55 protein-coding genes and 1 pseudogene (1 of these 56 only partly in view) are annotated in these 56,724 nt (G+C 69.0%); 31 read left to right on the top strand and 25 right to left on the bottom strand.

Annotation, left to right across the window (positions count from 1 at the left end; translation table 11 throughout):
* Positions 1 to 788 carry the 3' portion of an SDR family NAD(P)-dependent oxidoreductase gene (locus tag ACFY1U_RS49685; RefSeq protein ID WP_390700718.1) on the top strand. It extends 157 nt beyond the left edge of the window, so the window shows 788 of its 945 coding nt (coding positions 158-945); the start codon falls outside the window, past its left edge; it ends in the stop codon at positions 786 to 788.
* Between the two features lie 132 nt (positions 789 to 920).
* Here ACFY1U_RS49685 and ACFY1U_RS49680 read toward each other — a convergent pair whose 3' ends face one another.
* Complete coding sequence (locus tag ACFY1U_RS49680; protein WP_390700724.1) at positions 921 to 2,234, bottom strand: Rieske 2Fe-2S domain-containing protein; 1,314 nt, start codon at positions 2,232 to 2,234, stop codon at positions 921 to 923.
* A gap of 334 nt (positions 2,235 to 2,568) precedes the next feature.
* Here ACFY1U_RS49680 and ACFY1U_RS49675 point away from each other — a divergent pair, with 334 nt between their 5' ends.
* The 4 genes from ACFY1U_RS49675 (at position 2,569) to ACFY1U_RS49660 (ending at position 4,823) form a co-directional block, all read left to right on the top strand.
* Positions 2,569 to 2,760 (top strand): ferredoxin, encoded by a 192-nt coding sequence (locus tag ACFY1U_RS49675; RefSeq protein WP_390700717.1) that lies wholly within the window; start codon positions 2,569 to 2,571, stop codon positions 2,758 to 2,760.
* Positions 2,761 to 2,762: 2 nt separating this feature from the next.
* Positions 2,763 to 3,974 carry an NAD(P)/FAD-dependent oxidoreductase gene (locus tag ACFY1U_RS49670; RefSeq protein ID WP_390700716.1) on the top strand — a complete coding sequence of 404 codons (1,212 nt, stop codon included), beginning with the start codon at positions 2,763 to 2,765 and terminating at the stop codon, positions 3,972 to 3,974.
* Between the two features lie 61 nt (positions 3,975 to 4,035).
* Complete coding sequence (locus tag ACFY1U_RS49665) at positions 4,036 to 4,575, top strand: aromatic-ring-hydroxylating dioxygenase subunit beta (protein WP_390700715.1); 540 nt, start codon at positions 4,036 to 4,038, stop codon at positions 4,573 to 4,575.
* An 11-nt stretch (positions 4,576 to 4,586) separates the two neighbouring features.
* A complete protein-coding gene (locus tag ACFY1U_RS49660) occupies positions 4,587 to 4,823 on the top strand; it encodes a dihydrodiol dehydrogenase (RefSeq protein WP_390700714.1) in 237 nt (78 codons plus the stop codon).
* 59 nt (positions 4,824 to 4,882) lie between these two features.
* Here the strand turns inward: ACFY1U_RS49660 and ACFY1U_RS49655 are convergent, their stop codons facing one another.
* Positions 4,883 to 5,533, bottom strand: coding sequence for a response regulator (locus ACFY1U_RS49655; protein ID WP_390700713.1), 651 nt, complete (start codon positions 5,531 to 5,533; stop codon positions 4,883 to 4,885).
* Positions 5,530 to 6,681 carry a GAF domain-containing sensor histidine kinase gene (locus ACFY1U_RS49650; protein ID WP_390700712.1) on the bottom strand — a complete coding sequence of 384 codons (1,152 nt, stop codon included), beginning with the start codon at positions 6,679 to 6,681 and terminating at the stop codon, positions 5,530 to 5,532. The genes ACFY1U_RS49655 and ACFY1U_RS49650 overlap by 4 nt, the downstream gene beginning before the upstream one ends.
* 309 nt (positions 6,682 to 6,990) lie before the next feature.
* Between ACFY1U_RS49650 and ACFY1U_RS49645 the strand changes: the two genes are divergently transcribed.
* Positions 6,991 to 8,076 (top strand): amidohydrolase family protein, encoded by a 1,086-nt coding sequence (locus tag ACFY1U_RS49645; RefSeq protein WP_390700711.1) that lies wholly within the window; start codon positions 6,991 to 6,993, stop codon positions 8,074 to 8,076.
* On the opposite strand, the gene ACFY1U_RS49640 is transcribed toward ACFY1U_RS49645, so the two are convergent.
* Both ACFY1U_RS49640 and ACFY1U_RS49635 read right to left on the bottom strand, forming a co-directional pair.
* Positions 8,025 to 8,318, bottom strand: coding sequence for a hypothetical protein (locus ACFY1U_RS49640; RefSeq protein WP_390700710.1), 294 nt, complete (start codon positions 8,316 to 8,318; stop codon positions 8,025 to 8,027). The two genes, ACFY1U_RS49645 and ACFY1U_RS49640, sit on opposite strands and share 52 nt — an antisense overlap.
* 165 nt (positions 8,319 to 8,483) lie before the next feature.
* On the bottom strand, positions 8,484 to 9,254 hold the full coding sequence (locus ACFY1U_RS49635) for an SDR family NAD(P)-dependent oxidoreductase (RefSeq protein ID WP_390700709.1): 771 nt from the start codon (positions 9,252 to 9,254) through the stop codon (positions 8,484 to 8,486).
* A gap of 145 nt (positions 9,255 to 9,399) precedes the next feature.
* On the opposite strand from ACFY1U_RS49635, the gene ACFY1U_RS49630 reads away from it, so the two are divergent.
* A complete protein-coding gene (locus ACFY1U_RS49630) occupies positions 9,400 to 10,029 on the top strand; it encodes a TetR/AcrR family transcriptional regulator (RefSeq protein ID WP_390700708.1) in 630 nt (209 codons plus the stop codon).
* Between the two features lie 9 nt (positions 10,030 to 10,038).
* Here ACFY1U_RS49630 and ACFY1U_RS49625 read toward each other — a convergent pair whose 3' ends face one another.
* The 7 genes from ACFY1U_RS49625 to ACFY1U_RS49595 form a co-directional block, all read right to left on the bottom strand.
* The gene (locus ACFY1U_RS49625; protein ID WP_390700707.1) at positions 10,039 to 10,614 is read right to left on the bottom strand and encodes a flavin reductase family protein; all 576 of its coding nucleotides are present in this window, start codon (positions 10,612 to 10,614) and stop codon (positions 10,039 to 10,041) included.
* A gap of 107 nt (positions 10,615 to 10,721) precedes the next feature.
* The gene (locus tag ACFY1U_RS49620) at positions 10,722 to 11,945 is read right to left on the bottom strand and encodes an acyl-CoA dehydrogenase family protein (protein ID WP_390700706.1); all 1,224 of its coding nucleotides are present in this window, start codon (positions 11,943 to 11,945) and stop codon (positions 10,722 to 10,724) included.
* 271 nt (positions 11,946 to 12,216) lie between these two features.
* Positions 12,217 to 13,509, bottom strand: coding sequence for a PucR family transcriptional regulator (locus tag ACFY1U_RS49615; protein ID WP_390700705.1), 1,293 nt, complete (start codon positions 13,507 to 13,509; stop codon positions 12,217 to 12,219).
* Between the two features lie 170 nt (positions 13,510 to 13,679).
* A complete protein-coding gene (locus ACFY1U_RS49610) occupies positions 13,680 to 15,302 on the bottom strand; it encodes an ATP-binding protein (RefSeq protein ID WP_390700704.1) in 1,623 nt (540 codons plus the stop codon).
* Positions 15,299 to 15,997, bottom strand: a complete 699-nt coding sequence (locus tag ACFY1U_RS49605) for a response regulator transcription factor (protein WP_390700703.1) — start codon at positions 15,995 to 15,997, stop codon at positions 15,299 to 15,301. Before ACFY1U_RS49605 ends, ACFY1U_RS49610 begins: the two co-directional genes overlap by 4 nt.
* Positions 15,998 to 16,215: 218 nt before the next feature.
* On the bottom strand, positions 16,216 to 17,742 hold the full coding sequence (locus tag ACFY1U_RS49600) for a streptophobe family protein (protein ID WP_390700702.1): 1,527 nt from the start codon (positions 17,740 to 17,742) through the stop codon (positions 16,216 to 16,218).
* Between the two features lie 318 nt (positions 17,743 to 18,060).
* Entirely contained in the window at positions 18,061 to 19,083 is a 1,023-nt protein-coding gene (locus tag ACFY1U_RS49595) for an AraC family transcriptional regulator (RefSeq protein WP_390700701.1), read from the bottom strand.
* A 304-nt stretch (positions 19,084 to 19,387) separates the two neighbouring features.
* On the opposite strand from ACFY1U_RS49595, the gene ACFY1U_RS49590 reads away from it, so the two are divergent.
* Both ACFY1U_RS49590 and ACFY1U_RS49585 read left to right on the top strand, forming a co-directional pair.
* A complete protein-coding gene (locus ACFY1U_RS49590; protein ID WP_390700700.1) occupies positions 19,388 to 20,269 on the top strand; it encodes a dioxygenase in 882 nt (293 codons plus the stop codon).
* A complete protein-coding gene (locus ACFY1U_RS49585; protein ID WP_390700699.1) occupies positions 20,266 to 21,339 on the top strand; it encodes a maleylacetate reductase in 1,074 nt (357 codons plus the stop codon). The genes ACFY1U_RS49590 and ACFY1U_RS49585 overlap by 4 nt, the downstream gene beginning before the upstream one ends.
* 55 nt (positions 21,340 to 21,394) lie before the next feature.
* Here the strand turns inward: ACFY1U_RS49585 and ACFY1U_RS49580 are convergent, their stop codons facing one another.
* Both ACFY1U_RS49580 and ACFY1U_RS49575 read right to left on the bottom strand, forming a co-directional pair.
* Positions 21,395 to 22,084, bottom strand: coding sequence for a siderophore-interacting protein (locus ACFY1U_RS49580; RefSeq protein WP_390700698.1), 690 nt, complete (start codon positions 22,082 to 22,084; stop codon positions 21,395 to 21,397).
* A 119-nt stretch (positions 22,085 to 22,203) separates the two neighbouring features.
* Positions 22,204 to 22,626: a DUF6069 family protein gene (locus tag ACFY1U_RS49575; protein WP_390700697.1), complete on the bottom strand. Its 423-nt coding sequence runs from the start codon at positions 22,624 to 22,626 to the stop codon at positions 22,204 to 22,206.
* Between the two features lie 346 nt (positions 22,627 to 22,972).
* Here ACFY1U_RS49575 and ACFY1U_RS49570 point away from each other — a divergent pair, with 346 nt between their 5' ends.
* Both ACFY1U_RS49570 and ACFY1U_RS49565 read left to right on the top strand, forming a co-directional pair.
* The gene (locus ACFY1U_RS49570; protein ID WP_390700696.1) at positions 22,973 to 24,229 is read left to right on the top strand and encodes a sensor histidine kinase; all 1,257 of its coding nucleotides are present in this window, start codon (positions 22,973 to 22,975) and stop codon (positions 24,227 to 24,229) included.
* Positions 24,226 to 24,873, top strand: coding sequence for a response regulator (locus ACFY1U_RS49565; protein ID WP_390700695.1), 648 nt, complete (start codon positions 24,226 to 24,228; stop codon positions 24,871 to 24,873). Before ACFY1U_RS49570 ends, ACFY1U_RS49565 begins: the two co-directional genes overlap by 4 nt.
* Positions 24,874 to 24,945: 72 nt before the next feature.
* Here ACFY1U_RS49565 and ACFY1U_RS49560 read toward each other — a convergent pair whose 3' ends face one another.
* Positions 24,946 to 25,140: a hypothetical protein gene (locus ACFY1U_RS49560; RefSeq protein WP_390700694.1), complete on the bottom strand. Its 195-nt coding sequence runs from the start codon at positions 25,138 to 25,140 to the stop codon at positions 24,946 to 24,948.
* Positions 25,141 to 25,547: 407 nt separating this feature from the next.
* On the opposite strand from ACFY1U_RS49560, the gene ACFY1U_RS49555 reads away from it, so the two are divergent.
* The 6 genes from ACFY1U_RS49555 (at position 25,548) to ACFY1U_RS49530 (ending at position 31,116) form a co-directional block, all read left to right on the top strand.
* Positions 25,548 to 25,922 (top strand): DoxX family protein, encoded by a 375-nt coding sequence (locus tag ACFY1U_RS49555; RefSeq protein ID WP_390700693.1) that lies wholly within the window; start codon positions 25,548 to 25,550, stop codon positions 25,920 to 25,922.
* Between the two features lie 145 nt (positions 25,923 to 26,067).
* Entirely contained in the window at positions 26,068 to 26,550 is a 483-nt protein-coding gene (locus tag ACFY1U_RS49550) for a fumarylacetoacetate hydrolase family protein (RefSeq protein ID WP_390700692.1), read from the top strand.
* A 91-nt stretch (positions 26,551 to 26,641) separates the two neighbouring features.
* A complete protein-coding gene (locus ACFY1U_RS49545) occupies positions 26,642 to 27,895 on the top strand; it encodes a DUF3500 domain-containing protein (protein ID WP_390700691.1) in 1,254 nt (417 codons plus the stop codon).
* 328 nt (positions 27,896 to 28,223) lie between these two features.
* Positions 28,224 to 29,429: an acyl-CoA dehydrogenase family protein gene (locus ACFY1U_RS49540; protein ID WP_390700690.1), complete on the top strand. Its 1,206-nt coding sequence runs from the start codon at positions 28,224 to 28,226 to the stop codon at positions 29,427 to 29,429.
* Between the two features lie 119 nt (positions 29,430 to 29,548).
* Entirely contained in the window at positions 29,549 to 30,265 is a 717-nt protein-coding gene (locus tag ACFY1U_RS49535; protein WP_390700689.1) for a GntR family transcriptional regulator, read from the top strand.
* 134 nt (positions 30,266 to 30,399) lie between these two features.
* A complete protein-coding gene (locus ACFY1U_RS49530; RefSeq protein WP_390700688.1) occupies positions 30,400 to 31,116 on the top strand; it encodes a GntR family transcriptional regulator in 717 nt (238 codons plus the stop codon).
* Positions 31,117 to 31,679: 563 nt separating this feature from the next.
* Here the strand turns inward: ACFY1U_RS49530 and ACFY1U_RS49525 are convergent.
* The 6 genes from ACFY1U_RS49525 to ACFY1U_RS49500 form a co-directional block, all read right to left on the bottom strand.
* A complete protein-coding gene (locus tag ACFY1U_RS49525; protein ID WP_390700687.1) occupies positions 31,680 to 33,170 on the bottom strand; it encodes an MFS transporter in 1,491 nt (496 codons plus the stop codon).
* A gap of 657 nt (positions 33,171 to 33,827) precedes the next feature.
* A complete protein-coding gene (locus tag ACFY1U_RS49520; RefSeq protein ID WP_390700686.1) occupies positions 33,828 to 34,574 on the bottom strand; it encodes an SDR family NAD(P)-dependent oxidoreductase in 747 nt (248 codons plus the stop codon).
* Between the two features lie 405 nt (positions 34,575 to 34,979).
* Positions 34,980 to 36,296, bottom strand: coding sequence for a Rieske 2Fe-2S domain-containing protein (locus tag ACFY1U_RS49515; protein ID WP_390700685.1), 1,317 nt, complete (start codon positions 36,294 to 36,296; stop codon positions 34,980 to 34,982).
* Positions 36,297 to 36,536: 240 nt separating this feature from the next.
* Positions 36,537 to 37,478 (bottom strand): VOC family protein, encoded by a 942-nt coding sequence (locus tag ACFY1U_RS49510; RefSeq protein ID WP_390700684.1) that lies wholly within the window; start codon positions 37,476 to 37,478, stop codon positions 36,537 to 36,539.
* 410 nt (positions 37,479 to 37,888) lie between these two features.
* A complete protein-coding gene (locus ACFY1U_RS49505; RefSeq protein WP_390700683.1) occupies positions 37,889 to 38,797 on the bottom strand; it encodes an alpha/beta hydrolase family esterase in 909 nt (302 codons plus the stop codon).
* Positions 38,794 to 39,540, bottom strand: a complete 747-nt coding sequence (locus ACFY1U_RS49500; protein WP_390700682.1) for a GntR family transcriptional regulator — start codon at positions 39,538 to 39,540, stop codon at positions 38,794 to 38,796. The genes ACFY1U_RS49505 and ACFY1U_RS49500 overlap by 4 nt, the downstream gene beginning before the upstream one ends.
* A gap of 175 nt (positions 39,541 to 39,715) precedes the next feature.
* On the opposite strand from ACFY1U_RS49500, the gene ACFY1U_RS49495 reads away from it, so the two are divergent.
* The 8 genes and pseudogenes from ACFY1U_RS49495 to ACFY1U_RS49460 all read left to right on the top strand — a co-directional run bounded on the left by ACFY1U_RS49495 (position 39,716) and on the right by ACFY1U_RS49460 (position 45,934).
* On the top strand, positions 39,716 to 40,114 hold the full coding sequence (locus tag ACFY1U_RS49495; RefSeq protein WP_390700681.1) for a cupin domain-containing protein: 399 nt from the start codon (positions 39,716 to 39,718) through the stop codon (positions 40,112 to 40,114).
* 13 nt (positions 40,115 to 40,127) lie between these two features.
* Positions 40,128 to 40,631, top strand: a complete 504-nt coding sequence (locus ACFY1U_RS49490; protein ID WP_390700680.1) for a nuclear transport factor 2 family protein — start codon at positions 40,128 to 40,130, stop codon at positions 40,629 to 40,631.
* 8 nt (positions 40,632 to 40,639) lie between these two features.
* Entirely contained in the window at positions 40,640 to 41,635 is a 996-nt protein-coding gene (locus ACFY1U_RS49485; protein ID WP_390700679.1) for a quinone oxidoreductase family protein, read from the top strand.
* Between the two features lie 581 nt (positions 41,636 to 42,216).
* Entirely contained in the window at positions 42,217 to 43,224 is a 1,008-nt protein-coding gene (locus ACFY1U_RS49480) for an SDR family NAD(P)-dependent oxidoreductase (protein ID WP_390700678.1), read from the top strand.
* 91 nt (positions 43,225 to 43,315) lie between these two features.
* A pseudogene (locus ACFY1U_RS49475) lies at positions 43,316 to 43,591 on the top strand (aldo/keto reductase); the annotation flags it as partial.
* Between the two features lie 135 nt (positions 43,592 to 43,726).
* On the top strand, positions 43,727 to 44,251 hold the full coding sequence (locus tag ACFY1U_RS49470) for a YbhB/YbcL family Raf kinase inhibitor-like protein (protein ID WP_390700723.1): 525 nt from the start codon (positions 43,727 to 43,729) through the stop codon (positions 44,249 to 44,251).
* 290 nt (positions 44,252 to 44,541) lie between these two features.
* Entirely contained in the window at positions 44,542 to 45,252 is a 711-nt protein-coding gene (locus tag ACFY1U_RS49465; protein ID WP_390700677.1) for a GntR family transcriptional regulator, read from the top strand.
* A 292-nt stretch (positions 45,253 to 45,544) separates the two neighbouring features.
* On the top strand, positions 45,545 to 45,934 hold the full coding sequence (locus ACFY1U_RS49460; protein WP_390700676.1) for a nuclear transport factor 2 family protein: 390 nt from the start codon (positions 45,545 to 45,547) through the stop codon (positions 45,932 to 45,934).
* 252 nt (positions 45,935 to 46,186) lie between these two features.
* On the opposite strand, the gene ACFY1U_RS49455 is transcribed toward ACFY1U_RS49460, so the two are convergent.
* The 4 genes from ACFY1U_RS49455 to ACFY1U_RS49440 all read right to left on the bottom strand — a co-directional run bounded on the left by ACFY1U_RS49455 (position 46,187) and on the right by ACFY1U_RS49440 (position 49,959).
* Positions 46,187 to 46,792: a nuclear transport factor 2 family protein gene (locus ACFY1U_RS49455; RefSeq protein ID WP_390700675.1), complete on the bottom strand. Its 606-nt coding sequence runs from the start codon at positions 46,790 to 46,792 to the stop codon at positions 46,187 to 46,189.
* Between the two features lie 93 nt (positions 46,793 to 46,885).
* Entirely contained in the window at positions 46,886 to 48,364 is a 1,479-nt protein-coding gene (locus tag ACFY1U_RS49450) for an aldehyde dehydrogenase (RefSeq protein ID WP_390700674.1), read from the bottom strand.
* 149 nt (positions 48,365 to 48,513) lie between these two features.
* On the bottom strand, positions 48,514 to 49,383 hold the full coding sequence (locus ACFY1U_RS49445) for a fumarylacetoacetate hydrolase family protein (RefSeq protein ID WP_390700673.1): 870 nt from the start codon (positions 49,381 to 49,383) through the stop codon (positions 48,514 to 48,516).
* Positions 49,384 to 49,428: 45 nt separating this feature from the next.
* Positions 49,429 to 49,959: a flavin reductase family protein gene (locus ACFY1U_RS49440; protein ID WP_390700672.1), complete on the bottom strand. Its 531-nt coding sequence runs from the start codon at positions 49,957 to 49,959 to the stop codon at positions 49,429 to 49,431.
* Between the two features lie 375 nt (positions 49,960 to 50,334).
* Here ACFY1U_RS49440 and ACFY1U_RS49435 point away from each other — a divergent pair, with 375 nt between their 5' ends.
* The 6 genes from ACFY1U_RS49435 to ACFY1U_RS49410 all read left to right on the top strand — a co-directional run.
* The gene (locus tag ACFY1U_RS49435) at positions 50,335 to 51,645 is read left to right on the top strand and encodes a Rieske 2Fe-2S domain-containing protein (protein ID WP_390700671.1); all 1,311 of its coding nucleotides are present in this window, start codon (positions 50,335 to 50,337) and stop codon (positions 51,643 to 51,645) included.
* Between the two features lie 3 nt (positions 51,646 to 51,648).
* The gene (locus ACFY1U_RS49430; RefSeq protein ID WP_390700670.1) at positions 51,649 to 52,617 is read left to right on the top strand and encodes a PDR/VanB family oxidoreductase; all 969 of its coding nucleotides are present in this window, start codon (positions 51,649 to 51,651) and stop codon (positions 52,615 to 52,617) included.
* 252 nt (positions 52,618 to 52,869) lie between these two features.
* On the top strand, positions 52,870 to 53,292 hold the full coding sequence (locus ACFY1U_RS49425) for a heme-binding protein (RefSeq protein ID WP_390700669.1): 423 nt from the start codon (positions 52,870 to 52,872) through the stop codon (positions 53,290 to 53,292).
* A gap of 29 nt (positions 53,293 to 53,321) precedes the next feature.
* Positions 53,322 to 54,908 carry a benzoylformate decarboxylase gene (gene mdlC, locus ACFY1U_RS49420; protein ID WP_390700668.1) on the top strand — a complete coding sequence of 529 codons (1,587 nt, stop codon included), beginning with the start codon at positions 53,322 to 53,324 and terminating at the stop codon, positions 54,906 to 54,908.
* 72 nt (positions 54,909 to 54,980) lie between these two features.
* Positions 54,981 to 55,991 (top strand): LLM class flavin-dependent oxidoreductase, encoded by a 1,011-nt coding sequence (locus ACFY1U_RS49415; RefSeq protein WP_390700667.1) that lies wholly within the window; start codon positions 54,981 to 54,983, stop codon positions 55,989 to 55,991.
* A gap of 7 nt (positions 55,992 to 55,998) precedes the next feature.
* On the top strand, positions 55,999 to 56,724 hold a 726-nt coding region (locus ACFY1U_RS49410), incomplete at its 3' end, for an alpha/beta hydrolase (protein WP_390700666.1).

Below are 56,724 nucleotides of genomic sequence, written 5' to 3'. Positions count from 1 at the left end.
AGATCGGCCCCGGCGTCGAGGCGGTGGTCGAGGAGATCCGCAAGGCGGGCGGCGAGGCCGTCGCCGACGGCCACTCCGTGGCGGAGCGGGACACGGCGCGGGCGATCGTGGACGTCGCCCTCGACACCTGGGGCCGCGTGGACATTCTGATCAACAACGCCGGCATCGCCCCGTTCGCGACCTTCGACGAGATCACCGACCAGGACATCGAACGGGTCATCGGCGTGCATCTCATGGGCCACATCTGGATGTGCCGCGCCGCATGGCCGCACATGGCCGCCCAGAACTACGGGCGCCTCGTCAACGTCAGCTCGGCCGTCGCGCTGGGCGGGCTGCCCACCCAGTCGATCTACTCCGCCGCGAAGCTCGGCATCGTGGGACTGACCCGCTCGCTGGCGGCCGAGGGAGCACGGCACGGGATCACGGCGAACGCCATCGCGCCGTACGCGGACACCGTGGCACTGCAGACCATGCTCGCCGAGGAGACCCGCAAGCAGAGGCTGGACTCCGGGCTGACCACCGAGGTCGTCGCCCCGGTCGCGGCATGGCTCGCCCACGAGGACTGCACGGTCTCCGGCAAGGTGATCGAAGCAGCCGCCGGCTCCGTCAGCGAGGCGTTCCTCAGCCACACCACCGCGACACAGCCCAACCCGGACCTCACGATCGAGGACCTGCCGGCCGCGATGAAGCAAGCGCTCGACCGCTCGGCAACGGTCCCGTATCCCGAAGGTGGCGACTTCATGTACGACATCGTCAAGCCGTACGAAACGACACCACGGACCGCGTGAGCGAGAGCAGCAGATGCCCGGCGCAGGCGGATGCCGTCCGGTTCGCCGCGCCCGGTGTGCGCGTGTTCGCATGGTGACGGCGGGCGGCTTGCCGCCCGCCGTCACCATGCGTCAGCATCCGGACTCGCTCTGTCAGGACGACCCCAGTGCCTCACTCCAGCGCCGCCACCACAGGCGCTGGTTCCGCTCGCCGAAAGCCGTGGCGGTGGCCACGCCGGGCCCGATCCAATCGGCCAAGGGCTCGTACGCGCTCGTCCCTTCCAGCCCCATCTGCAAGTTGAGCTTCATGTCCCTACGGGCGAACGGGGAGCGCCCCACCATGGGGCCGCCGCGCCAGACGACGGTGTCGTCCTGCTCGAAGATCCCCGAGGGGCTGAAGCCCAGGACGGCGGCGTCGTACGAGGCCTGGTTGAACTCCGGCGGCGCCGCGTTCCACACCAGAGGCCAGTTCCACAGCTCGAACTCCTCGGGCCCGCGCGGCTGCCACTGTCGCAGGCAAGTGAAGGTCGCCGGTGGCCGGCCCAGTTCGGTCGACGTGGCAGCCTTGATGAGAGACAGGTTCGGGAAGATCGTGAACCCGACCACCGAGTACCGGGACTCCAGGAACTCACGCTGGTCGGCGGCGAACCGCGTGAGATCGAAGGTCGAGGTCACCTGGGGCGGGTAGCCCATGATCCCGTAGTGCGGCTCGGGCAGGGGAGCCGGGATGACGAGGAGCCCATGCCCGCCTTCGAGAGTGATCTGGAAATTGCTCGTGGCCGACCTCCCGATGTCGGGGGCGAGACCGATGTCTTCGATCGAGCGGTGCGCGGACTGCACGTGGTAGGCGTCGCCGACGAAGTTCTCGGCTCCCGACTTCCAGTTGGCCGGCACGATCCAGCGGTGCGGATCGCCGGCCACCCTCATCCCCTGTTCGTTGAGGTCGAACAGCACGTCCAGGTACCAGCACATGTCGCCCAGGTACTCACGCAGCGGCACCGCATCCGGGTCCAGGCAGGCGAAGATCAGCCCCTGGTAGCTGTCCACCTGAGGCGCCTTCCGCAAGCCCCAGCTCGCCGCGTCGATCTTGGGATAGGCCTTGGCGCGGAAGGGCGCGCCGTTCCATTCACCGGAGTTCTTGTAGATCCAGCCGTGATACGGACACCGGAAGTGCGACGTGTTTCCCTTCTCGGCCCGGCACACCGGCGAGGCACGGTGCACGCAGTTGTTCAGAAGCAGCTGGATCTCGCCGTTCTCGTCGCGGACCAGGATGAACTGGTCCTCGCCGACATAGCGGAGCACGTAGTCTCCCGGACTGGGAATCTCCGAGACATGTCCGACGAAAACCCAGCACCGTGTGAAGATCTGGTCCAGCTCGGCACGATGGAGATCTGGGTCGTTCAGCGCCCGTGGCGACAACACCCCTTGCTCCAGGTCCTTTTGGACCTCCGAGAGGAAAGTCTGCATCGAACCGTTCAGCGAACCGTAACCGCCAGTTCCGGCCTGCTGGTCAGCAGACACCATAAGAGCCTCCTCGCGTTCACTTTCTCCATGTGCCCGGTCGAAATATGTCCGGCCGAAATGCGCCCGGTCGAACAGGGTGATTCGTCGAAATTCCGGGCGACAGCTTCGCCGACGCTAACCTGCCGATCCACGGGTGTAACCCCTTCAAAGGAAGCAACCTGTCCCCGACCTTTGGACGCTGTTCGCCGTCAGGGCGCGGCCATACAGTCGGCTTCGACCGACGTCAGCGCTTTGCGGCCGGTGACGAGCAACGGGTCGCCGGCAGGGAATGAGTGACATGAAGGTACTGGTGGACCACACGAGGTGTCAGGGTTACGGCAACTGCGTCGTCGCCGAGCCGCAGGTGTTCGATCTCGATAACGACGGGTTCGTCCAACTCCAGCGCCAGGATCCCCCGGAGGAGCTGCGGGCCGGGGTGCGGGATGCCGTCCGCGCCTGTCCGGCGCGTGCGCTGGACCTGGAGGACTGACGATGTCCCACCGTCGGCGCGTCGTCGTGGTCGGTGCTTCGCTGGCGGGCGTCCGCACCGCCGAGACCCTGCGGGATCGCGGCTTCGACGGCGAGGTCGTGCTGGTCGGGGCGGAGGAGCACCTGCCGTACGACCGTCCGCCGCTGTCGAAGGCCGTGCTTGAGGGCCGGGCCTCGCTGGACGACATTCAACTGCTGTCCGGCGACCAGGGGGCCGCGCTCGACCTCGACCTGCGGCTCGGAAGCAGGGCGCGCGCCCTGGATCCGGTCGGAAAGGCACTGGAACTCGATGACGGCGAAACGCTGGGATATGACGAACTGGTGATCGCCACCGGCAGCGCACCGTGGATGCCGCGCGACTGGGACCTGTTCGAAGGTATCCACCCCCTGCGCACGGTCGACGACTGCCTCGCGATCCGGTCCGCGCTGCAGGGCTCGCCGCGCGTCGCCGTCGTCGGGGGCGGCTTCATCGGCTGCGAGGTCGCGTCAGCCGCCAGCCGGCTCGGGTGCGATGTGGTGCTGATCGAGCCGCTCGCGGCTCCGATGGCGCGCGTGCTCGGTTCCGAGATCGCTCGCGCATGCGCCGAGATCCCCATGGACGCCGGAGTGCGGCTGGTCTGCGGCACGGCGGTCGAGGGGTTCGACGGCGGTGCGCGCGTGGAGCGGGTGCGCCTCAGAGACGGCCGCATGATCGAAGCCGACCTCGTCGTCGTGGGCATCGGCGCACGGCCGGTGACCGACTGGCTCGCAGGGTCCGGCGTGGACATCTCCGACGGAGTGCTGTGCGACGACCGCTGCGCCGCGTCGGTCCCCGGTGTCTACGCGGCGGGTGACGTCGCCCGCTGGTTCAACCCGCTGTTCGAGCAGACGATGAGGATCGAACACTGGACGAACGCGTCCGAGCAGGGGGCGTTCGTCGCCCGTGCCCTCCTCGACGGCCGGGCGTCCGGCAGCTATGGGCCGGTCCCCTTCGTCTGGTCCGAGCAGTACGGCGCCAAGTTCGAGATCGCGGGAGTCCCGCAGCCGACCGACCGGATCCGGATCGTCGAGGGATCGGTCGCCGAGCGGCGGTTCGTGGCGCTCTACGAGCGCGATGAGCGGTTGACGGGCGTGGTCGCGCTCAACTCGACGCGGAGCATGCTCAAGTTCCGGCGTCTGCTTGCTCGGAGTGGATCACATGCCGAGCGGGTCGACGCCTCATCCATATCTCCTTGAATCTTCTTGAACCTTCTCGGACCTTCTTGAACCCTCTTGACCTGGCGTGAAAGGCGATGCGATGACGGTGGAGCAGACAAGTACAGGTACAGCTCTGGTGGGTGCGGAACTGGAGCGAACCTGTACGCAGTTTCTGTACCGGGAGGCCGAACTCCTGGACGAGTCCGACTACTCCGGCTGGTTCGGCACCTGTCTGTCGGAGGATCTCGAGTACCTGATCCCGATCCGGACGACGCGAGAACGCTCGGCGGGAATCTCGGAGTTCAGCAGGGAGGCCTTCCATATGAAGGACACCTACGCGTCCATGCGCCTGCGCGTCGACCGACTGCTGACGGAACATGCGTGGGCCGAGGACCCGCCCTCGCGCACCCGCCGTCTCGTGACCAATGTCCGGGTGCGCGAACTGGCGCCGGACGAGGTGGAGGTGAAGAGCTACCTGATGCTCCACCGCTCCCAGTGGGACACCGCCGACTACGACCTGCTGGTGGCCGAGCGTCAGGACGTACTGCGCTCGGAGGCCGGCGAGTGGCGCCTGCGGCGGCGCGAAGTGCTGCTCAACCACACGGTCCTCGGTACGGCCAACCTCGGCGTCTTCCTCTAGGCGGGGTGGCCATGTCCGAATACCAGTACAGCGACGACCCGCCGATCCAGGTCTCCAACGAGTTCGCCGACGTACGTGTCAGAAAGGTCCACACCCGCAACGGCGAGCGACTGGAGATCCACGCCCACCGGCGCGGGTACCGGATCCTGCTCGACGCCGTCGAACTCGAGAGCCTCACCTGGCAGACCGCGGAGACGTTCTCCGGCTTCCTGCGCGGCTCCGTCGGGCGGGACGCGGAAGAGGAGTGACACGTGCCCTTACGGACGTGACGCCCCGGACACCGGCCGGCCTTCGGCGGAAAACCCGGTCACGCACCCAGTGCACCGGGCACGACAAGCCCGAGTTCGTACGCGCGGACGACCGCCTCCAGCCGGGAGGACGCGTCCAGCTTGTGCAGAAGGCCGGTCACATATCCCTTCACGGTCGTCTCGGAGAGACACAGCTGTTGCGCTATCTTGCGGTTCGAGCAGCCGTGTGCGAGAAGCGTGAGCACTTCCTGTTCCCGGTCGGTGAGCCTCGTCGCCGCTTTCGCCTCATAACGCCTGCTGACCTCCGGGGCGATCTCCCTGGCGATCCGTGGGTCTATCACGAACTGTCCCGCCAGGAGCGCCCGCAGGGCGGCGCCGACATTGACTTCTGACGTGTCCTTCAGGAGACACCCGTTCGCTCCGGCGGCGAAACACGCGTGAATGACCGAGGGGTCGTCGAAGGCGGTGAAAATGACGATGACGACGTCCGGAAGCAACTCACGCAGTTCCTGGCACAGTTCGTCCGGCGGCATGGACCCGGGCATCCGGGCGTCCAACAGGATCATCTCCGGACGCTTGTCGTGAGCGAGAGCGAGAGCCGTTGTCGCGTCTTCGGCTTCGAAGATCTCGCATTCTCCCAGATGGGAGGTCACAACCGCGCGCAGTCCGCGGCGCGCCACCGGATGGTCGTCGACAAGGAGCACTCTCATCCGACCGCCAGATCGTTGTACGGAAGATCGAGCTGAAGCACGGCGCGACCGGTCGAGACCGTCCTGAGCCGGAGTGAACCTCCGAGCCGCTCCGCTCGTGTGCGCAGTGTGCGGATACCGGTCCCGGTTCCCGTCTCCGACGTTTTCCCAGGGGTGTTCGGCGGGGTGTCGACGCCCAATGCCCTGACCACGAGCGAGAGTCTTCCCCCGGTGTGGACGATCTCCACACCGACGAAAGCAGCGTGCCCGTGCTTCACGGCGTTGCGCATCCCTTCGACCGCCGTGTCGATCACCAGCCGGGCGATGTGTTCCGGCACGCGTTCGAAGGTGCCGCGTCGCACAACGCGCACCATGCAACCGGTGGCCTTCTCCAACAGGCGGAGTTCGCCGTCGAGTTGTGCGTCGAAGGCGAGGTTCTCAGGATCGCGGTGAAGTTTGAGGAGCGTGTCGCGCAGCTCGCGGCGCGCGTCCGCCGCCGTCGTCTCGATCTCCTCGATCGCGTCGACGAGGCCTGCCGGGTCGACCTGGGCACGAGACGCCTGAGCGACGGCGCCGATCGTGAACAGCCGTTGTGCGACCGAGTCGTGGAGCTGGTTGGCGAGGCGCTCCCGCTCGCGCAGTCGGACGAGCTCGAGTTCCATCTCGCGCGCGCGAATCTGTTCGAGCCCCACCGAGACGAACGCGCCGAGCTGTTCGAGAACTGCGACCGCACGGTGGCCGAGCACTCCCTCGGCATGCGCACCGGCGTACAGCAGCGCCTCGACACCCGCGGGGCCGAGCACGGGGACACAGGCGACCGCTCGCAGCCCCTCTCCGCGCGCCACGATCTCGACGAAGTCGCGACTGATGTGTGAGTCCGTCGCGTAGTCCGCGACGATCATGGGACGTTCCCGCGCCAGGACCTCGCCTCCGAGCCCGGTGTGCGGGCGAACGACGATGCTGCTCCACCGCGGGTCGCGAATCCCTTTCGCCGAGGCGATGGGGAATTCCGTGGAACCGGACCCGACCGCGGCAAAGGCGACATCAGAGCCCAACGTGTCTCGCGCCACGTCAACAGCGGCCTGGACAACGGCCGCCGGCGTACGCTGCAGTGCGATGGCTTTTACTGGCGCGTGATTGTCCATGACGTACCGCTCTTCTGCAGCCACGTTGCTGAATGACGGCAACGTAACACAGCGCGGACTAGCTGACCATGGAGCGGTAACCGGCCGAAAGTAGGGCCCAGTTACTTCCTTCGCAGGTGTTACAGCGGCAGGACCTGACCTTACGGTCGTGCGTGTCGCCGGGATCCTGCCGGGGCCCTTAGCGAACGAAGCGCACGCGGCGCACGAGGCGCACGAGGAAAGCGCACCGCTCTACGAACAAACACGCCGTCTTCGTGGTCGCGGCCGGCATGCGGTGGAATATGAGGAAGGGGCACGGAACATGCGGCTCATGCCTTACGGCGGGATCGGCTGATGACGATCATCGCTCTTGAGGAGCACTTCAGCACGCAAGCCCTTCGGGATGCGAACGCGGATCATCCCCTGCTGCGGAAACCCCAGGTGCGAGACCCCCACGACGGCCTCGCCGGAGCGGGGTTCTCGGGGGTCGGCGAGCAGACACTCGCGCGCCTCCTCGATCTGGGCGAGCAGCGGCTGGCGGACATGGACGCGGCAGGCATCGATGTGCAGGTTCTCTCACAGACCACGCCGGGCACGGAGGGCCTGAACGCGAGCACGGCTGTGCGGCTCACGGCCGAGGCCAACGATGTCGCGGCCGAGGCGATCGCCGTCCGCCCGGACCGCTTCGCCGGGTTCGCCACCCTCCCGACACCCGATCCCGGCGCGGCCGCCAAGGAACTCGAACGGGCCGTCGGCAGCCTGGGGTTCGTCGGGGCGATGACGAACGGACACGTCAACGGACGGTATCTCGACGACCAGTTCTTCTGGCCGATCTTCGAGGCCGCCGAGGCGCTGGCCGTCCCTGTCTACCTCCACCCCGGTTACCCGCCCCAGGCGGTGGTGGACGCGTGTTACTCCGGCTTCTCCCCGACGGTCAACGCCGCTCTTGCCTCCGGAGCATGGGGATGGCACGTCGACACCGGCCTCCACGTGCTCCGGTTGATCCTCGGCGGCGTGTTCGACCGGTTCCCGCGCCTGCAACTCGTCATCGGCCACATGGGCGAGGCGCTGCCGTCGATGATCTGGCGTGCGAACTGGATACTGAGCGGGACCAGCGGCCTCCAGCGGCCGGTTCAGGAGTACTTCACCGAGAACATCTACGTCACCACCAGCGGCGTCTTCGACCACGCCCCGTTCGCCGCCGCCGTGCACGCCCTGGGTACCGATCGCATCCTGTTCTCCGTCGACTACCCCTACAGCAGCAACGACGAAGCCCGCGCGTTCCTCGACGCCCTTCCGGTCAGCTCTCCGGACCGAGAGAAGATCGCGCACCGCAACGCCGAACGGCTGCTCAGGCTCGGCGACCGGACACGAGGCCGGAAGGGGGTTCAGAGCCTGGCTTGCAGCACCCCGCCCTCACCGGTCAGCCGCAGGCCCTGATTCCGGGCCCGGTCGGCCGGCATCCCGATCACCTGGTCGTCCGACACCGACTCCGCAGCCGGAGCGACGGCCGGCTCCTCCATCTGACGTCGTCCTGCCAGGAGTTGGGGAGGCAGCGAGGTCGGGGTGGGTACCACCATCAGCGAGCGTTCCGCCGCGGTGCCGGACACCAGGTGGCTGGCGATGGGGAAGGTGGCTGAGGCGCCGATGGTGGCGAGGGCGAACGTGGCCAGGCCGGACACCGCCGACTTCGACCGAGCGCCCGTGCGCTGACTTCCTTGCTCCTCCCCCGCGTTGAGGGCCGTGGTCGCGGGGCGGTGTCGCAGGCTGGGGCCGTCCGGGGTCGGCGCAGAAGGAACCGTGGCTCGGTCGGCTCCGGGCGGCCACTGCCGTGCGGTTCCCGGCGGTTACGCGGTGGCGTCGGCCTGCGGGGGCGCGGCGAAACCGGCCTGCGGGGTCAGCTCCACCGGGTGGGCCAGCTCGACGCGGTCACGCCGGGTGTACAAGTTCCAGTAGTGCTCGGCGAGTTCGTCCGGGTGGACGACGGGGAACTCGATGCCGGTGTCCGGAAGGTCGATGTCGCCCTTGGTGGCCGCCTCGTACGACTCGCTGCCGGTGATCAGGGCGGCGATGGTGAGGGTGCCGGCGTAGACGCCGGTACCGGCGAGTTCGCCGTTGAGCGCGTAGACGTAGTTGCGGGCGGCGGACATCACCGGGCCCGGGCCGCTGATGTGAGGCACACCCTGCACCGCCGTGTAGCCGGTGGTCATCAGCAGGGCGCCGTCGCCGCGTTCGGTCAGCTCCGGCAGTACGGCGCGGAACACCTCCACCGGCGTCAGGAGGAGCACCCGGGAGATCTTTTCCAGAGTGGCCGCGTCCAGCTGCGCGGCCGGGCTGAAGGCCTGGTCGGCGCCGATCGGCCCGTACTCGACGACGTCGATCCGGCCGAAGTGGTCGCGGATGGCGTCCACCAGGGCGGGAACCCCCGCGGGGTCGGACAGGTCGGCGGGGAAGGCGGTGGCCTCGACGCCCTCGTCGGCGAGTTGTGCGACGAGGGCGTCGAGCCGCTCCTTGCGGCGGGCCACCAGGGCCACGCGGAAGCCTTCCCGGCCGAAGCGGCGGGCAACGGACAGGCCCAGGCCGGTGCCGGCACCGAAGACGGCGATGACTTTGGACATGGGAATTCTCCTTGCCGTGAGTTATCTTGACCAATGGGTCAACTTAAGGTCCCAGCCTAGCATCGAACTTGACCCCTAGGTCAACTTCGGTGCTGTCGGAGAATGCGACCATGGACGCCCATCACACGAGCAGGAGGGACGCCGGATGCGGGCCGACGCGCAACGCAACGCCCAGAAGCTGCGAACAGCGGCAGCCGAGCTCTTCCGTGAGCGCGGCCTCCAGGCCCCCCTGAAGGAGATCGCCCGCCGCGCCGGCGTGAGCCACGGCACGCTCTACAACCTCTTCGGCAGCCGCGAGGCGCTCATCGACGAAGTGGTCACCGACCTGGCCGCGGAGCGACTCGGCCAGGTCGCCGAAGAGGCCCTGGCCCGTGACGACGCCTGGGACGGATTCGCGTACTACATCGAGACGATGTGCGAACTGCAGGTCACCGACCCCGTGATCAGGGACGTGGTCACCGGCAGCTATCCGGACGCCGTACGCCTGATGGCCATCTGCCAGAGCACCCACGTCGCCGCCACGCGCCTCATCCAGCGGGCTCAGCAGGCCGGCGCCCTGCGCCCCGACTTCACAAGAGAGGACCTGCTGTTCATCTTCGGCGCCAACGGCCTGCTGGCCCAGGCTTTGACGGACGCGGCCCCCGAGGCCTGGCGCCGGGGCGTCGCTTTCACCCTCGACGGCCTGCGCGCCGAAGCCGCCCGCCCGCTCCCGGCCGCCCCGCTGACCCCGCAGCAGGTGCACGAGGTGATGCGCAACCTCACCGGCACGCCGTAACGGCCCGCGTCACGCCAGCTTCGAGCGATCATCGAGCCGGTGCCAGGACCGGGAGTGATAGACGAGTGGAGCCGCCACCGGCTCGGCGGCCCCCTCGGGCACGGACGCCGACACCGCGTGGACGACGAAGATCCAGGCCTCTCCCGCCTCGATACGGGAGACCACCTTCCCTCGGACCCACGCGGGGGCTGCCGTGAAGACCGGTTCGCCCGTGGCCAACCGCGTCCAGGCACTCGTATCGGCGAAGCGGTCGACCCCGCTGGTGGCCCCGAGCTGCGCGAGCCAGAGCTGGTCGCTGCCCACCATGTGGATGACGACGCTGTCGGCCCGCCGCAGGACCGCGCTGCTGGAGGCCCGCGAGGAGACGGAGAAGACGATCAGCGGCGGTTCGGCGCTGACGGAGGCCAACGAGCTGACCGTGATCGCGACCGGCCGCCCACCCAGGTCGGCGGTCACGACGGCGACCCCGGAGGGGTGCATCCGGAACGCCGACCTGAAGGTCTCGGCCGGCAGTGACTCCGCCCGTTCCGCTGCGGTCAGGTGGATCGGGGGGTGAGCGGGAGAAGGCATGGCGAATGTCGTCATGGCGGAAGGTCCTTTCGACGTGTCGAGTCCCGCCGTGGTGGCCCCGAGGGCCGGGCCGCGGGGCCACCACGCAGGAGTCAGGCCGTGCCGGCCGGGCCGTGACGGCCTCAGAGCGAACCGATCTCCGCGGTGTCGCGACCGACGAGGCTCTGGCCGTAGACCTCCCGGTTCAGCAGGGGGTTGTTCAGGCCGTGGCCGCTGGCGACGGTCAGGTCACGCCAGACGCGCTGGAGCGGGTTGGCCTGGGCGAAGCTGCTCGTGCCGACGATGTCGAGCATGAGCGTGACCGCCTGGCGGAAGTTACGCGTCGCGATCTCGGAGTCGCCGCGGATCCGCGCCCGGGCCGCCGCGTCGAGGACCCGGCCCTCGCGCGCGGCGTCGTCCATCTCGTCGGCGGACCTGAGCAGATGCATGCGGCCCGCGTCGATCGCGACCCGTGCGTCGGCGAGGGCGAGGCGGTAGCTGGGGGCGTCCCGGCGGTCCGTGTAGGCCCAGTAGCTGATGGGGCGGCCCTTGGCGAGGTTCTCCGTCGTGAAGTCCCAGGCGGCCTCGGCCATGCCCAGCAGCGGACCGCACAGGCCGAGACAGGCGAGAGCGTTCAGCGGCGCCCGGTAGCTTGTCTCGTCGTCGTGCCAGATCGGGAAGACACTCGTGCCCATGAACGTCTCGAGGTCCAGGGTGCACCGGTCCTCGACGAAGAGGTCCTCGGCCACGAGGGTGTTGCTGCCGGTCCCCGCCATGCCGACGACGTACCACGTGTCCTCGATGCGCATCTCGGCCAGCGGCATCAGCGCCCACCGCACCTCCGATGGCTGGCCCTCCGCGTCGAGGACGAGGAACGCGTTCAGCGTCCACTGGGCCTGGTAGCAGCCCGAGGCGAAGCCCCACTTGCCGTTGATGCGGTAGCCACCGTCGACCTTCTCGGCGGTCCCGCCGGGGGCGAACTGGCTGATCGCGACGTTGCGGGGGTCCGGGCCGTACACCAGTTCCCGCACGTCGTCGGGGAAGAGGCCCATGCCGAACGCGGTCGTGTTGGCGATGAAGGCGACCCAGCCCGCGGACGAGTCCCCCCGAGAGATCTCGGCCGACAGCTCGATGAGGGTCCGGACGTCTCCGCCGACTCCGCCCGACCGGCGGGGCGTCGTGGCCTGGAACAACCCGGACTCGCGCAGGGCCCGCTCCGTGTTCTCGGCCAGGCGGCGGTTGCGCTCGGACTCGTCGGCATGCTCACGCAGGAGCGGCCGTAGGTCGCGGGCGGTCCGCAGCAGACGTTCGCGCGCTTCGCTCTGCGCCTCCGGTCCAAACGTCGTGACGTCATCGAGAGCAGTCATGAGGCCTCCTTGCCTCGGCGGCTCACCTGCCGAAGCGGTGGCCGGCCATATCGTCCTGCTGCCGATTGAAGTCCCGGCGTGACGCCGGTCTCTATGCCTGACCTGCCAAGCTTTCGACGCCGATTGGGCCCGGGGTCCAAAACGGGTCCAAGGTGGGTCCAAGGTGGGGTCCAGAACGGTGGCGCGGTCGCCGGGCTCGTGCGTCGAGCAGCTCACGCCGGAGGTCGGCCGGCCCGTGCCCCGGGTGCGCGGGATTCGCGACGTGTGCCCGTCAGTGAGCGGTGTCGTCCAGATCGGGGAACAGCTCCGCGAGGCGGAGTGCCGCGTGCAGTTCGAGCTGGGAGTCCCTGACGGAGCGGCCCAGGAGTTCCTCCGCCCGCTTGACCCGGTAGATGACCGTGTTCTTCGCGACCCGCAGCTCCTTGGCGGCCTCCGCCGGACTGCCGTGGCAGTCCAGGTAGGCCCGCACCGTCCGGCGCAGAACCCTGGTGGAAGCCGCGCTCGATCCCAGCGCGCCGAGTTCGTCGCGCACGAAGCGAGCGGCCTTGCCGGGGTCCGCGATCAGCAGCGAGAGCAGCCGGACCTCGTCGTACCGGACGACACTCGCGCCCGCCGTCGAGCGCGCACCGAAAGCCCCGACCCGCACGGCTTCGAGGGCCTCCTCATGGGTGGACCGGAAACCCTCGACGCCTCGATGCGGAGCCCCCACGCCCACCAGCACGTCGGCCCCGCCGGGCAGCAGCGGCGTCTCACCCGGTGGCCGCGCCCGGAACGCCCCCCACGCCCATGTCTCGGTACGGTCCACCGGCACCACCAGTTGAGCGTCCGCGCCGAAACCGCGCAGGAGGGACCGGGCCAGGTGGTCCAGGTGATCCGCGGTGTGGCTGGGCGAGTCGGCCGGATGCAGCACCAGGCCGATGTGGTACGCGTTCGTCAGGGGGTGGGCCAGTTGCCGGGACGCCGCGTCGACCGCGCCCTCCCCCGCCAGCAGTGCCAGAACCGTCTCGTACCTGGCGGCGGCGGTGCTGCTCAGAAACCGCTCGTTCTGGGCGGCGTACGACTCGGCGGTGATGGTGGCGAAGGTGTCGGCGAACTCGAAGAGCACATGAGACACATGCTCGAGTGATGCCGCGAGATCGGTGAGCGGCACCAGGGAGCGGCAGCCGCCCATGAAGTGATCGGCCAGCTGTGAGTGGATCCTGCGCTGATGAGTCAGGAGCAGGTCGACCGGAACCCGGCGGCGGACCAGGTCCACCAGGTGTGCCTCCGCCTCGGGCGGGATCTGGGCCGGTGGGTGGCCGTCGGCCTCGATGGCGAGGAGCGTCGAGATGACGATCGACTCGATGCTGGAGCGCATGACCTGCCGGCCTCTCAGGCCGGTGCCGGTCAGATCCGGGAACGCGCCGTCCTGGACGATGTCGGCCGCCACCGCGACCGCCCACGCGACCGGCTGGTCACCGACCTGGTCGATCGCACGGCGTACCGTTTCGCGAGTGCAGGTGGGCTCCCCGGGGTCCACGGCCGGGTGCAGCTTCCTCACCCACGCTCCGATGTGCTCGGCCAACCCCGCCTCCCGTCCCGGCCGTCCTGCGACGCGACTGTCCCAGTCCGCGTGGCTCGGCTCGACGGCTCTCAGATGAATATGAAGATTGGACCATCTCGACCGCCGGTGCGCAGCAGCCGCTGCACCCTCGTCGTGTTGCGACCACCCCCCCGGGCCCGCCCAGGCGCCGGTCACCGCGGGCGAACCGCCGGTTCCGGCGGGCTTGCCGAAGTCGGCTGATCGGTGAGCCGGGACAGCAGGATCCGGAACGTGGCGCCCTCGCCGGGGGCCGACTCGACCTCGATCTGTCCGCCGTGAGCGGTGATCAGGGAGTGGACGATGGACAGGCCGAGGCCGGCGCCGCCGGTGGCTCGGTTGCGTGAGGTGTCGGCGCGGTAGAAGCGCTCGAAGATACGGCCGCTCTGCTGCGGGGTGAGACCCGGTCCCTGGTCGGCGATCTCCAGGACGGCGTGGTCGCCGACCGTGCCGACGCCGATCCGGAGGGGGGTTCCGGGTGGGGTGTGGGTGACGGCGTTGCCGACCAGGTTGGTGACGACCTGACGCAGCCGGGCCTCGTCGGCGAGGGCCGGTGCGGGCGCGGGCGGGCCGTCACCGCCCGGACCGGTGAGCGTGACGGTGCGGGCCGGGTCCAGGGCGCGTACGTCGTGGAGGGCGTCGGCGGCGAGGGTGCGCAGGTCGGTGGGGGTGAGGTCGAGGTCGGGTGGGAGGCCGGGGGCGGGGGAACCGGTGGGGCTCTCCGTGGTCTTCAGCGCGTGTTCGTCGAGGCGGGCCAGCTGGAGCATGTCCTCGACGAGCCGGGTGAGACGTTCGGACTCGCGGGCGATGCGGTCCATCGTGGCGTCGATGTCCTCGCGTGCGGGGAGGGCACCCATGCGGTGCAGATCGGTCAGGCCCTTGATGCCGGCGAGCGGGGTGCGCAGCTCGTGGCTGGCGTCGGCGACGAACCGGCTCATCCGCGCCTCGGACTCGGCGCGCGCGGCGAACGCGGTCTCCAACTGCCCGAGCATGCTGTTCAGCGCGGCGGCCAGACGCCCCAACTCCGTCTTGGGCCCGGCCAGTTCGGGCACCCGGCGGGACAGGTCGCCGCCCGCGATCTCGGCGGCGGTCTGCTCGACGCGGGACAGCGGACGCAGCCCGGAGCGGACCGCGAACCAGCCCGCCACGGCCAGGACGGCGAGCAGGGCGAGGCCGGTGGTCCGGTAGTTCTGCCACATACGGCCCACCGTGCCGTCCACCTGGCCCATCGGCATGGCCACGACCACACTGCCGGAGGCGGCGGAGCTCGTCACCGCGGTCCCCGGCAGCGCGGCACGCGCGGCTCTGGGCACGGCGATCACCCGCCAGCGTGCGTCGCCCTTCGTGCTGCCGACGGTGAAGGAGCGGCCGCCGTGGGCCTCGACGGCGGCCGTGTCCAGCCGGGCGAGTGCCGGACCGTGCGCGTTGCTCGTCCGGTCCGCGGCGAAGGAGTCGATGCTGCTCTCGACGGCGCCTTCCGCGGTGACGTACGTGATGACGGGGTTGCCGAGGACGGCCGTGTTGAAGTCGGCGAGGTACGCCGGCGGCGTCCGGTCGGCTCCGTTCTCCGCCACCGTGGCCGGCAGGACGGCGAGTACCTGTGCGGCGGCCCGGAGTTGGGCGTCGACGCGGTTCTCCATATAGCCGCGCAGGGCGTTTCCGGTGACCAGGGCGAACGCCGTGAAGCCGGCCGCCAGCAGGGCGACGGACAACAGCAGCACCCGGCTGCGCAGGGACGCGCGCGCCCACAGCGCACGGGCCCGAGGGAGCCTGGTCACGTCTTCGCTCCACGCAGCACGTACCCCACGCCGTGCACGGTGTGGATGAGCTTCGGACCACCGTTGTCGATCTTGCGGCGCAGATAGCTGATGTAGGTGTCGACGATGCCGGTGTCGCCGTTGAAGTCGTAGTCCCACACCCGCTGGAGGATCTGCGGCTTGGAGACCGTCCGCCCGGCATTGGCCATCAGGTAGTGCAGCAGCCGGAACTCGGTGGGCGACAGGCGCAGCGGCTCGCCCGCACGGGCCGCCTGGACGCCGTCCGGGTCGAGTTCCAGGTCGGCCACGCGCAGCAGCGCGGTGGGGTCGCCGCTCGTGCGGCGCAGCACGGCCCGGATGCGCGCGATCAGCTCCCGGAGGTCGAACGGCTTGGTGACGTAGTCGTCGCCGCCCAGAACCAGGCCCTCGATCTTGTCCTGGGTCGCGTCACGGGCGGTGAGAAACACGACCGGGATGTGGCCTGTGCGCGGCGCCGCCGCCGACCGGTACCGCTCACGCAGCCGGCGGATCACCTCGAAGCCGTCGAGGTCGGGAAGCATGACGTCCAGCAGAACGAGATCGGGCGAGACCTCCTCCGCCCGGTCCAGGGCCTCCTGGCCGGTGCCGGCGGCGGCGACGGTGAACCCGGCGTGCCGCAGGGCCGCGCACAGCAGTTCCCGCACGGTGGGCTCGTCGTCCACGACCAGCAGGTTCACGCCGGTCGGGGCACCTGCGCGGGATGCGCCTTCGATGCCGGTGCCAGGTGGGGCAGAGCGCTCAACAGGTATCAAAGGGGGCCTCCAGGCAACCGGGACACGCTCCCGGCCCCGCCGGACACGCGGACACGGCAGAAGGCACGCACCCCGCGGCGGGCGGGATCCTGCCCGGCAGGATACGAAAGAGAGCTGTGGTCACCATGCGAGGCCCCCTGTCACTACGCCCTGCGGAACCCGCGCACCGCGGACAGCACGCTCCCGGCGAACCCGGCCAGGGCCCCGACGAGCAGCCCGAACACAACCGTCAGCAGCACGCTGCCACTCAGCTCGGCCTCCACTCCCCCCATCGTGCTGCCGAACATGCTGACGCCGAAGTTCCCGGACGCCCCCGCCAGCCAGGCCGCAAGGCCCAGGACGACGGCCGTGACGACACCGAACCGCTCGGCCATGGCGAGGTGCCCGGCCAGCGGGCCCCGATAGGGAAGCAAGGGCAGGGCCCGGCCGCCGTGCGTGGCACGGGCCGCCCGGTAGGCGCAGGCGAGCAGGATCAGACAGGTCACCGCGAGGGCCGCGAGCCACAGCGGCCATCCGCCTGCCGACAGGGACCTCAGGTGCTCGGTACGGTCGGGCTGCTGACCGCCGCCCATGCCGCCCATGAGTGCGGCGAGCGGGTTGCCGCCGCCGTCGCTCTGCGCCGGGTGCACCGCGGCCGTCCAGGAGGAACCGACACCGAGCGTCAGGAACACCGCCAGGGCGTTCGGGGCGACCAGCAGGACGGCACCCGCCGCCGAGGCGGCCCGGCCACCGGCCACCGCCCCGGCGACCGCCAGGGCCACCAGCGGAACCGCCACCAGGACGAGGCTCGTGCGGACGACCGCCGAGAGACCCGGACCCCAGATGGTGCGCAGCCGGTCCAGCGCACCGCCCACCGGCAGCTGCACCCGGCGACTGATCAGGAATCCCGCACCGAGTACGACGGCCACCCACAGCACCGCGCCAAGGCCCGCCGACCCCGCGCTCACGTGGTACGTCATGGCCTGTTGCGCCCCCGTACCGCCACCGCCCATGAAGCCACCGAGGCCACCGCCGTCCGCACCGCCCATGAGGCCACCCAGGCCACCACCGTCCCCACCGCCCATGAAGCCGCCCAGACCACCGCCGTCCCCACCGCCCATGAGATCGCCCAGCCCACCACCGCCCCCGAATCCCCCGGCAGACCGGTCGCCGTCGGCTCCGTCGGCTCCTCCCATCCCGGTCATCGCCGACGCGGGCATGCTGACCGATCCCCGTGCCAGGGCGGCCACGATCATGAAGGTCACCAGTGCCGCGGATGCCGCTCCGGCCGCCCGCACGGCCAGTTCACCGGCCGTGAACCCCCGTTGCTGCCCCTGACGCAGCCGCCGGGAGAACGCGATCCACAGCACGACGGCGCCGACCAGCGTGACGCCGAGCGGTACGGCGTCGACGGCACCGCTCATCGACGGGCCCATGCCGCCACCGCCGAACAGGGAGGCCAGACCGCCCATCGACCCGGTGTCCGCGGAGACATCCGAACCCGCGCTCACCGAGCCGCCGACGGCCATGGCCGTCAGGGCCGTCGTCAGCGCCCACAGCGACCCGAACGATCCGGCGTCCAACAGGGCCAGCGCCAGCGCGGACACGGCCGCCATGGCGACCACCGCACACAGCACGGCCGCCGCACCTTCCAGGGCGTTCTGCCACGGGCCGATCAGCCGGACCGGCACGGTGTGGCGTGGGGATCGCGGGCTCGTACCGGGCCGCGGGCTGGAACCGGGCCTGGTCCTGGGATGGGGCGTGGTGACAGCCATAGGGGTAACAGCCATAGGGGAGGCACTCCGCATCGCTCGCGGGGGAGCACGCGGCGCCGAGCGGGGGGAGACTACGGCGCCGCGTGCCAGGGACCCGCACACAGTCACGGTTCCGGGTACGACGTTCCCGAGAGGTTCTGGGAGATTTCTGTGAGCCGGTGCGAGAGCGACGCAGGTCGCGCGGCGCGCACGACCGGCGTGCCGCCCCGTTCTCAGGAAATTCCCAGAGTCGGCCTACGGGTGCCGTCGTGCCTGCGGTTCCCCCGCCCGGCCGAGGTCCTGACCGCGGGACCTGGCCAGGGTCTCGGAGGGTGCGGTACCGAAGCGCCGGCGATAGGCGGCGGAGAACCGGCTCAGGTGGGTGAAGCCCCACCGGCCGGCCGCTTCGGTGACTCCGGTGGTGCCCGTGCGGAGGTCGGCGTGAACCCGGTCCAGGCGGACGTTGCGCAGATACGTCATCGGGGTCACACCGAGGTGCTCCCTGAACCCTTCCTGGAGGCGTCGCGCGCTGATGCCTGCGGCCCGGGCCAGGTCCCCGACGGTGAAGGGGGTCTCGGGATGGGCCTCGATCAGGTCGACGGCCTTGCGTACCGTCCGTGGGTAGGCGGGGGGTTGCGGACGCAGCAGCGCTTCCGAGTAGGTGTGCGGCTGGGCCAGCAGCAGACCGCTCACTAGGAGGCGCTCGAAGTGCCGCTGGACCGCGGGCCGGCCGATGAGCCCGCCGGTGTTGTCGGACTCCGCGAGCAACAGGTCCAGCGTGCTGCGCCAACTGCGGCCGGGCGCGGATGTCAGATCGAAGCCGAACGCGAATTCCAGCGGAGCCTGCAGCGAGCGGCCCAGGAGGGCTTCGAGCTCGGCTTCGACGAGGCTCCGGTCGATCTTGATTCCCAGGTGCTGCTCACCGCGGTCGCAGCTCAGCAGCCGGTGCTGCCGCGTCGGTGTGAAGACCATCGCGTCTCCGGCGGTGGCCACCATCTCCTGGCGTCCGGTGGCGGCTTCGAGGGAGCCGCGCAGGACGACATTGACGTGGTAGTGCGACGGCGTACGGCCGGGATCGACGCGTGTGCGCTGGCCGAAGGTCATCAGGCCGACGGTGATGTGCTCAGTGCGTGTGCCACGGAGTTCGCCGCCGGGGCCCTCGGGGCCCGACAGCGGGGTGACGTCCGCCGGATAGAACAGGTCGTTGAGGCGTTCGCGGAAGTCCTCGAAGCCCGAGTCGCGGCACAGTACGTGGCTCGCAAGAGGTGAGCGGCCCATACGTCATTGTTGTCCGCGCCTTGCCCGCGCAACAAGGGGTGATCCGCGGGTTCCGGCGGAGAACCCCAGGTCATCGGTCTGGTGCGAGCATGGTCACACGGGCGGTGGACGCGAGTCCTCCATGCGGCCTCCATGTTCCTCCAGACCGCGTCCCCGGACCGGTCGTCCGAACGCGTCGCGCGATTCGGCTGCCGGTCGCGCTGCGCGGATATCGCCCCCGGCCTCGGCTCCCTAGCGTTGTCGTGACTCACTCGCCCGGAGCCGCCGCCCGGTGCGAGGAGCGAGCCACCACTGGAGGAATGTCATGCCCGGCACCGACGAGGCGGCGCAGGCCATCACCGCCGCAGCCTTCGACAGTTTCCGCGCCACCCCGGACCCCCGGCTGCGCGAACTGCTCCAAGGACTCGTCCGCCATCTGCACGGCTACGTCCGTGAACTGCGCCCCACGATCCAGGAGTGGGAGTACGCCGTGGACTACCTCACGGCCGTCGGGCAGAAATGCGATCCCACCCGCCAGGAATTCATCCTGCTCTCCGACGTTCTGGGTGTCTCCATGCTGGTCGAGACGGTGAACGAGGAGGGCGGAGGCACGGAGAGCACGGTCCTCGGACCGTTTCACGTGGTGGAGTCCCCGAAGCGCGAGAGCGGGGACAACATCGATCTCATGGGCACCGGAACGCCCTGCGTCGTCTCGCTCCGCGTCACCTCGGCGGACGGCCGCCCGCTGGCCGGCGCGAGCGTCGACGTGTGGCAGTGCAGCGAGGACGGCTTCTACGACGTGCAGCAGCCCGACGTCCAGCCGCTGGGCAACGGACGCGGACTGTTCCGTACCGACGACGAAGGCCGCGTGTGGTTCCGCACGGTCGTGCCGAGCCACTACCCCATCCCGACCGACGGCCCGGTGGGCGCGCTGCTCGACGCCACCGAGCGGCACCCGTACCGCCCGGCGCACATCCACTTCATCGTCGAGGCCGCCGGCCACCGGCCGCTGACGACACACATCTTCGTCGCCGACGGCCCCTACCTGGACTCGGACGCCGTCTTCGCCGTCAAGGAGAGCCTGGTCGTCGACTTCGAGCAGGTCGACGACGCGGAGACGGCCCGCGCGTACGAGGTCAACGCTCCGTTCCGCAGGGCCGAGTTCGACATCACCGTCGAGCCCGAGACAGCGGAGGACGCCCTGTGAACACCCCGTTGGACTTCAGCTACCAGGCGCTCCCGATGCGCGTGGTGCTGGGCACCGGCGCCCTCGGCCGGCTCGCCGACGAGATCGACCACGCCGGCCTCAAGCGGGTCATGGTGCTGTGCTCGCCCGGACAGCGGGAGCTCGCCGAGACCGTCGCCGGCCTCATCGGCCCGCGCGCCGTGGACATCCACCCCCACGCCCGTATGCACGTGCCCGCCGAATCGGCGGCCGAGGCCCAACGACGGGCGAAAGAGGTGAACGCGGAGGGCTGCGTCGCCGTCGGCGGCGGCTCGGCGATCGGCCTCGGGAAGATCGTCGCCCTGCGGTACGGCCTGCCGGTCATCGCCGTCCCGACGACGTACGCCGGGTCCGAGATGACGCCGGTGTGGGGCCTGACGGAGAACGGCGTCAAACGCACCGGCCGGGATCCCCGTGTGCTGCCGGTCTCAGTGCTGTACGACCCCGCGCTCACGGTGGCCCTGCCCGCGGCCGTCTCCGCGACCAGCGGCATGAACGCGATCGCGCACGCGGTCGAGGCCCTGTACGCGCCGGACGCCTCCCCGTTCATCGACCTGATGGCCGAGGAAGGAGTGCGGGCGCTGGCCGCCGCACTCCCCCACGTCGTCGCCGACGGCACCGACCTCGACGCCCGCGCCCGCGCCCAGTACGGCGCCTGGCTGTGCGGCGCCTGCCTCGGGGCCACCACCATGTCCCTGCACCACAAGCTCTGCCACGCCCTCGGCGGCACCCTCGACCTGCCCCACGCCCCGACCCACACCGTGGTGCTCCCGCACGCCCTCGCCTACAACCAGGGCGCGGCACCCAAGGCGGTGGCCGCGCTCGGCCGTGCCCTCGGCGACTCCGCCGACCCGGCCACGTATCTGTGGGACCTCGCCGGCCGGCTCGGTGCGCCGCGGTCCCTGCGGGAGCTCGGCATGGCCGAGGGCGACATCGACCGGATCGTCGAGGTCGCGCTGGCCAACCCCTACGCCAACCCGCGTGAGGTGACCGCGGAAGGCCTCACCCGGCTCCTGCGCGCCGCCTGGTCCGGACAGCCCCCGGCCTCCTGAGAGCACCTCCGCGCAGCGCGGAGCCGGCGGGTGGTCGCCCTCGCCCCCGTCGTCATCACTCCAGTCCGCGCTTGCCCGGCGCCCAGAACGGCTTGGTGAGGACCGACCGCCGGTCCCAGCCCGCCTCCCGCACAAGCACCTGCTTCACCGCTTGCACGGTCCGCGCCTCCCCGGCGACATACGCGACACCGCCGGCCGCGGGAGCGAGCCGTCGTACCGAGTCCGGCAGCGATGTACCGCCCCTGACCAGCCAGTCGAGGCGGTCGCCGTGGGCCAGCGGCAGCCGGTCCGCCTCCGTCGCCGTCTCCACGCAGCCCGAGACCCGCGCCCCCTCGGGGAGCGCCGCCAGCATCGCCCCGAAGGCGACGGCCGCGGTCTCGTCCCCGGCGAAGAAGTGGTGCGTGGCGTCCGGGCGCAGCACGAAGGAGCCCTCCGGCCGGCTCAGCCGGACCTGGTGTCCCACCTCGGCGGTCCGCCCCCACACCGCGCCGGGCCCGGCGCCCGGATGGTCCAGCACGCACAGCTCGACGGCACCGGCGGGTTCGTAGTGCCACACCGAATACGTACGCCGGGTCAGCCCGTTGCCCACCAGTACCCGCACCTGCTGTCCAGGCTGCACCGTCAGCCCGGCGAGCGCGTCGCCCTCGATGCGGAGCCGGCGCATACGGGCGGCGATCGGTTCGGTGGCCGCGACGGTTCCGCGCAACGTCAGCAGGTCGAGGACGGGATCCAGCAGGGCGGGCATGACGGGCTCCAAGTGGGAGAGAGGGCCAACCGGGCGGCGAGGGAGGGGAGTTGTGACGCGATCGGGGGGGTAGGCAGGCCTTGGCACAGGCGGCCGGGCGGAGCCGGAGCGGCGTGTGATCAGCGCACCGGGCCCAGTGGCATGACCTTGCGGTACGCCGACACCGCGAGCACCGCGACCGCGACGTGCATCAGGAGCAGCGCGACCACACCCGTCACCTCGCCGTCCTCGAACTTGAAGAAGTCCGGGACGAAGGACACCACGACGACCGAGGGGACGAGTGGGCGCAGCAGCCGTTCGGGATCGCGGGAGAACCTGCGGACGAGGGCCCATCCGGCGGATCCCGCCAGCACTCCCAGCACGGTCAGGAAGATGTACGACGAGGCCTTGAGCGGGTCGAAGTCGTCCGGTGCGCCCAGCGCGTGCGCCAGCACGGCGATCAACGCGTTGGCCACAGAGGACAGCAGGATGGCTACGACCACACCTCCCGCCACCACGAGCGGACCCCGGCGTGCGGGAAGCGTCTGGGAGACAGAGGACACGGCAACTCCAAATGGTGGGTGGGGGCTTGGTCGGTTCTTGGGGCCGCTGGTGGCGTCCACTCGCTGAAGGAGACGTCCGGCGTCGACGCCGGTACGCCGGACTGCCCGCAGCGTTCCTGGCCAGGTGGGCCTCGCCGTTGGACGGGCGGGAACGGAGGCCAGGGGCACGGGTGGTTCCTCACAAGGGGCGGTGGAGCAGCGGGCCGTCGTCCGCGGGGCCGATCGTCGCCGCCCGCTCCCTTCCCGCACATCGACCGACCGACGGGATCTCAGTCCACCGATCGGTGGACCCGCCCTCACTGGCCGGCTGATTGTTCCGGTACGCGACTCACCTACTCTGAGGGCCATGGCACTGCAACAGGCATGGACGCGGGAACGGTGGAAGGCCATGGGGCAGCACGCCTTCTTCGCCATCGTGCTCGCCCTGTCCATGCCGAGTGCGCTGGCCGGGGCGGACATGACGACCGGCGCGGCGCTGTCGCGCATCGGCCCGACGGTGGGGCTCGCCCTTTGGTACGTGTACTGGATCGCGCTCCGCGGCGGCGCCGACCGCCCGCCGCTGACCTACCTGGTCGGGGCCTTGGCCGGGTGGGCGGTCATGGCCGTCGTGGACCCCGCGTTCCTCCCGGTCGCCGTGGCGGTGCTGAGCCCGTACTGGCTGCGGCGGGCCTGGTGGTCGGCCGGCGGGGTCCTCGTGCTGGGCGCCGTCTGGTGGTGGCAGAGCCTCACCACGGACGGCCCGGTCGATGTGCGGGCGCTCACGGGCTGCGTGCTCGGCACCGCGGTGGGGGTCACCATCACCTGCTACGTCGCCACCCTCGACCATGAGAGTCACAAGCGGCAGCGGCTCCTGGACGAGCTCACCGCCACCCAGGCCGAACGAGCGGCAGCGGAACGCCAGGCGGGCATCCTGGCCGAACGCCAGCGCCTGGCCCGGGAGGTCCACGACACGCTGACCCAGGGGTTCGCGTCCATCGCCATGCTGCTGGACGCCGCACGTGCCGATCTGCCGCCCGACTCCCCTGCGGCCCGTCGCGTCGAGCAGGCCATGCGGACGGCTCGGGACAACCTCGTCGAGAGCCGCCGCCTCGTGCAAGCCCTGCGCCCGGCGCCGCTGGACCGCACGCATCTGGCGGACGCGGTCCGCGAGCTCACCGCCCGGCTGGCGGAGGAGACCGGCACCGAGGCCTACACGGTCGTGACCGGCCGACCGGTCGCCCTGCCGCCCAGTACCGAGGGCGAGTTGCTGCGCGTCGTGCAGGAGGCGCTGACCAACGCCCGGCGGCACGCTCGCCCGGTGAGTGTGTCGGCCACGCTCTCGTACCTCGGCGATGTCCTGGCGATCGACATCCAGGACGACGGCACCGGTTTCGCACCCGCCGCTCGGCACACCGGCATCGGCCTGATCACCATGCGGGAGCGCATCATCGCCCTGGACGGCACGTTCGCGGTGGAAAGCGCCCCGGGCGAGGGTACGACCATCGCCGTCACGGTGCCGCTCCCGGCCGAGTCCCCGTCCACCGGACCCTCGGTCTCGGAACCTGCGGTCTCGGAACCTTCGGCCACCGTGTCGGGCAACGACCGTATGGCGCCGGCGTCATGAGGCCTTCGACGGGTCCCACGATCCGGGTCCTCCTCGTCGACGACCACCCCGTGGTCCGCGACGGGCTTGCCGCCGTGCTGGCGACCCAGCCCGACCTCGATGTCGTGGGCGAGGCCGCCAACGGTGCCGAGGCCCTGCGCCAGACCGCCGCACTCGCACCCGACGTGGTGCTGATGGACCTGCAGATGCCCGGCATGGACGGCACCGCCGCGACCGCCGCCATCCGTGCCGCCCACCCCGACGTGCGGGTACTCGTCCTGACCACCTATGACACGGACGCCGACATCACCGCAGCCGTCGACGCCGGCGCGGTCGGCTACCTGCTCAAGGACACGGGACGACACGAGCTCTGTGAGGCCGTCCGTACCGCCGCCCGGGGAGGTGCGGCACTGTCGCCCACAGTGGCCGCCAAGGTCCTCGCCCATATGCGCGGCGACCGGGGCGGCGGCTTGTCCGGCCGGGAACTCGAAGTCCTGTCCGCCGTGGCCCGGGGGCAGAGCAACAAGCAGATCGCCCGTGCCCTGCGCCTGTCCGAGGCCACGGTCAAGACCCATCTGCTGCACATCTACGCCAAGCTCGGCGTCGGCGACCGGACCGCCGCCGTCACCGCGGCGCTGGGCGGGGGGATCATCCGCATGGACTGAGCGCCGGCGACGTCGTCGTGCCGGTCGCCGACGCCGCTCCGCGAACTTCGCCTGCCGGTGTGTTGTGCCGTGTCAGTCGTTCAGCCGTACGGTGACGAGGACGCGGCCCTTGTCGTCTCGCTGGGCCACGGCGTGGCCTTCTCTGTCCGCCCCTTCCAGCTCGAGCGATATCGGGCCGCCGTCCCCCGTGAAGTTGCGCCACCAGTTCTTGGCGTCGGGGAAGGCCACGGCGATGGTGACGATGCCGCCCTTGTGCTGGTAGGCCACCGGCGTGCTGAACGTTCGTCCCGACCGCCGCCCCGTGTACTTCACGACGGTGAGATGGCGACGGACCCATCTCCCCCACCGGTCCGACGAACGGAGTCTCACGATCAAGCCGTTGAAGCGGCTGACTCCTCGTCCCTTGAACACCCCACTGCGTCCCACGATGCCTCCCGGGTTCGATTCCCGATCGTCCTCCCGCCTGCGCCGGAGACGTCGGGGACAACAACACCATGTTCTGTGCCCGGGCACGAGACCACGTTCGTCCAAGCGGAGCCCAGGGCACGGCAGTTGAGGCAGCATGGCCTCGGCTGCCCGGATCAATTGCTGCACAGCGGTGTTTGAAATGCAAATCAAGTGCTAGTGTGCAGTTGTCCAAATTTGAACATACGCTACACCGCCTTGGGGTACTCGTGAACGTACTGCTGTGGGTTTTCCAGGCCTATCTGGCCGCCTCCTTCGTTGTGTTCGGGGGCATGAAGATCCTGCGAGACAGAGAAGAACTCGCCAAAACCGCCTTCGGCTGGGTCGAGGATTTCTCCGACACATCTGTGAAGCTCATCGGGCTGCTCGACGTGTTGGCGGGCCTCGGCCTGATCCTCCCGGGTGCCACCGACATCGCGCCGGTACTGACTCCCTTGGCCGCTCTCGGCGGCATCATGCTGGCCGGAGGTGGGTCCGTTGTTCACCTCCGTCGCTCCGAAACCGCGAAGGCCGCTGTGAACCTTCACTTCATAGCCTTGCTGGCCGTGGTCGCGTGGGGCCGTTTCGGGCCGTACCAGTTCTGACCGCGTCCGCACGGGTTCCATGGCCGACACTCAGCAGCTCTCCGGCCGCACCGACCACGAGGCGGCTTCGTCGAGAAGACCTCACGAGACCCGCACAGTTGACGAATTCCGGGGCTGACGCCGACCGCTCCGGCCAGCTGGCCCTATGGCGCCGGTCGATGAGGCGGGTGACCTGCGGAACGGGCTTCACGTGCGGGCACGGGTCAACAGCAGGACCGTCCAGGACGGCTCCACCAGCCAGATGATCCACCGCGCGGGCAAGATGCCGGCCATCTCACGCACCCCCACGCCGCATCCCGGTGACCTGCTCAGCACCGACACCCCCTCCGGCTACACCCGCCGGCCTCCCTGGCTGCTGTGGCCAGGCGATGTGGTGGAGACCGAGGTCGGGCGCCTCGGGATCCGCGCAACACGATCACGGGCGGGGAGCATTGTCGAAATCCCCTCTCGGGGAACCGCTCGACGTGGACGCTGTTGTTCCTGCGGTCTTCTCCAGGCAGGAGTAGTCACCTTCCCCTGCCGAGCCGAGCGCGGCGGACTCCATTGTCGCTGTCATTGCACTCTTCATTTCAACCTTCGGTCCGCAAAATGGACCAGTGGACCACCGAGAGGACCTGTGGCAAGGTAGGGCCCGACGTTCCGGGAGCGTCAAGCGGGTGGGCCGGATGCTCCTGGGGCGCGAGCCGGTGCTGTCTCGCACCCCCACTCCCGGAGGCGACATGTCCAGTGACTTCCGCGACCACCTCTTCCCGCTCGACCATCCGCGCCTGAGCGCATTCCGATCGTGTGATCCGTACACCTATCTCGACGCCGTGCGGCAGAACCCGGTGGCCGACGAGGTCGCCTCGGCATGGACGGAGCTGTTCGAGAACACGGAATTCCGTGGTATCACCACAGACGGCCGGACCGTGCCGGAGCTCTTCGGCACCGAACGCGACGAGGGCGCGGACAACAACGCGGCGGTCGATGCCGCCGTCGCACTCCTCGGCATGCTCGGCCCCGGCGAACAGAGCCGCGTCCTGCACCCCCTCCACAGCCGGGTGTGGCGGGCCTGGCTGAACCCGGAGTTCTGCCTCAACCCCTTCGGCATCCGGCTGGAGGAGGTCGACGAGAAGATTCGCGATCAGGTGTTCCGGCTCGTCGCGGCGTGTCTGAGCCCCGCGGGTTACCGAAAGGTCCGGGACATCATGAGAGTCAACGGGTTCCTGGGCGAGCTCGTCGATCTGCCCCGGATCCTCAACGAGCACAGCTACAACATCAACATCTTCGGCACCCCGTCCGTGACCGAGCCGTGGGGCTGGAACCTCTGGGGGCACCACCTGGCCGTCAACTGCCTGCTGATCGGCGGCCGGCAAGTGCTCACGCCGGTCTTCTTCGGTTCCGAGCCCAACCTCGTCGACCGCGGCGAGCACGAGGGACTGTCACTCTTCGACGAACAGGAACGGGCAGGGCTCGCTTTCGTCAGGAACCTGACGCCCGGCCAGGCCGAGCAGGCAGTGCTGTTCCACCAGAAGCGGGACCCGGACATGCCCCCAGGGCGGCTGCACCCCGCCGACGAACTCCACCTGGCCGGAGCGTTCCAGGACAACCGGGTCATCCCCTACGAAGGGGTCCCCGGCACAGAACTCCACCCGGCCCAGCGGGCGGCGCTCATCGATCTGGTGGCCCTTTTCCTCGACTACCAGCCCGACGGGCCCAGGAAGGCACGGATGGCGGACGTCCGCCGCCATCTCGACGAGACCCACTTCTGCTGGATCGGCGGACGCGGTGACCAGGACACGTTCTACTACCGCGTACAGAGCCCGGTCGTCCTCGTCGAGTTCGACCACCACGCGGGCGTGTTCCTCGCGAACACGGAGCCTGAGAAGTTCCACACTCACACCGTCGTCCGAACGCCGAACGGCAACGACTACGGAGCCGAACTCGTCCGGCGCGCGACGGGGACTCCGCACCGTCTCCAAGGACCCGTCTAGGGAAGGGTGTTCGCGATCCACTGCCCCATGGCGTCCCGCCGTGGTGTAGCCGATCAATGCGCCGGAATCCGCAGGTCAGGGACGGCCCTCCGCCGGACCAGGGGTCCAACTCGCCTCAGCAGGCCACATGTCCCGTGACGAGGGGAGAGCGATGAAGAGGTCGAGGAGGGTGTCGTCTGTCGGCGCCGCCATCCGCCCCGGACACGGCTGACCGATCGCCTCACTGTCGGTCCCAGGCCCGAAAAGCCCTATGACAAGTTCGCCTCAACCCGCCGCAGGCGGGTACGGGCCGCTGAGCGCGCGATCAAAAGGACAGGACAGAACAGCCATGGATTTCACGGAGACCGAGAAGATCCGGGATCTAAAGCTACGAGCCACCCAGTTCCTGGACGAGTTCGTCATCCCCGCAGAACCGGTCTACGCGCAGCAGAAGACCGAGATCGGCCCGTGGGACACACCGCCGGTCATGGCGGAGCTCAAGAAGGCCGCCCGTGACCGCGGCCTGTGGAACCTCTTCCTCCCCGGAGAGCGGGGCGCGGGCCTGACCAACCTCGAATACGCACATGTCGCCGAGATAACCGGTCGAAGCCCGTGGATCATGCCGGAAGCGCTGAACTGTTCCGCGCCCGACACGGGCAACATGGAAATCCTCGCGCACTTCGCCACGCCGTCCATTCAGAAGCGGTGGCTCAAGCCCTTGCTCGACGGTGAGATCCGCTCCGTCTACTCGATGACCGAGCCTCTGGTCGCCAGCTCCGATGCGAACAACATCGACACCCTGATCACTGAGGACGCGGACGGCTTCCGGATCAATGGCCGCAAATGGTGGTCCAGCGGCGCGATGAGCCCCGCCTGCAAGGTGGCCATCGTGATGGGCCGCTCTAATCCGGGCGGAGAACACCACCGTACCCACAGCATGGTCGTGGTCCCGCTCGACGCCCCCGGGGTGAACGTCCTGCGGTCGACCAGCGTGTTCGGGTACTCCGACAGCGGTCACGGCGGTCATGCCGAGATCCTGTACGACGATGTCCGGGTCCCTCGCGAGAATCTCCTGGGCGAGTTGCACGGCGGCTTCGCCATCGCCCAGGCACGCCTCGGCCCCGGCCGGATCCACCACGCCATGCGCCTGGTCGGCATGGCCGAACGCGCCTTCGACCTGATGTGCGTGCGCGCCCAGGAGCGCACTCCCTTCGGTAAACCGCTCGCCGAGCAGGGCGTCTTCCAGGAGTGGGTGGCGGAAGCACGCATACGTATCGAGACGACCCGTCTGCTGGTGCTGAAGACGGCATGGCTGATGGACACCGTCGGCAACCGCGGCGCGGCTGTCGAGATCTCGGGTATCAAGGTGGCCGCACCGCGGATGGCCACGTGGGTCATCGACCATGCGATCCAGGCTCACGGCGGCGGTGGTGTGAGCCAGGACTTTCCCCTGGCCGAGTTGTATGCCCAGGCCCGCATGCTGCGTATCGCCGACGGGCCGGACGAGGTCCACAAGATGTCGCTGGCGCGCCGTGAGCTCCGCCGCTTCGCATAAAATATTCCGTTACCCGGGCCGTGACACTTCAGCAACGCCGTCGTAGCATGACGTTCGCTAGGCCACGCCGGTGTGGCACGCCGCACCGGCAGTGCGACGTTCGCCCGAAAGGCGGGACCATGGCGGACAGACGTGCACCGGCGACGCAGGCCCGGCCGTCCGAGGCCGTGTACCGCACGCTGCGGACCCGGATCATCACCGGCGAGCTGCCTCCCGGCCAGCCGCTCAACGAGCGCGCCAGCGCCGTCGCATTCGGACTGGGGCTGTCCCCGGTCCGCGACACGTTGACGCGCCTCGTGGGTGACGGCCTGGTCCAGGTGGTCGCCCCCCACGCGTACCGGATCACCCCACTCACCCTGAAGTCGGTCAACGATCTGTTCACCGTTTGGACACTGGTCGGCCCGGAGATGGCCGCGCTGGGCACCAGCCGGGCCGACCCGAAGCAGGCCGCCCAGCTGCGACAGCTGATGATGGACGGGAACGCCTTGCTGGCCGGCCCGCTGGACCGGGACGGGGTCGTCCGGTTCATCGACATCACCGAAGAGACCTTCGATCTGGTCGCGAGCGCCGCCGACAACGACCGGCTCATGGAGGTCTACCGGTCGCTGTCATGCGAGTTGTGGCGTGTCCTGACCTTGATCCTCATCTCGGCCGACTGCGTCGACACACTCCGGGCCGCAGGCGTGACATGGCACTCGGCGATCGACCGGCGGGACACGCTCGGGGTCATGCGGCTGACCCGCCAGATCGCGGGAGCAACCCGCGCGTCGGCCTTGCGCCTGCTCACCGACCGGACGAAGAGCGGCGACGGCGTGGTGATTCCGCTGCGACGCTGAAGCCTACGCCCACACCACGCCGCTGGATGGCGTATTTCACGGGAGCTGCCCGGGGCTCCCGACGTTCGTGCGTAAGCGGTATCATCGGCGTGCTGCTATATCACCGAGTTTCTCGATCGCCGGGAGCGAGTAACGTGTCAGTGCCCTCGTCCGAACCACTGTCCCTCGGCGATGCCGCCTACCGACAGCTACGGGCCGACATCGTGTCCTGCCGGATCGCCCCAGGCCGGCGCCTCACCGAACGCTCGCTCGCCGAGTCCACCGGCTTCGGCATCTCCCCGATCCGTGACGCGCTCGCCCGCCTCAGCCACGAGGGCCTGGTGCGGACGTTGCCCCGCAAGGGCTACCAGGTGACCCCGCTCACCCTGAAGTCCGTCGACGATCTGTTCACACTCTGGCGGATCATGGGACCCGAGACCGTCCGGCTCGGCGTGCAGGACGCCACCGCCGAACAGCGCCGGCAGATCGTCGCCGCGTTCTCCGCGGCGCTCCCCGGCAGCAACCCGACCGGCGGCGAGGCCGACGAGCAGCCCCTGCAGACGATCGAGACGGTCCCCGCGGCCTTCGGCTGCCTTGTGGCGGCGACCGACAACGAGTACCTCATCAAGGTGCACGAACGGCTGCAGAACGACATCATCCGCGTCCTGGCGCTCATCGCGGCCGAGGCCGATACTTCGGTGCCGACTCCGCCGGTCGACGCGGAGTGGATCGGGTTCATCGAACGAGGCGACGGTGACGCCGCCGCGACACGTGTCCGCGACTACATCGGCGACATGCACACGCGCGTCCTGAGAATCCTGACCCGCTGGCCGTCGGTCGTCACCAGCGAGATCACCTCGGTGCGCGACTGACCTACGGCGAGGCAGGCTGAAACAGCAGAGTCCGTGATGCCGGTCCACCTGTTGCCATGTTCGCCCTGGAGACCGCATCTCGGTGGCATCCGACCGGCCTGTCCGGGCTCAGCCGATCGCTCGCCCTGCCCCAGCCTTCCGTCCGACGCGGTCTGGCGAGGGGGAGACCGTTCGCCCCATGGTCGCTGCCGGCGACGAATGACACTGATCGAACGGATGGACAGTCCAAGCCCGGTTCACGCCGTCGCGACGCCGAGCGCCCTCGGTCCCTTGCATGCCCGCACCGAGGAAAGGCGGTGCCGACCCGGCAGGACCTCGCCAGGAGCCATCCGTTCGTCAGCACAGCACGGTGACGCGACCAGCAACGGGGAACTCCAGGACGGTGTCGTATCCGGCCTGGTGGTGGCAGGCCCATCGCTCGTTGCCGTTCCTGGGCCGCAGTCGCGGACGGCGGAATCAGCGCATCGCGACCACGGCTGGAAGGTCGCTGCTACGGCGGGCCATATCACAACCGGTCTTGCCGTGGCGGTCAGCCTGGTGATCGCCACGGCAAGACCGTTGCCTCACACGGGTAGGGCGGGTTCCTGGGCGGATGCCGCCGCGCGCTCCTCAGTCGCACCCCTGTCGCGTGGGCGAAGGAGGGTCGCACCGATCAGCAGGGTGACGAAGGCGAGGGCGGCGAAGACCAGCAGGCTGGTCGAGATACCGGAGTCGCCGTAGACGAGCACGCCGGGCTTCGGGGATGTGGCGGTGGAGGTCATGATGGCGAACGCCACAGTGGTCATGGTGGCGCCGATGACGCCGGTACTGAGCCCGCCGGCCGACGACATCGAACCCTGCTCCGAGACCGGCGTGCTTGCGATGACCAGGTTCGGCACGGCGCCTGTCGCCCAACCGAGCCCGAGGCCGAAGAGCACGGCGCCGACGAGCAGCTCCCCAACCGTGTCGTGCGCGAGCATGAGCGCCAGCGAGCCGGACGTGAGCAGGCCCAGGCCGATGTACATCATCAGCCTGGGGCCGGTCCGCCGGACCAGCACGCCGACCAGCACGCCGCCCACGACACCGGCGAGCGCGAACGGGCCCTGCACAAGGCGGCCGTACTCGGTCGCCGACAAGCCCAGGCCGTAGCTGCCGCCCAGGTGCCTGGGCGTCATCGCCAGCAACCCCACCAGGGTAGTGGTGATCGCTGCGAGACCATAGGCCACGCCCCCGCCCAGTACCCCGAGCAGGAGGGTCCGGCCGACGAGGAGCCGCAGGTTGAGCACCGGTTCAGGAATCCGGAGCGATACGACCACGTAGACCCCGAGCGCGACCACTCCGCCGATCATCAGGCCGAGGGCACGGGCCGAACCCCACCCCCACTCCGCGCCCTTGCTGACGGGGAGCAGGATCAGCGTGACACCGCCGGCCAGCAGGAGCATGCCCATCGCGTCGATGCGCGCGGGACGGCGCACGCCCGTCTCCGGGGTGGTCAGCAGCATGAGCGTCCCCATCACGACCAGCCATGAGAGGTTGAACAGGTAGAGCGAGCGGAACCCGAGGTGATCAAGAAGGACGCCGATGACGATGGGCGCACCGACCAGCAGGATCCCGATGCCCGTCACTGACACGCTGGCGGCGAAAGGAACGAGCTTCTTCGGATAGACATCCCGGATCAGCGAGTAGCACAGGAAGAGCAGGCCGGTGAGCGGGCCCAGCAGAATGTGACCGACGATCATCATCCAGAACACGGTCGCGGTCGCGCCGAGGATCTCGCCGAGGCCGGCCACGACCAGCGAAATCCAGATCATCCGGCGCTTGCCGTACAGGTCGGCGAGCTTGCCGAGCAGGGGGGCGGACGCGGCTCCGGCCAGCAAGTTGGCCGTCAGCAGCCAGCCACTCTGCGTGGTGTGGAAGTGGTTGGTGATCTTGGGAATCGCGATGGCGGTGCTCACATTGGTGAACGACGCCGATTCGACGAGGCAGACCAGCGAGATCAGGGACAGGGCAAGCCGCGGAGTCCATCCAACACTGCGGAAGGTGCCCTTACCTGCGGGGACGGGAGCGGAACTCAAGAGGTCCTCCGAACGCATCAATTATTGGAACGCCACGTTGGGACTCTTGAAATATCAAGTTACCATTCTGAGATGTCAATTGGTTGAACTGAACTATCATTCCTCTGAAATTGACATCTATCGGCGGGGATCCCCAAGGCGGGACTCTCCGCCGTGCCCTGGGTGGGCTGTCAGATCGTTCTTGGCCTCCGGCAGCAATGCCTGCCATGAGGAAACTGCCCGCCGAGCATGTCGGCGACGGTGTCGACCTGGGCCCTGAACCACGCTTCGGCCCGGGGGAAAGAGAGCCCTTCCTGGTGCCGGCGTTGCTGAAGCCGGCGAAGCCGGACGAACAGGGCGATCCGATGTCGCCGCTGCGCTGGAGCACGAAGTCCCGGCAAGCAGTTGGGGTAGTTGCCGAACCCCGGACGGCAATGACGCCCCGCCGGCGATCCGGTGCAGGTAGGTCGGGTAGCCGGAGGGAGTCGCACCCTCCGGCTCCCACGGATCCGCCCCGTCCCGGTCGAAGCCCTCGTTCCCGGCGCGCCGACGGGTGTGGTTGCCCGCCAGTGGCGCGCTGACCGTGGCCTGGTGTTCAGAGGCGGCTCGCTCCAGGTTCGGCGGCCACCTCGCACCTGAGCGTCACGGCCCACGGGCTACGGTCTGCGCGTGGTCAGCTCACCGGCGGGTGCTTCCCCCGTCGACGGCGATGATCTGGCCGGTGATGAACGCTGCGTCGTCGGACGCGAGGAATGCCACCGTGCCGACGACCTCCTCAGGCGTCTGCAGCCGCCTGAGGTCCTGCATCTGTACGGTCTGGGCGATGAACTCCTCGCTCGTGTGCTGGAGCACCTTGGCGGTCCCGACCAGGCTCGGCGCGACCGCATTGACCGTGACGTCATATGCCGCCAGGTTCGCCGCCAGCACGGAGGTGAACCCGTTCAGGGCGCCCTTGGCGGAGATGTAGGAGACAAGGGGCGGCGGGCTCACCCAGTAGCTCGAGGACGTCATGTTGATCACCCGGCCCGCGCTGGAGTGCTTGAGGTCCTCGAGGAATGCCTTGGCCGTCAGGAACGCGCCATTGACGTTGACCGAGAAGGTCTGGGTCCACTCCTCGAAAGTGACCTGCTCGAAGTCGCCCATGGTGACATTGACCGCGTTGTTCACAAGGATGTCCACACGGCCCAGCGTGTCCCGGACTTCCGCGGCGAAGGCGTTCACCTGCGCACCGTCGGACACGTCGACCTTTGCACTGAGGAACCGCCGTCCGTTCGCTTCCACGAACGCGCCCGTCTCGTCCGCCGGACTGACATCGGCAACCGCGATGTCAGCGCCTTCCGACGACAGTCTGCGCGCGATCTCCTGACCGATTCCTGAACTGCCGCCGGTCACCACGGCGATCCTGCCTGCCAGACGTCCAGCCATGACACAACACCTCACAAGAATTCGACGGACGGGGTGGGACCTGACCGCCTGCGAAATCGACGTACACCCCGCCTGGACGCGCCCCAGGCAGCAGAGTCCTGGCGGACGCGGCACCCGCCCGAAAAGGCCGTTGCGTCAGTGGATGCATTACGGCGGGGCCATCAGGGCCCTTCTGGTCGGTGTGGGAATCGTGATCCACGCCGGTCCCGAAGGGCCCTCACCCGTTCACGACCCCGAAATCGAGGACTGCACAACCGTCACAAACTCCGGGACGGAGCATCCAGCTGGTCACAGGCGATCCCTCTGTCAGGCCGGGATGCGCGGGATGCGCAGAGGCCACGGATCGAGTTCGGCACTCGACGCGATGACGCGCGAGGAGCAGATGGTGAACAGGCCATCAGCCCGTCAGGAGTCAGCCGAAGGAGCGGTACCGGCCTCGGCGAGGGCACCGGCCGCCTTCGTACTGACGTCGAAGAAACCAGCCGGTGTGCTGCGCGGCGCGTTGTCGTCGGGGTGGGCATTCTGCGGGTCGCGGCCGGCCTCGACGTCATCGACCGCCTGGCGCAGCATGCGGCGCAGCATCACGATGCCCTTGTCCGCGGAGGCCAGGGTCTCCTCCGAGTGCAGGGTGATCGGGCCCTGCGAGCCCTGGGCCTCGAAGTCACCGGGAAAGCGCTGCTTCTCTTCCTCGGTCAGCTCGAAGTACAGCTTCCCGTTCTGCCTGATACCGGTGACCACGTGCAGGACCCGCTCGATGTCCTTCCCCCGGACGACGATGAACGCCCGGGTCGTCGTGTCGTCGGACGGCACGACCCAGATCAGGCAGTCGTGACGCCGGCCGGGGTGGGCCCAGGCGGTGTCGGGTAGCGCGATGATGGTGGGCACCTGCACCTCCACGACCATCTCCACCTCGGCGGTCGTGCCGTCCGGCTCCTTGCGCTCGAACCGCTGCCCGGTCATCGCCCCCCGCTCGGTCCGCTCGTACCGGATCTTTGCAGGGGCCGTGTCGGGGTCGAAGAACGAGTGCGGGAGCCCGTCGGGCGTACCGGTCATGTCGAACTGCGGGCCGCTGTGGTGGTAGTGCAGCCACATCGGATGCACCGCGTCCAACGCGTTCTCGAAGCCCTGCAGCCAGTTGAAGTCGGTGAACATGCCCGTCACGTCCTGCCCGGGGACGGGGATCTCGGCGTAGATCGCCTCGCCCTCCTCCAACTCCTCGAAGAAGTCATAGCGCGGCAGCGGCGGCTTGCGCTCCGGCGGCCCCATGTAGACGAACACCAGGCCATAGCGTTCCTCGACCGGGTACCAGGGCTGGCGGGCCACGTCGCGGCGCCGCCCCCGGCCGGGCTCGCACGCCTGCTCCAGGCAGTGCCCCTGAACGTCGAACTTCCACCCGTGGTAGCAGCAGCGGATTCCGTCCTCCTCGATACGTCCGTAGTACAGGCTGCTGCCCCGGTGCGCGCACCTCTCGAACACCACACCCGCCCGGCCGGCACCGTCCCGGAACACGATCAGGTCCTCCCCCAGCACCCGGGTGCAGTGCGGGACTTCACTGGTCAGTGCGCCTGAGTTGGCGACCGGGTGCCAGTACCGGCGCAGCGCCTCCCCCATCGGCGTCCCCGGGCCGACCTCGGTCAGCCGCGCGTCGTGCGAAGGCCGCGGCCGCCCGTAACCGGTACCGGTATCGGTACCGGTTACGGGGGCGGAGTTCTGGATCGTCATATCTCTCTCCTTCTCCATTGAAGTCAGACGGCAGGACCGGCTCCGGCCTTCGCAGATCACCAGATCGTGACCATCGAGCGGTCGTAGTCGGTTGCCCGCCAATGGGAACGGAAGCGGCGATGACTGCCCCGGTCCGGACCTGTCGGGAGCAAGCGCGGTGAGACCGCTGCGGAGAACCTTTTCGGCGGGCCCGGTCGGCAGGGCAACAGTCCCCGGAGTGCTGACCGACAAAACCGGCGGCTACCGCTTCGGTGAATGGTTGCCCATCATGAGGTCGGCGAGGTCGTCCGGCTTGAGGAATGAGGGCGGCACAGGCTCCGCCCACCCGTATTCCCGTGTCGCATCGGCAACGACTTCCGGCTTCCAGAGCTGGTCTTCGAGTATGCAGTCGATATCCGAGAAGTACTCGGAGTAGTTTCCCGCGGGATCCCTGAGATACCAGAAGAAGTTCGATCCGATGAAGTGGCGCCCCATGCCCCAGATGTGCCGCTCCGGGTTACCACGCAGCATGTCCGCCGCACCCCGGCCCACTTCGTCGACATCGTTCACCTCCCAGGCAGTGTGGTGCAGGTAGCTCACGGGCGACTGCTGGACGAGCACGTTGTGGTGGTCGGAAGAACAACGCAGGAACGAGGCAAGCCCGACGATGTGGTCGGTCACCTTGAAGCCGAGGCCCTTGGTGAAGAACAGGTGGGATGCCTCCTGGTCGAGGGAACCCACCATGAGGTGACCCAGCCGGCGAGGGCGGATCCGGGTGGTGCGTGTCACGGCAGCCGCCCGGCCGTTCGGCCTGTCCGGGCGGCCGGGCCCGTTGGTGGGAGCCACTGCCGCGGGCGCCTGTACCAGGCGGGGCGTTATCTGGACCCTGACGGTGAGCCCGCTGTTCGGCTCCTCGGTCAGGAGACTCGCCCCCTCCCTCTTGTAAGCGACGTTCAAGGCCGTCAGCTGACTGCCGATGCGTGCCAGGTCGTCCTCATCGTCGGCCCTCAGGGCCAGCTCGAGGAGACGGCGCTGGGGGGAGCCCACGATCGCGAGCTGCTCACCGCCATCGAGGGTTGCGAAGCGCCGACGGGCGTCTCCGGGACTGGAGACCTCACGCAAGCCGAACTCGTCGTAGTAGGCCGCTACTTCCTGGACGTTCGGCACTCCGACAACTATGGACCGTATACCGTGCAAGCTCATGACGGGTCCTCCCTGGGCGCTCGTTCACAGTCACACGGCGGCCGAGTCGATTCGACGTTCGCGGAGTGAGATCTCAGATGCCAGACACATAAACTGTAAGCAGGGGTTGGTGATATTTCAAGGTTGCCAACAGATACATCAGTTAGCCTTGATCGCAGTTCCCGGGACTGACCAGCCCCAGAAGACCAGGGCGTCGAGAACGGCTGGAGCAGAGGGGGCCAAGGTTCGTCGCCGAGGCCTGGATCCGCCCGAAGAAGCACTCCTGCCGGCTCATTCGTCGTGATGAGCGCCTACGGCCAGGGGCCTACCCGCCCCTCACCGCGCGTCCGGGCAAGCCTGCGCGCCATGGCGATCGAAAGCCATGGTCTGCCGGTGATCGAATCGAGGCCCCGCGCAGCCCCCGCAGGGGATCAGTTCCGATTACCGAGGGCGGTGGTTCCGAAGAGACGACTCATGATCGCGCTGGCGTCGATCTCGCGGCTGATCCCGCCGAACAGTCGAGCGTGCTCGTCGTCGTGGCTGCCAGGCCATGTGTGCACCCCGCCCTCGAGGACGTACTGGTCGACGAGCGGGTGGCCGCTGGGGTCGACATACCTGACCAGTCGGGCCCCGTCACTCACGCGGTAGCGCCGGGGAAGGGGTTCGGCGTCGGCGTCGGCGGCGATCGCTGCCGCGGTCTCCAACACACCGGCGTCCCAGCGGGCGTCCGGGCCCCCTTTGAAGGGGTTCACCGGGTCAGCGGTTCCGTGGAAGGCGACTATGGACGGCAGGCGATGCGGGCGGTCGTCTCGCGGATGCGCACGGCCCGCTGCGCCTCTTGGGCGGCGCAGCCCAGCCACGATGCCCGCGGCGGCGAAGCCTTCCCTGGCGTACAGCAGGTGTGAGCACAACCGGCCTCCGCCGGAGTAGCCGGCCAGGTAGATCCGTCGTCTGTCCAGCGGCAGTAGACGATCCAGCTCGTCGAGCAATGCGCCGATGAAGCTGATGTCGTCGGCACTGTGCGGTTGACCGGCACCATCGGCGTGCGGGAGCGGTACGCCGGGTACGTTCCACGCATAGCCGGGCTCCCACCCGGGGAAGAGGGTCAGGGGTATGGCGGCCTGTGGGAGGACGTGAACGAGACCGAGCTCCTCCGCCACACGGTGCAGTCCGCTGACTCGGAACTGCTGCTCCGGATGTGAGCCACTGCCGTGCAGTTCCACCAGTACCGGGACTCGGCGCCCTGTCTGATCGAGTTCCGGCGGCAGGTGGAGCGCATACGTACGGTCCATGCCGTCGTGGTGGATGGTCCGGCGTTCGGTGTCGGCGTAGCGGCTCATTGCGCGACCGCCTGATCCACGGCGGTCCGGAGCAGATGGGGTTCACGACCACTGTCGATCACGGAGAACGTGATCGAACTGACCTTTGCGATGTGCCGGGCCACCAGGTCGGCGCAGCGTTTGCCGTCGCGTCGGAGCGCCGCCTCGAGGATCGCGTCGTGGTCGGCCTCGGCCAACCGTGCCACCGCATGCAGATCCTGCTGCCGGCTGAGCATGAGAGAGCGGTACCGTTCCGCGGATTGCCACAGCTCATCGGCCATCCGCCTGATGCGATCGCCGGCACGGCTGAACATCAGCGCGTGGAAGCGCCGATGGGCGTCTGCGGCGGCCTGGGCGTCCGACCCTGCGGAGAGCTGACGATGTTCTGAAGCAGCCGCGGACAGCTCAACCAGGTCCTGGTCGGTCAGGGCCGGCACCGAGAGCCGGACGGCCATGGGCTCGACGGCGAGCCGGAGGGCGCACAGCTGCTCGAAGTCCTTCATCTCGAGTGGGGCGACGCGGACCTGACGGTTGTGCTCGGCCTGGATGAGCCCCTCGTTCTGGAGCATCCGAAGAGCCTCGCGAAGGGTGGGGCGGCCGACACCCAGTCGAGCAGCCAGCTGCACCTGCGACACGCGCTGACCGGGGGCCAGTTCGCCAGTCAGGATCGCGTGGCGGACGCGCCGGTACGCCGACGCGACCCCCCCGAGTTCCACAGGTGCGGAGGCATCAGACCCGGCGCGTGTGTGATGTTGATTCGGCATGCCACAACTGTAGTCAGTACGAGAGTCGCAGGCAATGAAAACTCCTGCATCTAAGCACACAAAGTGGACACTTAGACCAGCAACTGCCGACAGTTTCTTCTTGACGTCTACTTCTGCATACAGATTCAATGCTGTCAGTAAGCGGGAGTACCCGCCGCCGATCAAGGAGGACCCCGTGCCAAGTCGGCCCTACTACGCGAAGCTCAACGAGTTGCCCAAGGCAGCCGGGCTGGACGGGGCGTTCCGGCGCACGGCGATCGTCGCCGATCACGCACTGATGCAGCTCGTGTGGGTCGACCCTGGTCACCCGCCCGTTCCCACCGATCAGCACCCCTTCGACCAGACCTGCTTCGTGTTCTCGGGAACCCTCGAGCTTGTCCTCGACGGTCGCGACCGCTACGTCGTCGGTCCGGGCGAGTGCCTCTACATCCCTGCGGGAGTACCTCACGACGCCCGGGTCCTCGGCACCGAGACGGTCTTCGCTCTCGATGTCTTCGCGCCCGGCCGGGAGGACTATCTGCCACTCGCAGATCATCAGCTGGAACGCGAACCACGGCCTGCGCAGGAACGATGACAAGGAGACAGGCATGACCACGCTTCAACACGCGACCGGGGTGACGGTGACCTCCGGCTCCGAGGTCTATCCGGATGCCGGGACCGAGCCGCCGAAGGGTACGGCCGAGCACGCGCTGTGGCTGGTCCACTGGCATCTCGAGTGGGAGAATCCGGAGCAGCTCGACCAGCTGGCGACGCTCTACAGCGACGACATCACGTGGGAGTTCCACATCCCGGGCGCCGACCTCGTCTATGGCGGGAAGCCCGCGGTGCTCGACAACTACCGCCGGCTGCTCGTTGTCCTCCAGGACCTCCAAGGTTCTCTTGTCGACGCATATGCCACTTCGGAGCGCTGCTTCATCGACCAGCGCATCAGCTACGTCGTCGGGCCCGGATCGGAAGGTCTGATGGACCCGTCCGTGCTCCCGCCCGGTGCGCGTGTGGAGGGTCGGCTCATGCACAACTTTCATGTCCGTGACGGACTCTTGAGTCGCGAGGTCGCGTACTTCGTGCCCTCCCCGCCCGTCACCAGCTGAGGGCCGTCGTGCAAGCCGTCGTCGTCACCGACACCAACGGTGCCGGTGTCGTGGAACTCCAAGAGGTCCCGGATCCGCGCCCCGGACCGGGTGAGGTGCTGGTTCGCGTCGAAGCCGCGGGGGTGAACTATCACGACATCATCGCGCGCACCGGACTGCTCGGCTCGGCTCCTCCCTTCATCGCAGGAGTCGAAGGAGCGGGAACGATCGTCGAGGCCGGCCCGGGGGTCGACGACCTCGCTCTTGGCCAACGCGTGGCGTGGCCGCTCGCCGAAGGCAGTTTCGCCGAGTTGATCGCCGTATCGTCGGCACTCGTCGCGCCGATACCGGATGCCATTTCCGTGGAGACTGCCGCGGCCTTGACAGCGCAAGGCGTGACTGCTCACTACCTCGCGACGGACGCCTACGAGACCGCCCCCGGGCACGATGTCCTGGTCCATGCCGGGGCCGGCGGAGTCGGACGCCTCCTCGTTCGCCTCGCATCCCATCGTGGTGCGCGCGTCATAGCAACGGCGTCGACGCCGCAGAAGGCGGACGTGGCTGCCTCGGCGGGCGCCGCGGCCGTCTTCGGGTACGACGACGTTGTCGACGGAGCACGAGGTGCCACGGCCGGTCGTGGTGTTGACGTGGTCTACGACGGCGTCGGGAAGGCCACCTTTGAAGCGAGCCTTTCGGCAGTCAGGCGACGAGGCCACGTCGTTCTCTACGGCGCCACCAGCGGGGCCGTGCCGCCGTTCGACCTCAGACGGCTCTCCTTCCTCGGATCGCCATATCTCAGCCGGCCGGCGCTGCGGGACTTTGTCGCCAGTGCGAAGGAGATGCGCGCACGTGTCCAGGCCGTCTTCGACCTCGCCGAATCCGGTGTCCTCGACGCGTCGGTGACCGGACGTTTTCACCTCGGCGACATCGAGAGAGCGCATCACAATCTCACGAACCGAGCCGGCTGGGGAAAGCAGGTGCTGCTCCTCGACTCCGGGACGCGCGCCACGGCGGATGTCGCGTAGCAGCCGACAGTCGGCTGGAGCCCGCCACCGGACTGCTGAGCGGCACGCTCGCTGCGGGCGGTGTTCACCTCCGGGAGGCCGGTCGGATGCGGATCCGGCCAAGGACGTCGAGCAGGGCTGAGTGAACGGTGCGGGCGTGGCCGGGGTCCGTGCGCGTGAGCGGGTCGGCTCCGTCGTTCGACTCACCAGGAGACATCGATCCTGGGAGTCGTGGGCCTGGTCCGCCAAGCACCAGGGAACAGCGACAGCGATCCGCCGACTTGACGAGAAGCTATTGACAAAACTCCTTCGTGCGTGTTCCGTGATGGAGGAATTGATGCATCAGACTGACTAATTTGACATCTCACCATTCTGGACACCCATGGTGGACACGGCCATGGGCCTCTCGCCTCCTCTCACTGCGCACTGTCGCCTGCTCGAGTGCACTGACCCTTGCGCGCCCTGTCCGGCCGTTCGGTCAGTCCCTGGCGTCGAGCTGCCGCCATCGACTGACCGGGTGACGGGCGGGAGGAAGCGGCGACGGAAGTGACCGACACAACCCTTTCGTGTCCGCAGCACAGCCAGCGGCTTCACGGGCTCGGGTGGCACCTTTCGCCGTCAACAAGAAGAAGACCGAAAGGGAGAAGAAATTGGGAATCCTGAACGGCAAGGTCGCGATCGTCACGGGCGGGGGCCGGGGCATCGGCAGAGCGCATGCTCTGGAGCTGGCCGGCCAGGGCGCGGCCGTGGTCGTCAACGATCCCGGTGGGGAGTTCAGCGGCGACGGCGACTTGAACAGTGGGCCCGCCGAGGACGTCGTGCGGGTCATTGCCGCCGCCGGCGGCCGCGCCGTGGCCGACACCACCGACATCTCGGACTGGGACGGTGCCGGGGCCCTGGCACAAGCGGCGTTGGAGGCGTTCGGGCGACTCGACATCGTCGTCAACAACGCGGGCATCACGCGCTTCGGCGCCATCGACGTCATCTCCCGGCACGACTGGGAGCGAACCATCGCGGTCAACCTGACCGGCACAGCCGCCCTCAGCCACGCGGCAGCCGTCCGCTGGCGCGAGCAGGGCCCACAACCAGGCCGGAGAATCATCAACACCTCGTCCGGCGTCGGGCTCTTCCCCCATGCCGGCAATCCCATGTATGTCGCCTCCAAAGCGGGCGTCGCAGCCCTCACCATCGCCTTGGCGGACGAACTGGCCGAGCTCGGCGTCCGCGTCAACGCGGTGGCGCCGGTCGCCCGGTCGCGCATCAGCGAGACAGTGGCCCCCGCTGTCATGAAACCGGTCGAGCAGGGCTTCGACCGCATGGCCCCGGAGAACGTCGCAGCCGTCGTTTCGTATCTCGCGTCGCCGTCCTGCCGCTTCACCGGCCGGATCCTCGGCATCCTCGGGGACCATCTGACCGTGGTTGACGGCTGGTCGATCAGCCGTCACCTCGACAACGCCGACCAGCGTTGGACCCAGGATGCCTTGCAGGCCGCGCTTGCGGACGTTCCTCTGCAGCAGGCGGTGGCGCAACAGGCGCTGGCCGGCGTGGAGGAGGCACTGTGGCCGACGCCTGAAGTGCTGGCGGCCCTCGCAGGCGTCGAGGAGCAGTAGTCCCGAAAGGTGTGAGCGCCCCGGTCCAGCCGTGATCCCGGGGCGGTGGCCTCGGACAGGCCTGTGAGGGGCGGCTCGACAGAGACCTCACATGATCGCGGTGCTGCGCTCCGCGGCCGACGAGGGCGTGACCTTCTTCGACACCGCCGAGGTCTACGGCCCCTACGCCAACGAGGAGCTGCTCGGCGAGGCGCTTGAGCCGATCCGCGACCAGGTGGTGATCGCCACCAAGTTCGGCTGGGACATCCAGGACGGACGCAGCGTGGGCCTCAACAGCCGTCCCGAGCAGATCCGCCATGTCGCGCAGGAGTCCCTGAAGCGGCTCCGCACCGACGTGATCGACCTGTTCTACCAGCACCGCGTCGACCCCGATGTACCGGGAAGCCGCGCGGGCAGAGCACCGCGGCTGTGCGGCCCGTCACGGTATGTCCTGCGGACGAGAGGTGGGGCGCGACCACACCGCCACCTTCTGATCGGAAACCAGACACGAAAGGGCACAACCATGGAATCTCCCTACGACAAAATTGGAAAGTTTCCGTCGTTCACGCTGAAGAGCAATGACGTGCAGGACGGTGCGGTTCTTCCGATCGCGCAGATCAGTAGCCGGATCGGTGGCACGGACACCTCCCCGCATCTGAGCTGGTCGGGTTTCCCCGCCGAGACCAGGAGCTTTGCCGTCACCGTGTACGACCCGTATGCGCCGACGGCGAGCGGGTTCTGGCACTGGGCGGTCGCGGACGTCCCGGCATCGGTGACGGAACTCCCGGCAGGGGCGGGCGACGACTCCGGCTCCGGTCTACCGGAGGGGGCGTGGCAACTGGCCAACGACGCGCGCCTGAAGCGCTACGTCGGTGCCGCGCCGCCTCCCGGCACAGGCGAGCACGTGTACTACATCGCCGTCCACGCGGTCGACGTGGAAAAGCTCGACTTGAACCCGGACGCCACCCCGGCCTACCTGGGCTTCAACCTCTCCCTGCACACACTCGCCCGTGCTGTGATGACCGGACGGTTCGCCGCGCGGTCATAGGAACGGCGAGGACCCGAGGTGATGCGGAGTCACTTCGACCGGCCGAACGCCCCGTGCTGACGCAGCTCGAGGCGTTCGCTGCCGTAGGAGTCGGCCGGCCGCAAGAGCGCACGCCTCCCAACGCGCGATTTGGGCTGCGCTGCTCGTGGGCGTAGGCGTCCAGTCCATCCAATGAGGGGCATCTGACATGACAGATCAGCATAATTGAAGCAGCACAAAGTGCGAGAGAGATGCTAATTTCGAAGTTACAGGGCAAGCTGAGATCTTTCCCAGGACGAAGGTGACAGACGGTGGCCGTTGACGAGCCTGTGGCACTTCCGCTGCGCGAGATCGCCTACTGTCGTCTCCGCGAGGACATCCTTTCGTGTCGCCTTCTCCCCGGACAACGGATCACCGAACGCCAGCTCGTCGCTGAGACCAAGCTGGGCATCTCCGCCGTCCGCGAGGCGCTCACGAGACTCGACCACGAAGGGCTGGTCCACACGCAGCCTCGCCGGGGGTACCAGGTCAAACCGATGACCATCAGAGGAGTCGACGACCTGTTCAACTTCTGGGAGTTCCTCGGTCCCGAGACAGTCCGCCTCGGCGTCACCGAGGCCGCCCAGGAGCAGCTCGACCGTGTTGTCGCTGCGCGTCAGCAGTTCCTGGAGCTGCAGTCCACCGACTTGCCCATCCGCGAGTTGACCCAACGACTGCTCGAACTGGCGGAGGACATGTTCGAGGTACTGACGAACGCGACAGGCAATCCCTACATCATCAATGCGTATCGCCCGGTGGTCGGCGAGCTGAGACGGGTGTTGTCGCTGCTCAACGATTCGACCTTGATCTTCTCCGTCTCCCCCGAGTACATGGCGAGTTGGAACGAGGCGCTCAGTCGCCGCGACGGCGAGAAGGCCGCCGAGCTCGCCCGTCAGTACATCCAGCAGTCACACAACCGCGTCCTGCAGGTACTCGCGCGGTGGCCATCGGTCACCACCACGGAGATCGTGCCACTGCCATGATCGGCCATCCAGCCCGTAGAGCGCAGGGAGCGCCGTCGGTGACCAGGGGGGCGGCGGCGTCCACGAGGGGGAACCTCCGGCAACGATGCGTGAGCGGGCCCGAGGCGTCCGCACCGCATCACCCATCCGCCTCGCGCACGCGTGATGCGGTGCGGGACGGGTGCGGCTTCGGCTCCGCGCCGCAGAACCCGACCATCGACGACGAACACGCCGACGGACTGTTCACCCCCTGCGCCTCCCGAGGCCGCAGCCCTCACATCTCTTACCCCACGCCCGGCGAAAGGCGACACCCGTGACCACGCCACCCCCGACCACTGTCGACGACGCCGAAACGGCCCTGCTCACAGCGTGGCTCGCCCCCACCATCGAGCCCCTGCGCGCACTGCTGCACCCCCAGTTCACCATCGTCCACTCCCCCGCCGGACTCATCCAGGACAAAGAGCAGTTCCTCACCGACACGGCGCAACGCCCGAGTCCCGAGGACGTGCAGATCCTCACGGCCACCATCCGCCACTATCCCGACACGGCGACGGTCAGCTGCCTGCAGGAAATGCGCATCCCCTTCGTGCCCGGCACACCCCCCTTCGTCATCCAGCAGGCCGTCACCCGCGTCTGGGTCCGCACCGACGACGGCTGGCAACTCGCCCAACTACAGCTCGCCCGGCGCCTACCACCCTCATGAACCACGAGTGAGCGTGCTCCAAGGTCCGGGAACGGGGCCACACCGGGTATCGGATCCCGGCGGCAAGCCCCGCCCGCCCGGGAGGATCGCCGCCGACGTTCCGGCCCGGAGTAGAGGACGTGTGCGGGCGCGGTCTGGGCGACAGTGCGTGAGGTCACACGAGGGTCTCCCATGCCGGCGTGTGCCAGGCCTGCCCGGGAGACATACGGGGAGTCCCTTCCGGATGTGCCCCCGGCGTGGGGCGGGCCGAGCTCACTGGGGCACCCCGGGCCGCTCGGAGCCCGCCAGCCAGGCGGCGCCCTCCGCGTAGAGGCGGTCGACCGCCTCGCCGACCAGGCCCGGCAAGCCGGGCTTCACCGTGAACCCGGCCTTCGTCTGCACATATCCGAGGTAGCGGTAGCCGACCGGGAACCGGGCCAGCAGCTCGGGGGCGAGCTTGAGAGAGGCGCCGGGGTCGACGACATCGAGGCGGTCCTTCTCGTAGATGGGCTGTCTGCGGACGATCGTCCACTCGCCGTCGTCCCGGGAGAGGAAGTCGTAGAACCGGCCGGTGCACACCACATCCACCAGCACGCCGTCCACTTCCGCGCGCTGACTGATCGTCATCTTCGTCTGGGCGATCGCCCGTTCCCCCGCCACGTCCGAGGTGTGGCCGCCGAGGAAGTGCAGGATGCTGACCCCGTTGTCGAAGCCCTCCTTGCTGGCGGCTATGAACTCCGCGGCGGGGGCCTGCAACCATGTGGCGCTCATCCACCCGTCCTTGTGCCAGACGGTGGCGAACCGTTCCCAGTCGCCGGCGTCCCGCCACAGCGCCCAGTTCTCCACGAGCTGTCTGATCTTCGCTTGATCCGCGTTCACCGAGATCTCCGTTTCTGGTCGGTCGTCGGGGACACCGCCCATGGGGGGAATGGCCGCCTGCTGTTTCCGGCGTATGCGATGCGCGTACGCCGATCAGATCGGGTAGTGCCGCTCCCCCGACTGGATCGTGACCCAGCGGAGTTCGGTGAACTCCTCCAGCGCCGCCTTGGAGCCGAAGCGGCCGAAGCCACTGGCGCCGACGCCTCCGAACGGCATCTGCGGCTCGTCGTGGACCGTGGCACCGTTGATGTGGCAGATCCCCGACCGGATGCGGCGCGCCACGTCCAGCGCGACTCCGCCGTCCCGGCCGAACACCGCGGCGGAGAGCCCGTACTCGCTGTCGTTGGCCTTGGCCACGGCATCGTCGATGCCATCGGCCTCGATGATCGATGCGACGGGCCCGAACGACTCCTCGGTATAGATCCGCATCTGCGGTGTCACGCCACGAAGAACGGTCGGCTGGACGTAGAGCCCGTCCGCATCGCCGCCGGTCAGTACCTGCGCGCCGCGCGCGCGGGCGTCCTCGACCAACGCGAGGAGGTGGTCGCGGCCCTGTGCGTTCACGAGGGGACCGATCTGGGAGGAGGGGTCATCGGGCGGTCCGACGACGAGTTTGGCGGCGCGATCGGCCAGCCGCCGACTGAACTCGTCGGCCACCGAACTGTCGACGATCACCCGCTCGGTCGACATGCAGATCTGGCCCTGGTTCATGAACGCGCCGAAACTGGTCGCGGCCGCGGCGGCCTCCAGGTCGGCGTCGGGCAGTACGAGCAGAGGTGCCTTCCCGCCCAGTTCCAGCACGACACGCTTGAGGTGCCGCCCGGCCAGTTCGCCGATGATCCGGCCGACCCTCGTCGACCCGGTGAAGTTCACCCGAGCCGTGCTGGGATGAGCAACCAGGGCCTCGACGACCTCGGCGGCGTCCTCGGGGGCGTTGGTGATCAGATTGACCGCACCGGCCGGCACACCCGCCTCGTGCAGCACCTCGACGATCGCGGTCTGGGTGAGGGGCGTCTGCTCGGACGCCTTGAGCACCACGGTGTTGCCGTAGACCAGCGGCATCGCGATCGCCCGCACGCCAAGAATCAGCGGCGCGTTCCACGGTGCGATTCCCACGACGACGCCGGCCGGCTGCCGGATCCCCAGGGCGGTCAGCCCCGGCACGTCGGAAGGGATCACCTCACCGACCGCGGAGTACGCCTGCGCCGCGGCCTCGGCGAGCATGCCCTTGGCGACGTGGGCGTTGAACATGCACCACGGCCGGGTCGCCCCCATCTCCGTGCCCATGACCGCGGAAATGTCGTCGGCTCGCGCCTCCAGCAGCGCCGCCGCACGCTCCAGCACCTCCCGGCGGCGGGCCGGTGGCAGTCCCGACCATGCCGGAAGTGCCGCGGCCGCGGCGTCGACCGCGCGGCGGGCGTCGGCGGCGGAGGCGGCCGCGACCCGAGCGATCGGCTTGCCTGTCAGCGCCTCGGTCGTGTCGATGTACCGCTCCGCCTCTGCCGCGACCCGGCGCCCGTCGATGAACAGGTCACAGGTCGGGGTGGCGGGCTTGGGGTCGGTCCCTGACATTCTTGTCTCCCTCGACAACACGGGCTGCTCGCCACGGCGGCGACAGCGACTATCTGAATTGACGCGGATGCCCCTGAAGCGGACTGCTCATCGACTTTCCACTGTTCGGGCCCGAGACCGCGCGGACCGCTGGTGACGATCACGGCTGTTCACTTCGGCCCCTCGGGTGCCGCCACGATGGTGTTCCGGAGCACACCGACGCCCGACACCTCGATCTCGGTCACGTCACCGGGAGCGAGAAGACGCGGCGGATTCGCGGCCAGCCCGATCCCGCCCGGCGTTCCCGTGGCGATGACATCGCCGGGGGCCAGCCGGGTGAACCCGGTGACGTAGCGCAGAATGGCCGTGAAATCGAAGACCAGGTCATCGAGCGTGGCGTCCTGCCGTTTCTCACCGTTGACTCGCGTGGTGAGCCGTACCGACCCGAGGTCGTCGAATTCGTCCATGGTGACCAACCAGGGACCGAACGAACCAACACCGGTGAAGTTCTTGCCCGGGAGCCACTGGCTGTTGTGCAACTGCCAGTCCCGCAGGCTCAGGTCGTTGTAGCAGGACAGTCCCGCGATCGCCGCCCGCGCGTCGGCGTCCGTCTCGATCCTCGACACGTGACGTCCGATGACGACCGCGACCTCGCCCTCATAGTCCAGCTGCTTCGAGTTCGGCGGATGCACGACGGGTTGTCCGTGGCCGACCTGGGTGTCGGCGAACCGGCTGAAGACGGTCGGGTGCTCCGGTTTCTCGACGTGCCCGGTCTCCTCCCGGTGGTCTGCGTAGTTGACCCCCACACACAAGATCTTCGCGGGGTCGGGGACCGGCGGCAGGAACTCGATCTCAGCCAGTGAGTACGTGGCCGCGCGGCGCGCGCTGAGCCGCTCCAGCGTCCCCACCAGGTCGCGCTCCAGCAACTCGCGGATCGATGTCGCATCCCCGGCGAGTGTTTCGGCGCCGTCGACGACCCCGTCGGCCGACAGGACGCCGAACGACTCCTTTTCACCGACGCGATAGGTGAGCAGCTTCATGGGCAGCCCTTTCGGAATCAGCCGTCACATCCCTGGGCAACGGACTCATGCGAGTGTCTTCTTCTCGGTCTCCAGACCTACATACCGGCCGCGGTGGAAGACCAGCGGCTGCTCCCCCGAAACCCCTTCGAAGTCAGCCGCTTCCCCGACGACGATGAAGTGGTCGCCGTGCTCGTGGACGGCCGTGATCCGGCAGTCGATCCATGCCCCCACCCCCTCGAGCACCGGAGAGCCTGTCGCCGGCGCAGGACGCCACGACAGGCCCGCGAACTTGTCGGCCGCAGGCACGGCGAAGGCGTTGGAAATGTGCTCCTGGTCCGCAGTGAGCACGTTCGCGCAGAAGGAACCGGACCGGCGTATCCGGCCGATGCTCGTCGACGACACCCCGGGCAGAAACCCGACCAGCGGCGGATCCGCCGACACCATGAGGAAGGTGGCGACGGTGAGCCCGACCGGTTCACCGTCGTCGACGGCGGTTATGACGGCAATGCCGCTCGGCATCGCCGTAAGAAGCTCACGGAAACGGTCGGCGTCCTTTCGGACGTCGCCGTGCGTCGGTTCGTAATCGTCACCCACGGAACCCTCCTCATCCCGCGATCGCGGCCTTCTCCGCGATCACGACCGCCATTGCGTCCACCCAGCGGCGCGCGGCTCGGGATCCACGACCGTCGCCAGAATCTGATATTTCAGGTCATGCTAGTTGATGTGACCTAGGCAGGCAGAGCCTCGCCACACCCCCGTCGGCCGACGATGTCGACCTGCGGACTGAGTAACCATTGACAAGTTTTCGTGCACTGACGCTATCTTTGATGTGTCAGATCGGCAAGATTGATGTTCCACAGTTCCCGATGAGGCAGCCGCACGCCCGGAGCCTTGGCTGACGTCCGAACGAGTTCGCCCTGCGGCGCCCACCCGACGCGACCAGAGTTTTCGAGCTCAAAGGAGAGAACGATGACTGTCACGTCTTCCGGCCAGGACACCGGGACCGGTTACGGCCGTCCCGCCTCATCGCATGATGCCCGCCTGACCGAGGTGGGGCCGGAGACCCCGATGGGCGAGGCGCTGCGCCGGTACTGGCATCCGGTCGCCTCGTCGAGTGCGCTGACCAGCGACCTGCCGCACCGCACGCGGATCCTGGGCGAGAACCTGGTCGTCTTCCGCGACGGCAGTGGCCGTCCCGGCGTGGTCTTCGAGCGCTGCGCGCACCGCGGCAGCAGCCTCTTCTACGGCCGCGTCGAAGAGGACGGCATCCGCTGCTGCTACCACGGCTGGAAGTTCGACGTGCAGGGCCACTGCCTGGAGCAGGCCTGCGAGCCCGGCCGCGGCCTGCGCCGTGACGTCGCCCGCCAGCCCTGGTACCCGGTCGAGGAGCGCTACGGCCTCGTCTTCGTCTACATGGGCCCGCCCGACCGCAAGCCCCCACTGCCCCGCTACGAATGCCTCGAGAACCTGGCGGACGGCGAGTCGCTGTTCTCCGAGGTGCCCGTCCCAGGCCAGAACGTCACCGGGCTTGTCGGGGACTTCAACTGGCTGCAGGCCTTCGAGAACGCGATGGACCCGGTCCACGCCATGTGGCTGCACTACACCCACAGCGGCCCGCAGTTCGAAGGGACCGGCACCATCGGCTTCCCCCCCTCCTACTTCGACCCGTACACGGTCTCCGACAAGATCCGGTACAACATCACGACCGACCACGGACTGATGTACCGCCAGCGCTGGCAGCGCGACCAACCGGACGGCACCACCGCCGACATGGACTGGTGCTTCGAAGTACAGCTGCCCAACATCATCGCCCTGCCCGACTTCGTCGAGGTCGTCCCCGACCGCCGCCACGACTGCCTGATCTGGATCGTGCCGTCCGACGACACCTCCTACCGGGCTTTCATGGTGGTCCGGGCCCAGAGCCCGGACCGGCTGACGCGGATCGTCCTGGGCATCAAGCAGAACGGCAAGCTGTTCTTCGAACTGACCGAGGAGGAGAAGCAGCGCTTCCCCGGCGACTTCGAAGCCCAAAGCTCCCAGGGCCCCATCACGCAGCACTCCGAAGAGACCCTGGCCACCTCGGACAAGAGCGTGGTGGCGCTGCGCCGCATGCTGAGGAAGATGGTGGACGACGTCGAAGCCGGCCGCGACCCCATCAACGTCGAACACGGCCAGGCCCAGCTGCGCCAGGTGAAGTCAGGCGTGTTCACGGTCAGCCCCGGTCTCACCGCCCGGTCCACAGCCGTTGCCCCGTCCGTCGCCGACGCACGAGTGGGTTGATCGATGACGGCTTCTTGGACCGACGCGGTCGTCGCCGGCCGGACCATGACGACCCCCCGTGTGGTCGTCCTCGACCTGGAACCGGCCGACGGCACCCCGTTCCCCCCGCACGAAGCCGGAGCCCACATCGACGTACTGGTGGAGCGCAACGGCCCCGACGCCGAGCTGGTCCGCCAGTACTCCCTGTGCGGCGAACCCGGCAACCGCAAGCGCTACCGCCTCGCCGTCCTGCGCGAGGAACACTCCCGGGGCGGCTCGTCGGCGATGCACCGACTCCAGGTCGGCGACCACGTACAGATCTCCGCCCCACGCAACAACTTCCCGCTCGCGCCGGCACGCAGGCACCTGCTGTTCGCCGGCGGCATCGGCATCACCCCACTCGCCGCGATGGCCCAGGAACTCGACGACGCCAACGGCGACTACACCCTCCACTACTGCGCACGCTCCGCCACGGACGTCGCGCTGACCGAATGGCTCTCCGGCCACCCACACATCGTCCTGCACCTCGACGACCAACCCGACGAGCAGAGACTCGACCTGCACCGTGACCTCGGCCACCCGGCCGCGGACACGGCCGTCTACGTCTGCGGCCCGGGCCCCTTCATCGACCACGTCCTCGACGGCGCCCGCGAGCTGGGCTGGCCGGCCGCCGCCCTGCACAAGGAACGCTTCACACCGACCACAACCGCCGCCGACAGCGACCCCGGCAACGGCTTCACCGTCCGGCTGGCCTCCACCGGCGCCGAATACGACGTCCCCCCGGACGAAAGCATCCTCGACGTCCTGCTCCGCAACGGCGTCGACGCCCCCTCGTCCTGCCAGCTGGGCATCTGCGGCGAATGCGTGGTCCGCGTCCTGGCCGGAGAGCCCGACCACCGCGACGACGTCCTCACCGACGACGAACACGCCGGCGGGCTGTTCACCCCCTGCACCTCCCGCGCCCTAAGCCCCCACATCGAACTCGACCTCTGAGCCCACACCCGGTGAAGGCGACAAACACCGTGACCACGAAACCCCCAACCACCCTCGAGGACGCCGAAACGGCCCTGCTCACAGCGTGACCCGCCCCCACCGCCGAGCCCCTGCGCGCACCCCGGTTCACCGCCGCCCACCACCCGCCGGTCCTCCCGGACCGCCCTCATCCTCAAGGAAACACATGACTGCCCCCTCCTCACGAGTGCTCCCGCCCCCGAGGCACGCCCACCCGTTCGTAGGCGGTGCGGCATGAGGGCCCCGCTGACCTACGAAGCCGCCCGCGCCGCCGCCGACGCCGTCCTCACCGCCGGCCGCGCCGAAGGACTGCACCTCGCGGTCGCCGTCGTCGACCGCGGTGGCATCACCCGCATCCTGCTCGCCGACGACGGCGCCGGACCCATCGCCATCGAAACCGCCCGCCGCAAGGCCTACACCTCCGCCGTCACCGGCTTCACCACCACCGTCTTCGCCCAGTTCGCCGCCAGCCCCCAGATGGCCGCCGTACCCCAGCACACCATCGACGCCAACCTCCTGCCCGCCCCCGGAGGACTGCCGATCACCGTCGACGACTCAGAAGTGATCGGCGGCATCGGCGTCGGCGGCGCCGACGGCGAAACCGACGACCGCATCGCCGCCACCGCCCTCAAGAGCATCGCCGACCTGCTCGCCTGACCGGCTCGACTGCCAAGGATGTGCCTCCTATGACCACTGTCCGTGATGTGACGTACGAGCTGCTGCGGACGCACGGCCTGACAACCGTCTTCGGCAATCCGGGTTCGAACGAACTGCCGTTCCTCGCGGGCATGCCGGACGACTTCCGCTACATTCTGGGCCTGCACGAGGGCGCGGTGCTGGCCATGGCGGACGGCTACGCGCAGGCATCCGGTGGGCCCGCCGTGGTGAACCTGCACGCCGCGGCCGGAACCGGCAACGCGATGGGCGTGCTGACGAACTCGGTGTACTCGCACACCCCGCTCGTGGTGCTGGCGGGCCAGCAGGTCCGCAGCACCATCGGCCAGGAGGTGGTGCTGTCCATCGTCGAGCCGGAGACGCTGCTTCGGCCGCTGGTGAAGTGGAGCGGCCAGCCGGCCTGCGCCGAGGACGTGCCGCGGGTGATCAGCCAGGCGATCCACACCGCGACCCTGCCGGCCCGGGGCCCGGTGTTCGTGTCGGTGCCGTATGACGACTGGGCCCAGCAGGCGCCCGAGGAGACGGCACACCTGCTGCGGCGGCGGACCGCCGCCGGGGCCTGCCTGAGCGGTGACCAGCTCGCCGAACTGGTCACCGCGCTCGACGAGGCGGCCAGCCCGGCGCTGGTGCTGGGGCCCGATGTCGACGCCTCGGGCGCGTACGGCGAGGCGGTGCGGCTGGCGGAGGCCCTCAACGTCCCGGTGTGGCTGTCCCCGTTCTCGCCGCGCTGTTCCTTCCCGACCCGGCACCCCAGCTTCCGCGGCCTGCTCCCGGCGTCGGTGCGGGGCGTGACACAGGCGCTGGCCGGGCACGACCTGATTCTGGTGATCGGCGCCCCGGTGTTCCGCTACCACCAGTTCGATCCGGGACCCTACCTGGCGCCCGGCGCCCGGCTCCTGCAGGTCACCAGCGATACGGGCGAGGCGACTCGCGCTCCGATGGGAGAGGCCTTCGTCGGCGCGATTCACGACACCGTCACCCGGCTGGCCGACGCCGTCACCCCCGGCCGGCGTCCCCCGCTTCCTCCCCTGCCCGACTTCCCCGTCCCGGCGGCGTCGAAGGACCGGGTCCACCCGGAGCGGCTGTTCGCCGACCTGCGTGCGCTCGCGCCCGCCGACACCATCTGGGTGTCGGAAACGACCTCCACGATAGGCGCCTTCTGGGCGCACATGGACATGCAGCACCCCGGCAGTTACCTGTGGCCGGCGTCGGGCGGTCTCGGATTCGGCCTCCCCGCCGCGATCGGCGCCCAACTGGCCCGGCCAGAACGGCAGGTCGTCGCGCTCATCGGTGACGGTTCAGCGAACTTCGGCATCACCGCGCTCTGGACGGCCGCCCAGCACGACATCCCCGTCATCACGGTCATCCTCAAGAACGGGACCTACGGGGCGCTGCGCTGGCACGCCGAGATCATGGACACCGGCGAGGTGGCCGGGATGGACGTCCCCGACATCGATTTCACCCTGCTCGCACGTGGCTACGGCATGGACGCCACATCGGTGAGCACACCCGAGGACTTCGCCGCGGCGTTCAAAACGGCCCTCGGCAGCGGCAAACCCACCCTGATCGAAGTCGAGACCGAGCTCACCCGGCCGTGACCGTGGTGCGGGCGGCCCGGGGTGGCAGCCGACGGACTCCGTACATCCCTGTCGATTGATGAGGAAACCGCGATGATCAAGCCTTGGCTCTTCGAGTTCTTCCAGTCCGTGCACGACCCGGCCGGACGCGACGACCCCGCCACCGTGCACGAGCAGTTCCGCCGCTACCTCGATCTGTGGGTCGACGACGAGGCACTCGGCTTCGAGGGCGTCTTCTTCAGCGAACACCACTTCGGCCCGGGCTACAGCCCGTCGCCGAACCTGGTGATCGCCCACCTCGCCGCCCGCACCACCACCCTGCGCCTGGGCGTACTCGGCTCCGTGTCGGTCTACGCCACCCCGTGGCGGGTCGCCGAGGAGTTCGCCATGCTCGACCACCTCACCGAAGGACGGCTGGAGATGGGAGTGGTCAGCGGCATCCCGCCCGAGCTCGCCGTCGTCGGCATCTCCCGCGAACACGCCGCCGAAGTGCACGCCGAGACACTCGACGTGCTGCTGGCCGCCGTCACCAAGCCCGCCGTCACACACCAGGGCAAGCACTTCTCCTTCGAGGACATACGCATCACACCCCACTTCCTGCGGCCCTCACCACCCGTCTGGACCGCCGCCACCAGCGAGGCCTCAGCCCGCCGCGCCGGGGAGCGGGGGCTGAAGATGTGCGGCGGCTTCGCCAACGTCGACAAACTGGTGCCGGTCTACGAGGCCTACCAGGACGCTGCCCGCTCCGCGGGCATGCCCACCGGCCCCGACCAGGTCGGCATCCGCCGCGAGGTCGTGCTCGTCGAGGACGAGGCGGACCTCGAGCGGGCCACACGGACGGCCAAGGACGGCCACGACGAGTTCTTCCGGGTGTCTTTCGAGAGTCTGAAGATCCCCGACGCACCGCAGATGAAGCTGGACCCCGACGAGCTCATCCTCGGCACACCGGCGCAGGTGGCCGACGAGATCATCCGCCAGTGCCGGGCCCTCGGCGCCGGCAACTTCATGGCCACCTTCAACTACGCCCCGGCCGAACTGCGCCGAACCCACGAGGTGTTCGGTCGCGAGGTCATTCCCCTGCTGCGCGCGGCAGGGATCGGCTGACCCGGCGATGAGCGACTTCTCCACCTTCGACTACGTTCCCGGCGGCGACCCGCGCCAACGGCTGGACGTCTTCGCCCCCGACCCGGCCGCCGATCTGCACACCGCCGTCCTGGTACTGCACGGTGGCGCCTTCCGGCTCGGCGACCGTGCAGCCGTCCACACCCGGTGCCAGGCACTCGCCTCGCACGGAATCACGGCGATCGCCGCCGGCTACCGGCTGCTGGACTCCGCGGCATGGCCCGCGCAGCTCGACGACGCCCGGGCGGCTCTGCGGTGGACACACGAGCACGCCGACGAACTCGGCATCGACGCCGGGCAGATCGTTTTGCAGGGGCACAGCGCGGGCGCCCTGCTCGCGCTGCTCCTGGCCGGAACCGCAGGCCGCGACGAACCCGACGTGCCCGGCGACGCGTCCCCGGTGCCGGTCCCCGCGGCCGTGATCGCGTACTACGCTCCCGCCGCGCTGTCGCTGACGCCCGGTCAAGATGAGCTGCCGGCCCAACAGATACTCGGGCCCGACGCCACGGCCGACGACGCCGCGGCGGCCAGCCCGATCAGCCACATCGACGGGCATTACCCACCGACCGTGCTGTTCCACGGCACCTCCGACCGGTTCCTCCCATCCGCCACGAGCCTGCTGTCTAGGTACTCCTCTGAGTGCACCATCGAGTACGAAGTTGTGTGCACCACAGCTCAGGCCACGTCGGTGTCCCGCTCGATGGCCTGGAGGCGG

This window comes from Streptomyces sp. NPDC001351 (assembly GCF_042896045.1).
Taxonomy (GTDB): Bacteria; Actinomycetota; Actinomycetes; order Streptomycetales; family Streptomycetaceae; genus Streptomyces.
This window is presented reverse-complemented; position numbering and strand designations above follow the sequence as displayed.

Excerpts from the sequence above, each read along its gene's own strand:
- ACFY1U_RS49680 (WP_390700724.1), bottom strand. The coding sequence starts at position 2,234 with ATGCAGACTTTCCTCTCGGAGGTCCAAAAGGACCTGGAGCAAGGGGTG.
- ACFY1U_RS49675 (WP_390700717.1), top strand. The coding sequence starts at position 2,569 with ATGAAGGTACTGGTGGACCACACGAGGTGTCAGGGTTACGGCAACTGC.
- ACFY1U_RS49670 (WP_390700716.1), top strand. The coding sequence starts at position 2,763 with ATGTCCCACCGTCGGCGCGTCGTCGTGGTCGGTGCTTCGCTGGCGGGC.
- ACFY1U_RS49665 (WP_390700715.1), top strand. The coding sequence starts at position 4,036 with ATGACGGTGGAGCAGACAAGTACAGGTACAGCTCTGGTGGGTGCGGAA.
- ACFY1U_RS49660 (WP_390700714.1), top strand. The coding sequence starts at position 4,587 with ATGTCCGAATACCAGTACAGCGACGACCCGCCGATCCAGGTCTCCAAC.
- ACFY1U_RS49655 (WP_390700713.1), bottom strand. The coding sequence starts at position 5,533 with ATGAGAGTGCTCCTTGTCGACGACCATCCGGTGGCGCGCCGCGGACTG.
- ACFY1U_RS49645 (WP_390700711.1), top strand. The coding sequence starts at position 6,991 with ATGACGATCATCGCTCTTGAGGAGCACTTCAGCACGCAAGCCCTTCGG.
- ACFY1U_RS49635 (WP_390700709.1), bottom strand. The coding sequence starts at position 9,254 with ATGTCCAAAGTCATCGCCGTCTTCGGTGCCGGCACCGGCCTGGGCCTG.
- ACFY1U_RS49630 (WP_390700708.1), top strand. The coding sequence starts at position 9,400 with ATGCGGGCCGACGCGCAACGCAACGCCCAGAAGCTGCGAACAGCGGCA.
- ACFY1U_RS49625 (WP_390700707.1), bottom strand. The coding sequence starts at position 10,614 with ATGACGACATTCGCCATGCCTTCTCCCGCTCACCCCCCGATCCACCTG.
- ACFY1U_RS49620 (WP_390700706.1), bottom strand. The coding sequence starts at position 11,945 with ATGACTGCTCTCGATGACGTCACGACGTTTGGACCGGAGGCGCAGAGC.
- ACFY1U_RS49595 (WP_390700701.1), bottom strand. The coding sequence starts at position 19,083 with ATGGGCCGCTCACCTCTTGCGAGCCACGTACTGTGCCGCGACTCGGGC.
- ACFY1U_RS49590 (WP_390700700.1), top strand. The coding sequence starts at position 19,388 with ATGCCCGGCACCGACGAGGCGGCGCAGGCCATCACCGCCGCAGCCTTC.
- ACFY1U_RS49580 (WP_390700698.1), bottom strand. The coding sequence starts at position 22,084 with ATGCCCGCCCTGCTGGATCCCGTCCTCGACCTGCTGACGTTGCGCGGA.
- ACFY1U_RS49570 (WP_390700696.1), top strand. The coding sequence starts at position 22,973 with ATGGCACTGCAACAGGCATGGACGCGGGAACGGTGGAAGGCCATGGGG.
- ACFY1U_RS49565 (WP_390700695.1), top strand. The coding sequence starts at position 24,226 with ATGAGGCCTTCGACGGGTCCCACGATCCGGGTCCTCCTCGTCGACGAC.
- ACFY1U_RS49550 (WP_390700692.1), top strand. The coding sequence starts at position 26,068 with ATGGCGCCGGTCGATGAGGCGGGTGACCTGCGGAACGGGCTTCACGTG.
- ACFY1U_RS49545 (WP_390700691.1), top strand. The coding sequence starts at position 26,642 with ATGTCCAGTGACTTCCGCGACCACCTCTTCCCGCTCGACCATCCGCGC.
- ACFY1U_RS49540 (WP_390700690.1), top strand. The coding sequence starts at position 28,224 with ATGGATTTCACGGAGACCGAGAAGATCCGGGATCTAAAGCTACGAGCC.
- ACFY1U_RS49535 (WP_390700689.1), top strand. The coding sequence starts at position 29,549 with ATGGCGGACAGACGTGCACCGGCGACGCAGGCCCGGCCGTCCGAGGCC.
- ACFY1U_RS49520 (WP_390700686.1), bottom strand. The coding sequence starts at position 34,574 with ATGGCTGGACGTCTGGCAGGCAGGATCGCCGTGGTGACCGGCGGCAGT.
- ACFY1U_RS49515 (WP_390700685.1), bottom strand. The coding sequence starts at position 36,296 with ATGACGATCCAGAACTCCGCCCCCGTAACCGGTACCGATACCGGTACC.
- ACFY1U_RS49510 (WP_390700684.1), bottom strand. The coding sequence starts at position 37,478 with ATGAGCTTGCACGGTATACGGTCCATAGTTGTCGGAGTGCCGAACGTC.
- ACFY1U_RS49505 (WP_390700683.1), bottom strand. The coding sequence starts at position 38,797 with ATGAGCCGCTACGCCGACACCGAACGCCGGACCATCCACCACGACGGC.
- ACFY1U_RS49500 (WP_390700682.1), bottom strand. The coding sequence starts at position 39,540 with ATGCCGAATCAACATCACACACGCGCCGGGTCTGATGCCTCCGCACCT.
- ACFY1U_RS49490 (WP_390700680.1), top strand. The coding sequence starts at position 40,128 with ATGACCACGCTTCAACACGCGACCGGGGTGACGGTGACCTCCGGCTCC.
- ACFY1U_RS49470 (WP_390700723.1), top strand. The coding sequence starts at position 43,727 with ATGGAATCTCCCTACGACAAAATTGGAAAGTTTCCGTCGTTCACGCTG.
- ACFY1U_RS49450 (WP_390700674.1), bottom strand. The coding sequence starts at position 48,364 with ATGTCAGGGACCGACCCCAAGCCCGCCACCCCGACCTGTGACCTGTTC.
- ACFY1U_RS49445 (WP_390700673.1), bottom strand. The coding sequence starts at position 49,383 with ATGAAGCTGCTCACCTATCGCGTCGGTGAAAAGGAGTCGTTCGGCGTC.
- ACFY1U_RS49435 (WP_390700671.1), top strand. The coding sequence starts at position 50,335 with ATGACTGTCACGTCTTCCGGCCAGGACACCGGGACCGGTTACGGCCGT.
- ACFY1U_RS49430 (WP_390700670.1), top strand. The coding sequence starts at position 51,649 with ATGACGGCTTCTTGGACCGACGCGGTCGTCGCCGGCCGGACCATGACG.
- ACFY1U_RS49425 (WP_390700669.1), top strand. The coding sequence starts at position 52,870 with ATGAGGGCCCCGCTGACCTACGAAGCCGCCCGCGCCGCCGCCGACGCC.
- mdlC (WP_390700668.1), top strand. The coding sequence starts at position 53,322 with ATGACCACTGTCCGTGATGTGACGTACGAGCTGCTGCGGACGCACGGC.
- ACFY1U_RS49415 (WP_390700667.1), top strand. The coding sequence starts at position 54,981 with ATGATCAAGCCTTGGCTCTTCGAGTTCTTCCAGTCCGTGCACGACCCG.